Genomic DNA, 57,671 nt, shown 5'->3' with positions numbered 1-57,671 from the left:
TTGGCCCGATCCAGAACCGTCCTTTCCAGGAGATTCCCCCGGAGGTCGAAGACCCCGATCCGGATAGGCGCGTCTTCAGCCACCGCGAGCATCAAAGCTCCCTGGTCCAGCCGCATGTCCGCGGCCGAGGGATTTACCGATCCATCGGCGAACGGGTTTCCGATAGGCCGCACCGCGATGATGCCCGCCCCCAAGGCATAGGCGCCGTCGATTCCGGTGGTATCCTTCAGCTTCGCGTGCGTCAGTTCCACGACCGCGTTCGCGAGCGGCTTACCGGCGGCATCCGTCACCTTGCCATGCACGCTGATGGTCTGGGCATTGGCCGACAATCCGAAGGCGAGCACGATTCCCGCTGCGATGCGAATATCCACGACGCCTCCTCTCCGCTCTGACTACACGTTGGGTCCGGAAAATCGGGGTCCGGAAAATCCCGTTTCCAATCTAAGGCGTGCTCTTTTTTTTCGCGTGCGCTATCCAGGAGTATCCGTTTCCGGGTAAGAACGAAGAGGCAGGACTGCCTTTTTGAATATAGGGATGCGTTGAAGAACGCTGGCCGGATCAAGGAATGCGGGCCATGTAGACCCCGGTAGGCAGGTTGCGGGCGGGCTTCAGGGCCAACACCGAACCGGACAGGTTGACCGAAATCGGAACGCGGCGGCCCGAGAGATCGGTCAATTCCAGGGGAGGCTGCGCCCGATGCGGATCCCAGGCCACGAAGATCGGGCCCTCGCCGCCGGGATGGAAGAGTCGGGCGTGCCCCTTTTCGATTAATTCGATCTTCAAAGGGACGCCCAGGCTTATGGCCGCGGCGGCCACGTCCATTACGCCATAGCCCGTCTGGTTATCGGGATGATCCGCGTGATCGGCCGTGCGCAGGAGGGCTTGGCGTATTTGCTCGGCGGAAGCCTCCGGCCGGGCTTGCCGCAGCAAGGCCGCCGCGGCCGCGGCCACCGGCGTGGCGAAGCTGGTACCGGAATAGGCGACCGCATGGGGCGGGGCCGTATCCGGATAAGCGACCGCCACGGCGCAACCGCCGATGAGGCCCATGGAGACGATCTCCGGCTTGATGCGGCCGTCGGCGGAGGGACCGATGGAGGAATAACCGCAGCGGGCGCGATCCGAGTTCACGATGCCGAGGGAAAGGATGCTGTCGGCGTCGGCGGGCGTCCCCAGATTTGGGCCCTCGGGATGGGATTCCGCTTCGTTGCCCATGGCGACCGACACGACCACGTTGCGGCGGGCCGCCCCCAGGGCCGCCAGGGAGGCGGGCCGGGTCCGCCCGTCCAGTTGGGAGTAAGGGATGTCCGGTTCGCCCAGGTCGAAATCCCAGCGGTAGCCCAGGCTGATGCTGATTACCTGGGCGCCGGAATCGACGGCGCGTTCGATCGCGGCGGCCACGTAATCTTCCTCGGCATAGAGCTCGCTGTCGTTGATCTCCGCACGGTAGAGCATGAACTCGGCCGCTGGCGCGGCCCCGACCAAGGTACCCGGCGCGTTACCCCCGATCAGGGAAAGGCATTCGGCCCCGTGGCTGTCTTCCAGGCTATCGTCCACCGCTTGCGGGCGATGTCCCGCGAAATCCCATTGATCCCGGATGCGGGTCTTGAGATCGGTATAAATGGCGCTGCCCAGATGGAAGTCCGCGTCGATGACGGCCACCCGCATGCCCGCTCCCGGCCGCATTTCATTGGCGTCCATCCAGCGATGGAGGCGCGCGATGCCCAAGGAATCGAACAAGGCGGTCTCGGCCCCGTAATCGATGGCGGCGGCCCGTTTGGCCAAGGGCCAATTGGGCAGGGGCGACGGCGGCGGGACGGCGGCGCGGCGTTTGCGGCGGAGCAGAGGTTCCACCGCGGTGACGAAGGAGAGGGCTCGCAAGGCGGGCAGGCGGGATGCCTCGATTTTCCCAGAGACGCGGTTCTGCCATTTGAGGGCGGCCGCGAGGGCGAAACCGGAGCGTGCCAGGGAATCCAGATAGGGCGCGTATACGGGCCGGTTTTCGTAAGCGCGCCGGGATGCCGCCGAGGCCGCGGCAGCGGGCGCGCGGAAGTCCGGGCCCTTGTCGGCGAGGTTTACCCATACCTTGACCGACGCCGGCTGGGCGGAAAGCGTACTAGCCAATACCAGAAGCGATAGCGCGCTGCGCAGCATGGGCGGCATGGCGGACAAGATAGGCTCCCCTCAATAACCCGTTACTATATTAGCAACATAAACCCATTGGAGGCCGCGTTTTAGCGCGGCATCGGCATGAAGTCATTGGAAGAAATCAGGCCCCTCGCCGCCCAGGGAAACGTCATCCCGCTGCATAAGGAATTCCTGCCGGATCTGGAGACGCCCATTACCGCTTTGCTTAAGCTCAAGCGTCCGGGCCACCGGGTGTTCCTGTTGGAAAGCGTGGAAGTGGGCGAAAAGCTGGCGCGCTTCTCCTTCCTGGGGCGCGATCCCCTCTACACCTTTTCCTCCAAGGGCCGGCATATCCAGATCCGCGGGAAAGAACGCCGCGATCTGGAAGGCGACCCGTTGGCGGAGCTGCAAGCCTTCATGGCCCGCTTCCGCGGGGTAGGCGCGCCCGATTTGCCTCCCTTCTCCGGCGGGGCCGTCGGCTTCGTCTGCTACGATGCCATCCGCCTGGTGGAGGACATCCCCGCCACGGGCCGGGACGATTTCCATTTGCCGGATCTCCACTTCGGCATCTACGAATCCTTCCTGGTTTTCGATCATATCAAGCACAAGCTCAGCATCGTTTCCAACGTGCTGACCGGCGAGTTCCCGACCTTGGAAGAGGCCTATGCCTCGGCCGTGGCGAAGATCGCCCAGCTCGAAACCGAACTCGCCAGGCCCGTACCGCCCCAGCCCAAATCCGAAAGCGGCGAAGCGCAGTGGGAATCCAATTTCACCCCCGAGGGCTTCAAGGCCGGGGTGGAAAAGTGCAAGGAATACATCCGCGCCGGGGACGCCTTCCAGATCGTCCTCTCGCAGCGCTTCACCACCAAGCCGACGGCCTCGTCGCTTTCCATCTACCGGGCGCTGCGATCCATCAACCCTTCGCCCTACATGTATTATCTCGACTACGGCGACTTCGAGATCGTGGGCGCTTCGCCGGAGACCCTGGTCAAGGTGCAGAACGGACTCTGCGAGACCAAGCCCGTGGCCGGCACGCGACCGCGCGGCAAGGACGATGCCGAGGATAGGGCGTTGGAAAAGGATCTGATGGCCGATCCCAAGGAACGCGCCGAGCACCTGATGCTGGTGGACCTGGGACGCAACGATATCGGCCGCGTGTCCGAGTTCGGCAGCGTGAAGGTGACCCAATTCATGCAGGTGGAACGCTTCAGCAACGTCATGCACATCGTGTCGGTGGTGCAAGGGAAGCTGAAGCGGGAATACCATCCCTTAAGGGCGCTGATGTCTTGCTTGCCCGCGGGCACCCTTTCGGGGGCCCCCAAGATCCGCGCCATGGAAATCATCGATTCGCTGGAGCCCAACCGGCGCGGCCTGTACGGCGGCGCCATCTGCTATATGGACTTCCGCGGGAACCTGGATTCCTGCATCGCCATCCGCACCATGCTGGTGAAGGACGGCGTGGCCTACGTGCAGGCCGGCGGCGGCATCGTGGCCGATTCCGATCCGCAGATGGAGTACGAGGAGACGCGGCATAAGGCCCGGGCCCTGATGCGCGCGGTCGATGCGGCGGCGGGGATTTGAGCCATGATCCTCATCATCGACAATTACGATTCCTTCACTTTCAACCTGATGCAATACATCGGGGAACTCAATCCCGATCTGAAGGTGATCCGCAACGATGAGATGACGGTCGAGCAAGCGCTCGCCCTGAAGCCCACCCATATCGTGGTCTCCCCCGGCCCCTGCACCCCGGCCGAAGCCGGCATCTCCGTCGAACTGATCAAACGGGTTCCCGCTTCCATCCCGCTGTTGGGAGTCTGCCTGGGGCATCAGTCCATGGGCGAGGCCTTCGGCGGCAAGGTGGTGCGCGCCCCGGCGCCCATGCACGGGAAGCTTTCCACCATCGAATGCGACGGCAAGGACATCTTCGCGGGCATGCCCAAGTCCTTCCAGGCCACCCGCTACCATTCCCTGATCGTCTCGCGCCAGGGTTTCCCTTCGGCCGAACTCGAGGTCACCGCCACCTGCATCGACCCCGCCTCCGAGGCCGCGGGCCAAGGACCATTAATAATGGCCATGCGGCATAAGGCCCGGCCCCTCTTCGGCGTGCAGTTCCATCCCGAATCCATCCTCACCGAGCATGGCAAGGACATGATCCGGAATTTCCTGTCCATGAAGGGGAATCCATGATCGCGCCGCTTTTGGGCAAGCTCATCAAGGGCGAGAACCTCGCCTTCGCGGAAATGCAGGGCGCCATGGGCGGCATCCTGGAAGGCCAATGGACCCCGGCCCAGATCGCCGGCTTCCTGGTGGCCTTGCGCATCAAGGGCGAAACCCCCGGCGAAATCGCCGCCGCGGTCACCGTACTGCGCGAGAAGGCGACCCTGGTACCGACTTCGGCGCAGCCCTTGGTGGATACCTGCGGCACGGGCGGCGATCATAGCGGCACCTTCAACATCTCCACGGCGGCGGCCCTGGTGGCGGCCGGCGGCGGCGCGGCGGTGGCCAAGCACGGCAATCGCGCCGTCAGCAGCGCTTGCGGCAGCGCCAACGTGCTGGAAGAGCTGGGCGTGAAGCTCGATCTGGCCCCCGAGCAGGTGGGCGCCTGCATCGACGAGTGCCGCATCGGATTCCTGTTCGCGCCCAAGCTGCATGGGTCCTTCAAGCACGTGGCCCCCGTACGCGCCGAACTGGGCCAGCGCACCCTGTTCAACCTGCTCGGGCCCATGCTCAATCCCGCGCGCGCCAAGCGCCAGCTCATCGGCGTCTACGACATGAACCTGACCCGCACCTTGGCGGAGGTATTACGCGAGTTACGTTCCGACCACGTGATGATCGTAGCGGGCACCGACGGCTTGGACGAGATCAGCCTCACCGCCCCCACCAAGGTGGCCGAGCTGAAGGGCGGCGAGGTAACGGAGTACATCCTCAATCCCGAGGACCTGGGATTTTCCCTTTCTTCCAAGGCCGATCTGATGGGCGGGGACGCCGTCCGCAATGCGGGAATCATCCGGGGAATACTGGATGGGAAGCGGGGCGCGCCTCTCGACATCGTGCTCTTGAACGCCGGGGCGGCGCTCTACGTGGCGGGCCTGGCCCCGAATCTCAAGGGCGGCGTAGCCTTGGCCCGCAAGTCGATCGAATCGGGCGCGGCCAAACGCGTCCTGGAAAGCTGGGTCTCCCGCTCGCGGTCTTTCCCTTCCGCATGATATAATCGGCGCACGCATCCTTATGGCCAATACCATTCTCGATAAGATCCTGCAGGCCAAGGCGGTGCGACTGGCCGAGATCAAACTGCAGGTTTCGACGGCGGACATGGAAGCCAAGGCCCGTTCCCTGCCGCCGCCCGCTCGCAATTTCCTGGAAGCCCTAAAGGCCCCGATCCAAAGCGCCTCCGGCGGCCCGGGCGTCCACGTCATCGCCGAGGTCAAGAAGGCCTCGCCTTCGCGCGGCGTCATCCGCCAGGATTTCAAGCCCTTGGAAATAGCCCAGGCTTACCAGGCCGGCGGCGCGTCCGCCTTGTCGGTATTGACCGAAGAGGATTTCTTCCAGGGGCACGATCGCTACCTGCGCGACATCTCCCGCAACGTGGAACTCCCCACCTTGCGCAAGGACTTCATCACCGACGCCTACCAGGTGTTCGAAGCCAAGGTGCTGGGGGCCAGCGCTTACCTGCTCATCGTGGCTTGCCTCACTCCAAAGCAGTTGAAGGACCTGATCGAGCTGGGCGCCGGCTTAGGCCTTACGCCCCTGGTGGAAGCCCATACCGAGGAAGAGGTGAAGGCCGCCGTGGACGCGGGCGCCCCCCTGATCGGCATCAACAACCGCGATCTCAAGACTTTCCATACCGATCTCCAGGTCACCTTCAAGTTACGTCCTCTGGTACCCGATTCCGTGCCCGTCATCTCGGAGTCGGGTATCTTCAAGCCCGCCGATCTCAAATCCCTGGCGGACGCGAAGGTCCAGGCCGCCCTGGTGGGCGAAAGCCTGATGAAGCAAAAGGACGTGGCCCGGGCCCTCGCGGATCTGCTCGCCTTCTGATCGCATGGCCGGTCCCGATCCCATGCCCAAGAAGGTCCTCTTCGTTTGCCTCGGCAACATCTGCCGTTCCCCCTTGGCCGAGGGCATCTTCGCCCATTTGGTGCGGGAGCGGGGTTTGGCGGAACGCTACCTTATCGATTCGGCGGGCACCGGCGATTGGCACGTAGGCCAGCCTCCCGATCGCCGCGCCATCTCGGCGGCGAAGCAGCGCGGGGTGGCCCTGCCCAGCCAGGGCCGCCAGGTGCGGCGTAGCGATTTCGGGGAATTCGATCTCATCGTCGCCATGGACCGCAACAACCGCAGCGACCTGGAAGCGTTGGCCCCCGCCGGCCAAGGCGGCAAGATCAGGCTGATGCGCGATTTCGGGTCCGCCGAAGAGAAGGGCGCGGACGTTCCCGATCCCTATTACGGCGGCCCCTACGAGTTCGATGCCGTTTACGAAATGCTCCGGCGTTGCTGCGAAAGATTGTTGGACCAACTCGAAAGCGCGCCCCGGCCCTAGCCATCCGTTGTGGCTTGATAATCCTAAACCTACATTAGGGGGCTATGCGAAAACCCCTTGCCATCCTCGCGCCCCTGCTCATCGCCCTCGCCTTGGCCGCTCCCGCCCGGGCCGAAAAGATTACCACCATGGAATCGCCGCATTACCGCGTGGCCTACGAGAAGAAATACCAACAGCTCGCGGGCGAAGTGCTGGGCGTGGCCGAATCGGTTTGGCCCACCTTGGCCAAGGCTTACGAGAGTTACGATCGCTACGAGAAGATCACCATCCGCATCGTGGACGAAGGCGACGAAGCCAACGGGTTCGCCATCTACAACTTTTCCAGCATCGAGATCTTCCCTTCGCATATGGACTGGGTGATGCGCAACCGCCAATTGTGGATCCAGAACGTGGTGACCCACGAGCTGGCCCACGTTTTCTCGCTCCGCCGCGCGGCCTGGCTGTCCCCGGTGGACGCGGTGGATTTGTACGGAAGCACCTACAATTACAACGCCAACGTGAATTACTCGTTCCATTATCCCTGGGTGCCCTTGATCGCGCCCACCTGGTACGTGGAAGGCATCGCCCAATTCGAAGCCTACATGAACGGCAACGATAGCTGGGATTCGCAACGCGACATGGTATTGCGCGACGCCTATCTCACTGGCACCCTCCCCTCCTTGGACTTCATCGAAACCTTCGACGATGACGAGGATTGGACCCAGGCCGAGCGCACCTATAACACGGGCTACGGCTTCCTCATCTACCTGAAGGATCGCTTCGGCGCGGACAAGGTGCGGAAGCTGGCCTTCGCCAAGCCGCTTTTCAATTTCTCCTGGTCGGTGGAGAAGGCTTTCGGGAAGGGCCTGCCCGATCTGTTCGAGGATTTCAAGCGTTCCCTCTCCGATCGCTATGCCGACTTCAAGGATATCCCCCGCGACAGCGTGGCCGACCCGGATATGCGGGGCGGCTACCAGCAGAACCTCGCCTTCTCCCCGGACGGCAAGTACATGGCCTGGCTCGGCAACGACGAGGAACGGCGCGCTCCCCTCAATTGGATCTACTGGAAGCCCGTGGGCGGAAAGACCACGAAATCGGGTAAGCCCTCGGCCGGGTCCTCCGGCGCCCCCGCCTCTTCCGGCCCGTCGCCCGCGCCCGATCCCGTTCCCGCCCCTTCGCCGGCTCCCGCCCGCGACGGCTTCCTTCCGGGGGAAGGCCCCGTGGCCGGCCCTGCCGGGGTGATGCCGCCCATGCGCGCGCCCAATCCGGCCATGGCCCTGATGAAACGCGCCACCGCGGGTTCGGGCGGATTGCGCTCCCTGCGCGGGACCGCGCCGCGCGCGCTGCCGGCGGCGCGCGTGCATGCGTTCTCCGATGGGCCCCAGCGTAGCGAGGAATACGGTTCCGCGGGGCTGGAGTTCAACCGGGAAGGGACCCGCCTCCTGACCGCGCGCCAGGACCGCCACGCGGAACACACCGACCTTTGGGAATACGAATTCCGCTCCGACAAGAGCGAAAGCGAGAAATGGCATCGCCTCACCTGGGAGGAACGCGCCGCTTACCCGAGCTACCATCCCTCCAAGGGGCTCATCGTGTATTCGCGTAAGGACAACGGCTCCAGCAATCTGGCCATCCTCGATTCTTCCGGCCGCACCCACCAGTTGACCAACTTCTCCAACGGCGAGCAAGTCTATAATCCGCGCTTCACCCCCAAAGGCGACTCCATCTACTTCACCTTGGGGCTGGAGAACAAGGAGGCCATCGTCGCCATCAACGCGGACGCCCCGGCCTTCAATCCCTTCCTGGCCCTCAAGGATTCATCCCTTTTCCCTGATTCCCTCCCCGTAGCCCGGGGCCAGAAGCTGGCTTTCGTGGTGGACTGGCGCAAAGGCGCGCTTCGCAATCTGCGCTTTTCCGGCGATACGCTTTTCTTCTCCTCCAACGCCGAGGACAGCGTGTACAGCGTCTACGATGTATACGCGCGCTTGCCCGGCGACTCCACACTCTATAGGGCGACCCACGTGGCCAGCCAGGCGCTGGAGCCCCTGCCGCATGACGGGACCTTGTACTACCAAGGCTTCCAGCAGCAGCAGTTCCGCATCTTCCGCGAACCCCTGAACCTGGTCCGCACCGCCCGGAACATGGGTCCGGCGCGGGACACCCTTCCGGCGGTGAAACCGAATAAGCTCCAATACGATTCTATTTTCGAGACGGGGGACTATCACGGCACCAAGGTAGCGGCCGACATCACCCCTTTCGTGGCGCTCTCGCCGGTCTTCCTCTCCGGCAATACCTCTTATACCGACGTCGTGGCGGGCCTGAACCTGGCTTTCGGGGAAGCCTATGGCGGCCTTTACCAATCGCTTTCGGGAGCCTTCACCAAGCGGACCCGGCTGGACGCGCCGCTCGACTACCTGTTCACCTACGACGGCATGATCGCGGGCACCACCATCCGCCATACGCGTTTCGAATGGACCCCGGCGCTCTATTATTCCGTTTACCACGACATCATCGGCAATAACGACGTGGCGAACGACGTCCTACGCGGTAACATCGGCGCCGATGAGGCGGAACAGATCACGCAAACGAATTTTTCGACGGAATGGTCGCGCTGGGCGGTGTCCGCCGTCGCCCCCTTGCCGTACGACTTCACCTTAGGCGGAAGTTATTGGCAGCAATTCATCACCCAGGATTTCACCCAGCAATCGACCATCCGGCTGCTGAAGAACGATTCCATCGTGAACGCCGCCACCCAGCCCCGCACGGACTTCCTGCGCGACGCTTCCGAGCATAAGCATTACGAAGCCAACATGGGATGGAGCTGGTCGAAATCCATGCTGGCGACCTTCCTCCCCACGGGGGGCGGCCTCTACGGCCTCGTCCACAAGTATTGGGCCACCTACCAGACCAACGTCCTTTCCGTGGATACGGCCAGCCTCATCCGCATTTCCGGCTCCAACGCGGCGGCCCCCCTCGTCGTCCCCGTGCAGTCGGAATACGATCCTTGGTCGGTGGAAGGCGGCGTGGGAGGGATGTATTCCTTCGGCCGGCGCTTGTCATTGTTCGCCAATGCCGAAGCCGGGGAATTCCTGAATACCTTCCCAACGGTTTCCGCGCCGGGCCATGTCAGCGGCAACGATACCGTCTTCGTGCGGCAGCCGCAGCCCTACCTATGGCCCATCACCTATCGCCTGGGCTATTACCGCATGTCGGGCTACCCGTACAACTTCTATTACCGCGGCCGGGATATCATGGAAGGCACCTTCTACGCTTTCGGGCAGGCCGGGGCCTCCATCCCCCTCAAGGCCGGCGCCTTCATCCCCGATCTGCCGACCACTTCGCTGAAGCAATTCATGCTGACCGGCCTATGCGAATGGGGCACCACCCTGCTCAGCACCCCGGACGCCGTGGGGGATTCCCTTTGGATCCATCAATACCATCTGCTGCTGGACGTAGGCGTGCGTTTGTCGGCGAATTTCCGGCTTTACCACCAATACCCCTTCACCGCCTACGTGCAGGTTTTCCAGCCCATCAATAACCTCAAGGCCGACAACCTGTACGGGAGCGATTACGGCAACGATCCCAAAGGCATGGTCGACGCGAACGGCAATCTCGTGGCGGCCCGGGACGCGCAGGCGCGCAGGGATTACATTAACGTGGTAAAGAAACCCCGCTTCTACGTGGGATTCAATCTGGGGCTATTTTGAAGACAAAAGGATTCACTACCAGCATCCTGCACTCGGATCGGCTCGGCAAGCCTGAGCATGGTTCCTTGCATAAACCCATCCACACGTCCATCGCCTTCGGCTACGAGAAGGCCGAGGATCTGGCCGCCGTCTTCCAGGGGACGGCCAAGGGCTACGCCTACGCGCGCCAGGCCAATCCCACCGTTTCGGCGGTGGAAGCCAAGGTCACGATGATGGAACAAGGCGTGGGGACGGTGGCCTTCTCCACGGGCATGGCGGCCTTGGCGGCGGTGTTGACCACCTTGCTGCGCAAGGGCGATCACGTCGTTTCCAGTTCCTTCCTGTTCGGCAATACCAACAGCCTTTTGAATACCTTGGCCGGCATCGGCATCGAGGTCTCCTTCGTGGATGCAACCGACGTACGCAACGTCGAGGAGGCGCTGAAGCCGTCCACGCGCATGGTGCTGGTCGAGACCATCGCCAACCCGGCCACGCAAGTGGCCGATCTCGCCCGCATCGGCACGCTGTGCGAGGCGAAGAAGATCATCTACGCGGTGGACAACACCCTCACCTCGCCTTACCTGTTCCTCCCCAAGATGGTGAAGGCCACCTTCTCCATCAACAGCCTGTCGAAATACTTCGGCGGCCACGGAAACGCCTTGGGCGGGGCCGTCACCGATCTGGGCCTCTTCGCCTGGCCCGCCTATCCGAATCTCCTCGACATCTACAAGACCGGGGATGAGAAGCTATGGGCCCTTCTGCAAATACGCAAGAAGGGCCTGCGCGATTTCGGCGGCACCCTCGCGCCGGAAGCCGCCCATGTCCTTTCGGTGGGCTCGGAAACCCTGGCCCTGCGCATGGATCGCTCTTGCGGCAATGCCGGCCGCTTGGCGATGTACCTCGCGGGCCATCCCAAGGTGAAGGCCGTCTTTTATCCCGGCCTGCCCGGCCATCCCCAGCACGCCCTGTCCAAGGAACTTTTTAAGCGGCCCGGAGCGCTCCTGAGCTTCGTCCTCGCCGACGGCGTCGAGCCCTTCGCCTTCCTCAACCGCCTGAAGATCGCCATCTGTTCCAGCAACCTGGGCGACAACCGCACCCTCATCATCCCGGTGGCACACACCATTTATTTCGAGATGGGCCCGGCGCGGCGCGCCAGCATGGGCATCGAGGACGGCATGATCCGGCTATCGGTGGGCATCGAGGATCCGGAAGACCTGGTAGAGGATTTCGGGCAGGCCTTGGGATAATCGCGGCGGCGGGATCCCGCTTCCGCGGCAGGATTCGACCAACACGATCGGGCCGGAGGAGATAGACTTCCGGGTAAGCCGTCGCCAGCCGGCGCCTTGCCTTAGGAGTCGTCATGAACCGCTTTGGATCGGGGCCCGCGGCCAGCATCGCGTTAATCGTTTCCCTCGCATCCGCCGCGGGGAAATGGACCCCGTTGAAAACCGCTCCGCCCTATCCCGCCTACGGCGCCCAGATCCTGTTGTCCGACGGATCCGTCTTCTTCAAGACCAACCATGGCCCCGATCAATACGGCAACCAATGGATCCGGCTCATCCCCGACGACAAGGGGCATTACGTCAATGGAACCTGGGATAAGACGCCGGCGCCCATGGCCAGCACGCGCATCGATTTCAGCTCCCAGCTACTGAGGGACGGCCGGGTCTACGTGGCCGGCGGGGAATACGGCACGGGAGGCTCGAAGGTGGAGGTCTATGATCCCCTCGCCAACGCGTGGACCTCGATCCCGTGGAGCAACGGCTCCATCAGCGACGCCAATCTCGAGATCATGGACGACGGGCGCGTGATGCAAAGCGCGGTGGGCAGCGGAACCGCCATGTGGCTCTTCGATCCCGCCGCCAATACCTTCACCAAGGGGTCCGGCCTGGTGAACGGGCGGTACAGCGAAGCCACCTGGGTCAAGCTGCGGGACAACAGCGTCCTTACGGTCAACACGGGGTCGACCACCTCGGAGCGCTATATCCCGTCCCTGGGCAAGTGGGTGGCCGACGCCAAGGTTCCGGTTTCCCTCTTCGACCCTTACGGAACCGAGACCGGCCCCGGCTTCCTGCTTCCCAACGGGAAGGCGATCTACTTCGGTTCGAGCGGGGTCACCGCCCTGTATACGCCTTCGGGGAGCGAGGCCCCCGGGACCTGGACGGCCGGGACGCCCGTCCCCAACGGCTATGGGCAGCCCGACGCCATCGGGTTCATGCTGGTCAACGGGAAAATCCTGCTGGCCGTGACCCCGCCGCCCACCTCCGACGAGCATTTCCCCAGCCCCATGTACTATTACGAGTACGACTACCGGACCGGCGGCTACGAGCAAGTGAACGCGCCCGGGGGCGGCACGTCCACGCGCAGCCCCGCCTACGTGACCCAAGGCGTGGACCTGCCCGACGGGACCATCCTCTACACCCAGCAGAATTCCTCGCAGGTCTTCGTCTATACCCCCGACGGCGCGCAGCTGGATTCGGGCAAGGCGGTGATCGGGAAGGCCGCCGCGAAGGTCGCCTGCAAGGAGTACACGCTCACCGGCACCCTCTTCAACGGCATCTCCGAGGGCGCCGTCTACGGCGACGACGTGCAGATGAACACCAATTACCCCATCGCGCGCCTCACCGCGGCGGACGGAACCGTCCGCTACGGCCGCACCCATGATTGGAACAGCACCGGGGTGCAGCGCTACGGGAAGCAGGATACGGTTTCGCTCACCCTGCCCGCGGGCCTGCCCGAAGCCGTTTACGATCTGGCCATCAGCGCCAACGGCATCGTGTCCGATCCCATCAAGCTGAACACGTCCTGCGCGGTGGGCTTGGCCGATGCGACCGTTCCGTCTCCGGCGGGGCTGGGCGCCTTGCGCATGGCGTCGGTAGCGGGCGGCATTCAGCTATCCTTCCATTGGGACGCGGGGCCGAAGGCCGCTTCTGTCCGCGTACGCGCGATGCGAGCCAATGGCGCCGTGGTCCTCGATACCCGCGTGCCCGCCGGGGACGCCGAGGTGCGCGTGCCTCTCGCGGCCGGCCGCCGCGACCTCCTGCTGGTGCAGTGGACGGATGGCCTCCGCACGCAGACGCGAAAGCTAGCGGCGCCGTGATGCCTCTTCGCCTTTTCGCCGCCGGCCCGGGCCGTACGGCATGGCCGTCCGCCGCAGGGCGGGCGGTGGCCTGCATCGCCCTCGTAGGACTCATCGCCTGCGACAACGCCTCCGGCCCCGGCGCCGATCCTCCCGAACCGTCCGCCGTCCTGAAAAGCATCGCCGCCGACGTGATCTACCCGACTTATGTCGATCTGGCGGAACGGGCCGACTCCTTGGCGGCCGCCGCGGATCGATTGGCCGCGGCCCCCGACTCCGGGCGTTTGGAAGCGGCCCGTCAGGCTTGGCGCGCCGCGCGCTCGCCCTGGGAAAAAGGGGAAGGCTTCCTCTTCGGGCCCGTCGTGACCTTGCCCATCGACGCGCCCATCGACAGTTGGCCGGTCAACCAGATCGATCTGCAAGCCGTGTTGTCGGGGAACGCGGCGCTGACCAAGGCCTACCTCGATAGCTTGGACGTGAACCTGAAAGGCTTCCACACCCTGGAATACCTGCTCTTCGGGGACAGCGCGACCCCTCGGACTCCCGAAAGCCTGGACCTGCGGGCGAGGCAATACCTGCAGGCCGCCGCCGCCAGCCTGGCAGGCGAGGTCCATCGGCTCAAGGACGCCTGGGATCCGGGCAAAGGGGATTACCTGGACGCTCTGGCCGATGCCGGCCACGGCAGCGCCGTGTACGAGAGCGAAACGCAGGGACTACGGGAGATCCTCTTCGCGATGGCTTCCATCTGCCAGGAGGTGGCGAACGAGAAAATCTATAATGTGATCAGGGTAACGCCTCCTGATCTCATCCAGGAGGAATCGCGCTTCAGCGGCAATTCCACCGCCGATTTCGCGGACAATCTGCGCAGCGCCCGGGACGTCTACCGGGGGAGCTACCTCGGCGAAAGCGGGCAGGGCATCGGCGCCTTGCTCCGGGCCAAGGATCCCGCCCTGGACCGGCGCATCTCAGGCATGCTCGATTCCTCCATCGCCAAGATCGAGGCGATGGGGGTCTTCGGCGAAGCGGCGACCGCGCATCGCGATCGCGTCGATAGCGCTTCGAGCGCCATCCGCGCCTTGCGGGCGGCCCTCATCCTGGAGGCGGCCCCCGCCTTGGGCGTGGAATTCTGATCCATGCATCCGACCGCGGCCGTGTTGCGCGCCGGCTTCTTGGCCTTCGCGCTGGCGGGTTGTACGGCCATTGCGTTGGCGGGCTGCATGGCCGGGAACGGGGACGGGGATGGGCCCGCGCCCGAGCCGCCCCGCGCCGGCGGAGCCCTGACCGCCTTCGATGCGACCGGGAGCGCCTTCTCGAATCCGGCCCCCGGCCTCTCGGAGCTTGAACTCAGGCGCCACGAGGACGGCGATGCGCTTTTTTCCGCGACCTTCGTGACTTCCCCGTCGCCCGTGCAACCGGGCCTGGGGCCCCTGTACAACGACGTTTCCTGCGTCGCTTGCCATTTGCGGGACGGCCGCGGCCGGCCGCCGGAAGGAGGCGAGCCCATGCTGGGCATGTTGTTCCGAGTCAGCGTCCCCGGAAGCGACGCCCATGGCGGTCCCGCGCCCGTCGCCGGGTTCGGCATCCAAATCCAGACCCGGGCCGTTGCCGGCCAAGCCGCGGAGGCGACGCTCGATATCGCCTATCGGGATTCGTCCGTCGCCCTCGGTGGCGGCGGCAGCGCGACCTTGCGCATCCCCGCCTATGCCCTTAGCGATCCCTGGACGCCCCTTCCGGCCGCGGCGATGCTATCGCCGCGCCTGGCCCCTCCCCTCCTCGGCATGGGACTACTGCAAGCCCTGGATGAAGACTCGCTGCTGGCCCGGGCCGATCCCGAGGACCGCGACGGGGACGGCATCTCCGGCCGCCCTAACCGGGTCTATGATCCCGCGCGTGGCGCCATGGCGCTGGGCCGCTTCGGATGGAAGGCCAATAGCGCGGGCCTCCAACAGCAAATCGCGGCGGCGTTCAACCAAGACATGGGAGTCACCACGCCCGTGTTTCCGGAGGAGAATTGCGCCGGCGACCGCCCCGACTGCGCGGGCCAAGGTCCCGATCTCGACAGCGCCGGCCTGGCAAAGGTGGCTTATTACCTCGAGACCTTGGCGGTGCCGGCCCGCCGGGATTGGGACCAATCCCAGGTGGCGCGGGGCGAGCGACTCTTCGCCTCCGCCGGCTGCGCGGCCTGCCATATCCCCGCCCAAACCACGGGAACCGTTCCCGGCCGGCCCGAGTTGTCCGGGCAGATCATCCACGCGTATACGGATTTGCTTCTGCACGATCTAGGCCCGGGGCTCGCCGACGGCCGTCCCGATTTCGATGCCGACGGACGGGAATGGCGGACCGCGCCTTTGTGGGGCCTGGGCCTTACGCGTCTCGTCAACGGCCACTCCTACCTGCTCCACGACGGGCGGGCGCGCGATCCCTTGGAAGCGGTCCTCTGGCACGGAGGCGAGGCGGAACGGGCGCGTGAGACCGTGCGCGCCATGGCCCCCGCGGATCGCGAGTCCCTGCTCGCGTTCTTATCGTCCTTATAGGATCCCATAGCATCCCCGGTCTTTTTATCGGGAGACCCGGCCCGTTCCCCATCCGAACGGTGGTATCTTTGGGCCTCGGTCCTACCTCCAGCCCGGAAAGCGCATGAAGATCCCCTCCCGCCTCATCCCCCTCGTCGAAGACGGCATCATCGACGACGTACTGGGCCAGGTGAAGAGCGGCAAGGAAGCGGATGTTTTCATCGTGCAGGTCGGCGATGAGGTCCGCTGCGCCAAGGTCTATAAGGAAGCCAACCAGCGCAGCTTCCGCCAGGCCGCCGTCTACCAGGAGGGCCGCAAGGTGCAGAACAGCCGCAGCGCGCGCGCCATCGCCAAGAGCACCCGCTTCGGTAAGAAGGAAGCCGAGAACTCGTGGATCAGCGCCGAGGTCGCCGCCCTCAACACCCTGAGCGCCGCGGGCATCCGCGTGCCCACGCCCTACGGCTTCTTCGACGGCGTCCTCATCATGGAATTGATCCTGGGGGAGGACGGCCTGCCCGCCCCGCGCCTGAACGATCTGACGCTCTCGGCCGAGACCGCGCTCCTCTACCATGAGGAGTTGATCTCCCAGATCGTGCGCATGCTCTGCGCCGGCATCATCCACGGCGACCTCTCGGAATTCAACGTCCTCGTCGATACGGAAGGGCCCGTCATCATCGATCTGCCCCAGGCCGTCAACGCGGCCGGCAACAATAGCGCCGCCATGCTCTTCGCCCGCGACGTCGACAACATGGCCCGCTGGTTCGGCCGCTTCGAGCCCGGCATCCTGGGGCTCAAGTACGCGAAGGAAATCTGGGCCCTCTACGAAAAGCGCAAGCTCACCCCGGAAACCGAATTGACCGGTCGCTTCACGGAACCGACCCGCGCGGCGGACGTGGGCGGGGTACTGGATGCGATCGGGGATGCGCGCAAGGAGCATGAAGATAAGCTCCTGAGGAAGGCGGGCGAGCGGGTGCCGAGGGCCTGGGATCGGGAGGCGGGGAAACCGCAAGACCGAAACCCGGGTTTCGGGAATCCGGGGCCCGGGTCCGAACGGGGAAAGCCGCAAGGCAATCGGCCTCCGCGAACCAATCGGCAAGATCCGCAGCGCGGCCGTCCCCATGGGCAATCGCAACGGCCGCAAGCGAATCCGCCGCCGCCATCTTCGCGGCCGCCCTCGCGGCCGTCCTCGCAGCCACCTCCGCCGCAATCGCCACGACCCCCGGTTCCGCCGCCTGCCAAACCGCCGCGGGAGTGGGGCCGACGCTAACGTCGGAAAACGGCGGCGGGGCGGATCCTGGCGCCCTAAGCGTGGTAGACTCTGCCCACGGGATCTTTTCCTTTTTTTTCCGCGTTTCGATCTTACCTTATCGTCATTCCCCCGAGGAGCAGACATGCCGAAACAATCCCCTCTCTGGGCCTCCGCCTATCTCTCCCTCTCGCTCTCCCTCCTCCTGACCGGCTGCATTAAGCCCGGCCAGGATACGACCGGCGTTCGCCAGGAGCCTTCAACGATCCTGGACGCCGATCACGGCGGCGTCCGCATCGCGCTGCCGCAAATCGACCCGGCCTCCCTTAACAAGGTGGGGAAGGATACCGCGGTTTCCGATACCGCCGCGCAAGCGTGGTTCCAGCTCGACATCACCGGCGATAACATGAAGCAGTTGATCTATCGCTTTCCCATCCCGAATCAAAGCGCCTCACCCATTGAGATCACGGGCATTCCCGCGGGGAAAAAGCGCAGCTTCCATGGCATCCTGTTGAACGGGAGCGGCGTCATGACGCATGAAGGCACCACCTTGGCCGACATCCAAGGCGGCGTCCTCACGGATGTCCGGTTGTACCTGGCCAAAGCCGGCGGATCGGCCGGGATTTGCGTCCTGATCGAGGGCCAAAAGCTTCCCGCTTGCGCGGTGGATTCGGGCAAGGTGCCGGTCGATACCACACCCAAACCGGGGCCCGAGATGGGCGGTTCGATTCCCATGCCCGGCTCCGGCGCCAAGGGGGCCACGCTCTGCTTCGAAATGCGTTTCGACTACGCAGACAGCGCTTGCGAAACCCAGGGATTCGCCAAGATGGATTTCCTGGACGGGAAAATCCTGTTCGGGAACATGATGGTGGCGGACAATCCGTTCATCGGGTATTCGGACGTACATGGAAGCTATGATCCGGCTTCCATCTCGTTCTACGGCATCAACGAGAACGGACTGACGCTATTGGGCGATACCCTGTCCCTGCAAGGCTATATGGGCGTCGGCGGCACCATGGCTAAAGGCACCTACCAAAGGTTCCCTTCCGGAAAGAAAGGGATCTGGACCATGAGCAGCGTGGTATGCGGCTCCTGGATCCCGAAATATCCGGACGCCTCCTGCTCCGCCGCCGCTAAATAGCCGGACCTGACAGGGAGCGCCTTCGGGGCCTGCCGGGCCTTCATGGCCCTAGACCTTTCCCCCGAAATATTCCAAATTTCAAGGCCCCGCGCCGGGCTCCCCGGGCGCGGACCTGCCGGCTATTCCCGGCCCCGGAGGATGGATGCATTTCCAACAATTGATCCTGACGCTCAACAATTATTGGAACAAGCGCGGCTGTTTGTTGACGCAGGCCTATGACATGGAAAAGGGCGCGGCCACCTTCAATCCCTCCACCTTCCTCCGCTCCTTGGGCCCGGAACCTTTCGACGCCGCTTGGGCCGAGCCCTGCCGCCGCCCCAAGGACGGCCGCTACGGCGAAAACCCCAATCGCATGCAGCACTATTACCAATACCAGGTGGTGCTGAAACCCAGCCCTCTCGACATCCTCGATCTCTATATCGGCTCCTTGATCGAAATCGGGATCAAGCCCGAAGAGCATGACATCCGCTTCGTCCACGACGATTGGGAATCTCCCACCTTGGGGGCCTGGGGCCTGGGCTGGGAAGTGTGGCTGGACGGGATGGAAATCACCCAGTTCACTTACTTCCAACAGGTGGGCGGCTTCGATCTTTCCCCCATCATGGGCGAGATCACCTACGGCTTAGAGCGCATCTGCATGTATCTCCAGAACGTGGACAACGTCTTCGACCTGAAGTACAACGATCGTTTCACCTACGGGGATATCTTCAAGCAGAACGAGATCCAATACTCCAAGCACAACTTCGAGCTGGCCGACGTGAGCATGCACCTGAAGCTGTTCGAAAGCTACGCGGCCGAATGCAAACGCCTCTGCGAGGCGGGCGTGCCCGCGCCGGCCCTGGACTATTGCCTCAAGGCCAGCCACGCCTTCAACCTGCTGGACGCCCGCGGCGCCATTTCCGTGAACGAGCGCCAGGGTTATATCCTGAAGGTGCGCACCTTGGCCAAGATGGTGGCCGAAGCATGGGTGAAGAACCGCGAGGAACTCGGCTACCCGCTGTTGGCCCGCGCCAAGCCCGGTTCCGGGGTCGCCGTACCGATCGCCACCGAGGCCGCCAAAGGCGCCGCCGCCGATCCCGCCTTCGACACCGCCGGTATGCCCGAACGGGCCCCGTTCCTCATCGAACTCGGCGTGGAGGAAATGCCCGCCCGCGTATTCGGCCCGCTGCTCCGGGAGCTGCCGGCCCTCCTGGAAAAGCATCTGGCCCCGGCCCAATTGCAGCCGCAGGACGTGAAAATCTTCGTCACCCCGCGGCGCATCGCCATTTCCATCGGTTCCATCCTCACCCGCCAACCCGATCTGAAGCTCGAGCTCAAGGGGCCGCCCGCCCATCTCGCCAAGGACAACCAGGGAAACTGGTCCAAGGCGGCGCTCGCCTTCGCCCAGAAAGCGGGACTGAACCCGGACCAATTGCAGCTCCGCGAAATCGGCGGCAGCCAATACCTTTTCGCCCAGGCCGAAAAGAAGGGCCAAGGCGCCCTGGCCATCCTATCCGAAATCGTCCCCAAGGTCCTTTCCGAGATCCATTGGTATAAGACCATGCGTTGGGGAGACGGCAACGTAACGCCCTTCGTCCGCCCGGTGATCTGGCTGGTGGCCCTGCTCGGCGAGCGCGTCATCCCCATGGCCTTCGCCGGGGTGCGCGCCGGCAACGAAACCCGCGGCCACCGGTTCCTGCACAACCGTACCCTGGCGGTCAAGGCCGGCCGCGAGGATTACCTTTCGGCCCTGCGCGCCGCCAAGGTCTTCGCCGATCAGGTCGAGCGCAAGGCGATCATCCGCAAGCAGACCGAAGCCGCGGCCGCGCAGGCAGGCCTCAAGTGGCGAAAGGACGAGGAGCTGCTGGATACGGTGACCTTCCTGGTGGAATACGCCGAGCCGGTGGTGGGCGGTTTCGCCGAGCAATTGTTGCAAGTGCCCGAAGAGGTCCTCGTATCGGAGATGCGCGAGCACCAGAAATACTTCGCCCTGGAGAAGCCGGACGGGCGCCTGGCCAACCGCTTCATCACCATCTCCAACATGCATTGCGGGGATTTCGCCCTGGTACGGAAGGGAAACGAGAAGGTGCTGCGCGCGCGCTTCGCGGACGCCGAGTTCTTCCTCAAGGAGGATCGCCAGCGGACCCTGGAATCGCGCTTCGCGGACCTGGAAAAGGTCACCTTCTCCGCGGACCTGGGCCCGGAAGGTTCCATCGCGAAGAAGGCGGAGCGCGCCGGAAGGCTGGCCGCGCATCTGGCCGGCCTCTTGAAGGACGCGCAGGGTAAGCCCGCGTTCGATGCGGGCCGCCTGGAGAAGTTGCGCCGGATCTTGCGCCTGGCCAAATGCGATCTCACCAGCAATATGGTGGGGGAATTCCCCGAATTGCAGGGCATCATGGGCCGCTATTATGCCTTGGGCGAAGGCGCCGATCCGGTGGTGGCCGACGGCATCCGCGACCAATACCGCCCCCGTAACGCCGAAGATACCTTCCCCGGGAACGACGAGGCCGCCCTGGCCGGCATAGCCGATCGCTTGGATACCTTGATCACGCTTTTCGCCAAGGGCAAGGCGCCCACCGGCTCCTCCGATCCATACGCCTTGCGGCGGGCCTGCTGGTCCACGGTGGCGCTCATCGTGAACCGCGGCTTCCGCCTGGATCTGCGCGCGGCCTTGCGCTGGGCCCTCGAGGAGGTGTACAAGCCGATCCTGAAGCCCGCGGAGACGGAAGGTTTGCTCGAGAAGCTCCTGGAATTCTTCCTCAACCGGGCCAAGAACCTGTTCCAGGAAGAAGCCCGCCCCGGCCTGCCGGGCGGGTTCGCCAAGGACACGCTGGACGCGGCCGCGCAGGCCAAGGCCGGCTGGCACGATTTCACCGACTACGTGGCGCGGCTCCATGCCTTGCAGGATTTCCGCACCCGGCCCACCTTCGCCCAGGCCGCGGAAACCTTCAAGCGCGTGTCCAACATCCTGGACGCGAACGTGCAGGGCGATCTCGATCCGGCCTCTCTCAAGGTGCCCGCCGAAGGGCAATTGCTCAAAGGCGTCATCCGCGCCGAAGGCGAGGTGCGCAGGCACTTGGAAGCGCAGCGCTATGGCGACGTGCTGGACGCGGTAGGCGCGTTGCGGGGCGACGTGGCGGCGCTGTTCGACGCCACCATGGTGAACGATCCCGATCCGCTTTTGCGGCGGCAGCGGCATCTATTGCTCCGCAAAGTGCGCGATCTGGTGGGCGAGATCGCCGACTTTTCGGCCATCCAGGGCTGAATCAGGGCTGGAGCGTGCCCCCGGGCAGGGGCCGAAGCGCGGCCTCGGTCAGGGTCGCAGCCCGGCCGCCGCCTTCGCCGTCTGCTATCTTTTTAGGGGCTCGGGCCTCGGCCCAAAGGAGAGTCGGTATGCTTTGGGAGTTCCTATACCACCCGCAGAATCAGTATCTCGAAGCCAAGGTGTCCGGGGAGCTCACCGATGAAGGGCTTACCAAGATGGCCTCCGAGAGATGGGCGCTCCTGCAAAAGCTCGGATGGCGGAAGATCCTCTTCAACTTCATCGATGCGGTCAATTCCCTGCGCATCTTCGAGATATACGGCCGCCCGGCAAAGACGGCTGGGATTGGTATCCCGCGCGTGAACCACACGGCGGCTTGGGTACCCGCGGGGGAATGGGACAAATACGCGTTCATGGAAACCGTGTACCGCAACCGCGGCTATGACTTGAGGATCTTCGCCTCGCGGGAAGAGGCCATCCGTTACTTGACCTCCGAGTAACCGGTAATGACACCGGCGCGGACATTTTCAACAGCCTGCTAAAGGCGGACCTGGCTACTTCGCAGGCCCGCTATCGTTGGCGACTTCCGGATAAGGAGGCGCATCGGGCCCGCGTCCACCGCTCGCCGCAGGCGCGTTTTTCACCGCGTCCTCGCGGATGGCCCAGGTCCCGCCGCGCAGGGCGTAGGTACGCGGCCGCCGATGGCCTTCGCCATCTTCGAGATCGGCCACGAAGGTGGAGTCATCGGTCCAGGCCCCGGAGTACGGCCCCCAGCCGTCCAACTTGTCCTCCAGCTTCACCTGCGGGAGGCCCGCTTCCAACGACACGATCTGCACCCCGTTGGCCATGAATCCGGCCTCCAGATCCTCGTTGACCGACGCGAAGCGCGTGCGGGCGGGATTGATGACGGGCCGTCCGTAGAGCATCAGCTCAGCGCAATTGCGCTTGGAGACGTACACCCAGTCGCCGCCTTCGTAGAAAGTCCTCTCCACGAAATAACCGGAATCGGAAAAGACGCTATCCGCGCGCCGGTTCCGGACGTAATTGGCGTCGTCCCCGGCCGTATCGTCATAGAAGGCTACGGAACTGTCCTTGCCGCAGAGGAGCTTGACGGCCAAGGTGCCCGCCGGGACGGAATCCGATGAAGGCCTTTCCGCGGCCGTGGCGTCGGCCTTGGGGACGGGATTGGGAGCGGGTTCTTTGCGGCAACCGGCCAGGAGGATGCCTAAGACCAGCAGGAACCGGCGCATGCGCCTATTCCTTTTGGATCTCTTGGGCGCGTTGGGCTTCGTTGGTCCCGGCGCATTCGGCGATTAGCTTGCCCCACTCCTCGTCGCGTTTCGCCTTCTCCTTCTTATCGTTGTAGATAAGGCCGATCTTGAAATGGGCCGAGCAGGCCTTGGTCCCGCGGGGGAACTCGCGGACCACGCGCGCGTAGGCCTCCAAGGCCTTATCGGCTTTGTCCTGCTTCAGCAAGGTTTCCCCCAGCCAGAACATGGCCAGTTCGCGCCAGGTGCCCCCGGCATCCTTCTCGTACACGGTCTTGAATCCGGACAGGGCCAAATCGTACTTGCCCCGGATATAATCGTCCCGGGCCTGGTTGAAGAGGGCCTCCAGGTCCAGGCCTTCCACCACGCGCACCGCTTCGCCGTTGCCCGGCGCGGTCGCCCCGGGCGTGCCTACGGGCGATCCGGGCGCGGCCATAGCCGATCCGGAAGGGGCCGCGGACGCGCCGCCGCCCACCACGATCTTCTTCTGATCGAGCTTCTCGATCTTGGCGCTCAACTGGGTGAGCCGGTATTGGGTCTCATCGATTTCCGCATGCAGGCGAGTGATCTGGCCTTCGAGCTGGGTCAGCATCATGGTCAGATCGGCTTTCATCTTGCTCGTCGAACCGCCTTGGGCCAGGTTCAGCTCATCGACCGACTTCTGCACCGCTTCCACCTGCTTGGACAGGGCCTTGACGTCCGACTGGGTCTTCTCGTTCTGCGTACGCAGAACCTCGAAGGCTCCGCATCCGCTTAAGGCTTGGCCGGAGATGACAGCCAAGGCCGTGAGGACGCAGAGACGCAGGACGCGCCGATGGAACGAACGGAAACCCGCGGCCCGCCCCCCGGAGGGGAGCGGGCTCAGGCCTGAAGTTTGGACCGGAAAGCCGAACACGGGGCTTTAGAAGGTGGTCGTGAACTCGACGCGGCGGTTCTTCGCCCAGGACGATTCGTCATGGCCTTCCATCGCCGGCTTCTCTTCGCCATAGCTGATGGTCGACAAACGGGAAGCCTGGATGCCGTAGCTGGCCAGGTAATCGTTTACCGACTTCGCGCGGCGCTCGCCCAGGGCCATGTTGTAATCGTTGCTGCCGCGCTCATCCGAATGTCCTTCGACGCGGGCGGTGATCTCCGGCACTTCCTTCATCAGCTTGCCGATCTCCTGCAGGGTCGATTGGCCCTCGGCGGAGATGGTGCTCTGATCATAGGCGAAGTAGACGGGCTTGAACACTTCGGCGATGCGCGCCTGGATGCGCTGGCGGCGCAGGGCTTCCTCGTCGACCTTGGGCGCTTCCACCTTAGGCGGAGGGGGCGCCTCCTCCATCTTGGGAGGCGGGGGCGCCTCCTTGGGGGCGGGGGGCGGGGGCTTGGTGCAATTGCTCATGGCGAAGGCACCCAGGCCAAGCAGGCCCGCGAGGGTCAAGCGCTTCAGGTTCATATCCATCTCCTTTTTCCGAAAATTAGCATACGGTGCGGCAAAATCTAAGATTTCCGAACCGAATTTCCGATCCCCCGCCGGAAAAAAGACCCGGCAACTTGGCGCGGGGGACGACGCGCGTCAGTAATCCGACCACTTCGGCATGCTGTTGGCGCCGGAGAAACTGATCCGCTTGGGGTTGCTCCCGTCGGCGTTCATCATGAAAATCTCCGGGCTTCCCGTCCGGGTGGACATAAAGACAAGGTGCCGGCCGTCCGGGCTCCAACTGGGATTCTCATTGCTCCCCGCCCCGGTGGTCAATTTGGCCTGATCCTTCCCATCCGGCGTGATGGTCATGATATTCATGTTGTTGCCTTCGTCCATGGCGGTAAAGGCGATGCGGTCCCCTTTGGGCGACCAGGCGGGCGATCCGTAATAATCGCCTTCGTGGGTCAGGGCGCGCAGGTTCGACCCGTCCCGGTCCATCACGTAGATCATCGGTTTGCCCCCCCGGTCGGAGACGAAGGCGATTTCGTAGCCGTTGGGGGACCAGCTGGGGGAAGTCTCGATGGAACCGAAGAAGGTGAGCCGCTGGGGCTTTCCGTCCGGAAAGGCGCGCCGGTAGATTTCGGCGTTGCCGTCGATGGTCGAGGCGTAGGCGATTTCCTTATCCATCTTGTTCCAGGAAGCCGAGGTATTCATGCCTTTGGAGGCGAAGAGCAGCCCGTTCTTGCCGGACTCGAAATCCTTCTGGTAGAACTGGGGCTGGCCTCCCGCGTAGCTCGTATAGATGATTTTCGCTTTGCCTTCCACCCAACAGGGCTGGAGGTTGATGGACTTGTTACGGGTGACCTCGATGACGTTGGCGCCATCGTAATCCATCACCGCGATTTCCTTGTTGCCCGAATGCTTGGTCACGTAGGCGATGCGCGATTGGGCGATGCCTTTGTCCCCGAACAGCTGGTAGACAAGCTCGTCGGAGAACTTGTGGGCAGCCTGGCGCAGTTCCGCCTTCTTGCCGGAATACTTCTTCGCGATGATTTTTTCCTGGGAATCGATGTCGATGAGTTCGCATTGCAGGCTGAATTCATCGCCGGACAAGGCGTACTCGCCGCGCACGTAGGCCAAGGCCCCCGAGGTCTTGAAATCCAACTTAGAGGCGCTGTCGAACTGGGTCGCCGTCTTGACCTTGAAGCGGCCGCTGAAATCCAGGTCCCAGGCGATCACGCCATGGGGAGTGAAGGCGACGGAGTTGGGATCGCCCTTGGTGCACTTGAAATCGATGAAACCCAGGGCGATGGTCTCGGCGCCCTTCTGCTCCGAGGTGATGACCACGTCGGCGGCGCGGCCGGGAAGGACGGCTACGATCAATACGAGGATGGCCAGGAGGCGGGCGGCGAGGGTAACACGCATGTTACTGCTGCCCGCTGTAGACGAACTCATAGCTGACCTGGATCTGATCGTCGGGAAAATTCTCGGGAATAGGGGGAGTATGATCCATGCGCTGAATGGTCTGCTGCGCCAGTTGATCCAAATCGGCGTTACCGCTGGATGAAGTCACTTGCACGTCCTGGATTGTTCCTTCGCGGGTAACCTTGAAGCTGACCACGGTTTTGACCGTCCCCAAGATATCAATTCCCGCGGGCGGTTTCCATAAACCTTCCGCCCTCTTCTTTACGCGGCTGGCCCAGCCGGCAAGACGCGGATCCTCCGGCACGTGAGAGACGATCTGGGGCGTCAGCACCTGTTGTTCCGGCACCACCTCCTTGGGCGGGGTCTTGTCTTCCGGTTCGCGCGGCTTGGTCACCTTGGGTTCGGGCTTCTTGACGGCCACGGCCTTGGTGGGCTTGGGGGTCAGCTTGGGCGCTTCGGGCGGGGGGGGCGGCGGTTCGGGCTCGGGTTTCGGGGGCTCCGGCGGAGGCTGCACCTTGGGGGCCAGGGGCCGCAGCTTGGGCGGCTCCAGGCTGACCAGTTCGAAGATGGGCACCGCGGACTGCCGATGGGGCGCGAGCAAGGCCGAAAGGCCGAGCATCAGCATGGCGAACCCGTGCACGAGCACGGAGATGAGCATGGCGATGTTCCGGGTGACGGGTTCGTTGCCCTTGGCATGGTCCTTGGGATCGATGGGCGTACCATCGTCGCGGGGGATGGGCGAGGGAACGATGTCCTTGGAGATTGCCGACATGGGCCGCCTAGCGGTGCTTATTCCTCGGAGGAGGCGCGCCCGGATCCGTGAGGAAGCCCAGACGCTTCCCGCCCTGCCGCTGGATGGCCGCCACCAGTTCCATCACGTAGCCGTAAGGGACGCTCTGATCGCTGTTGATGACGATGGCGGTCTCGTCGTCACCGGTCCAGACTTGCCGGAAATCCTTCTCGAAGCTGGACTGATCGGAGGGCGTCTCGTTGATGAGGATCTCCCGCTCCTTGGTCACCGTCACTTGGATGGCCTTCTTCTCGTCCAGGCTGGCGGCCTGGGCCTTGGGCAACTCGACCTTGACGCCCTGGGACATGAGCGGCGCGGTGATCATGAAGACGATGAGGATGGCGAACAGAACGTCGATGAGGTTGACGAGGTTCAGTTCGGGATTGGGCCGCAGCGAATCGCGCTTACGCATCGCGGCTTAAGGCTTCTTGCTGGTGGAGCGTTCCAAGGCCGAAAGATCCCCGCGCTTGAACAAGCTGACCAATTCCGATCCGAAATTGAGCATGATGGCCTCGGCTTTGCGGTTGAATCCCGTGAAGGCGTTGTATCCCACCGACGAGGGGATGGCGACAAGTAAGCCCGCCATGGTGGCGAGCAGGGCCTCCGCGATGCCGGGAGCCACCACGGTGATGTTGCCCGAACCCTGCTTGCCGATTTGGTAGAACGAGTCCATGATGCCCCACACCGTGCCCAACAGGCCGATGAGCGGGCCCGTCGCCGAGCAGAAAGCCAGATAGACGAGGCCGCGCTCGTTCTTATCCTTTTCCGTGTCGATGGATCGCTCCACCGATTCGCGCACCAGTTCGCCGCGATGCTCCAGGGAATCGTAGCTGACATAGGCGGACAGGCCTTCCATCTCGGCCAGGGCCGACCGTGCGATGGCCCCCATGGGGGTGTTGGGCATGCTTTTGGAAACCTTGAGCAGATCCTGGAAGCTGGGACGCTCTCCCATCATTTGCCGCCACTTCCCGAAAGAGCGTTTGCGCCCGCCGTTGGCCAGCCATTTCTGGATCAGCACCGCCCATACGCCGATGGACAAGAGGAACATGACCGCCACGATGGCATAGGTGGAACCGGTGGCGCCTTTGAGGATTTCCAGGGTGACCGAATGCATGCAACTGCCCGGTTAATGGTGAAAGATCGCGGAGGGGACCGCGGAGAAACCGTGGAGAAATTAGAAATTTGGGCGGGAGTAGGGAACCGAAGGAGAGGGTTTAGGGTAAAGGGTTAAGGGTTAAGGGTGAAGATCTGAGCCGTCTTTGGCTTTCCTATACCCTTTACCCTGTACCCTTTACCCTTCTCAATTCTTATAACGGGAAAAGACCGCGCCCGGTCTTAACCGAGCGACTCCAGCATGCGGTCCACTTGCCGCTTCACCTGCGCGTCCTTCTCCATGCATTGCTCCACCTTCTTGATGGAATGGATGACGGTGGAATAGTCCCGGCCGAAAGCCAGGCCGATGGTATGCAGGGAGTTGTCGGTCAACTGGCGGGCCAGGTACATGGCGATCTGCCGGGGCTCGGCCACGTTCTTCTTGCGGGTCTGGGAAGTGAGGAGGGAAACCGTGGTCCCGTACTCCAGGGCCACCTGGTCCAGCACACGTTTGATGGTCACCGGCTGGTTCACGTTGCGGAGGGTATCGCCCAGGATCTGTTTGGCGATCTCCACCGTGATGGGGATATGGGTGAAGCTGGCGTAGGCGGACAGCTTGATCAGGGTGCCTTCCAGCTCGCGGATGTTGGAGGTCACCTGGTTGGCGACATAGGTGAGCACGTCCCCGGTGATGGGGCTATCGCTTCCGTCTTCGCTCTTCTTCTGGAGGATGGCCAGGCGGGTTTCCAGGTTGGGCGGCTGCAAGTCGGCCAAGAGGCCGGTGTCGAAGCGGGAGAGGAGGCGCGTGTGCAGGCCCTTGATTTCCGCCGGCGGCCGATCCGAGGTGATGACGATTTGCTTGTTCAGCGATTGCAGGATGCTGAAGATGTTGAAGAACTCGTCCTGCGTCGACTGCTTGCCGGCCAGGAATTGGATATCGTCGATGAGCAGGATATCCGCGTCCTTATAGACCTGGTAGAAGGTGCGGGAGTCCTTGTTCTTCTGCACGTACTCGATGTACTCGCGGGTGAACTCTTCCGAGGTGCGGTACACCACCTTGCGCACGGTCTCGTTCTCGATGCAGAAGTGGGCGATGGCCTGCACCAGATGGGTCTTGCCCATGCCCGTGCCGCCGTACAGAACCAGCGGATTGAAGTTGTTATGGCTGGGGGCCTCGGCCACGGCTTTGCAGGCCGCATGGGCCAATTGGTTGCAGTCCCCGATCACGAACTCATCGAAGGTGTAGCGGGGATTCAAGGGGACGGTGACTTCGATGCGCACCGGGCCGCGGGTCTTGATCCATAGGGACTCGGAGTCGCTTTGCCCCAGGCCGGTCGCGGCGGGCGAGGACGGGAAACCCTCGGCCCGGGCGGATTCGGCTCCGAAGACTTCCAGGTGCGGCGAGCGCTGCGGCACGGTGAAGGAGACATGCACGATATGGCCGAGGATATCCTCCAGCGCCTTCTCGATGACGGTCCGGTAATGATGGGAGACGTATTCGAGCACGAAACCGTTGGGGACCGTGATGAGCATGTCCGGACCCGCGGACTCCTGGATCTCCAGGGCGGAGAACCAGGTGTTCAAGGCGGACTCCGAAATCTGGGTGCGCAGGGCGGTGAGGCAGCGGGCCCACAGGGAACTTTCTTCGGCTTCGATCAAGGTCTGCTTTCCCATCATGCCTTGCACTACGCCTCCCGCCTTGTCCGTCCGCTTCGACCGCCCTAGACCCTTCCGAGTCGCCCTCGAGAGAGCTGGCGGTAAATACAGGCGAGTTAATTTAAGAATATTTGGTTTTCCCAGGGCGAGGCGATACGGATATTTTCCGACCTCGCTTTCCGGAAGTTTTCGGCCTTTCCATCCTTGTCCACTCGCTGTCAACAGCCTATGCACAAAAAAAATTCCGTTATGGTTGATCCTCCGCCCGAAATCATCCTAGAATTTCCGGCCTATTTTCCGACTCCATAGACTAGCCGGAACGGCGCCCGGGAAACCCGATGGCGCTTGACCCCGCGGCCTTCGACCCTCCCACCCCATCCCTCAAAGCCTCTAAGAGCCCAAGCCGGCGCCGATCGCGCGCCCAAGCCGCAGGAGGTTAGAGCCAAAGTTAAAGTAGGACGGCAACTTTTCCGATGAAGTAAGGCGTGGTAAGGGGACCCGGCCTATTTGGGTTCTTATGGTTGGTCCGCGCGGGGAGAGCACATGATCGGCGCGACGACGGCAGCGGTTACGGATGCGGTGATCCCGAAGAAGATCGAACCCAATCCCGCCAACAACGGAAGCCTGGCAGGGAGCGGCGATGGCGCCACCTTCACTGCGGCATACGAATCCATCGAGACCGAATCGTTGCATGTGAAGATCTCGAGCAAAGACGGCGACGTGGTGGAGCTGGATTGGGAACATCGCGAAGAGACTTTCGCGGGCGTGACCTTCAGTGGCGGGCCCGCGCGGCCCGGCCAGAAGGCTTCGGCGGGGGACGCGGCTAAATTGGCTGGGGCCAACTCGGAAGCGGCCCAGCCCTCCGCGACCGGCGCCGATGCGACGAGCCCCGATGCGCGCTTGCAGCAGTTGTCCCGCCTGCGCGATTGGGCCGCCCAGGTGGCGGAGGAAGTGCGCAAGCAGCAGAAGCGGATCCTCGAGGAAACCTTAAAGCAATCCGGCAAGTTCATGCCGGGTTCCGATGGCCGTTTCATCGTGATCTACGGCGCTCCCGACGCGGCCGGCAATGCCAATGGGGCTTCCGCAGACGCGGAGAAGGGCATCCCGGAATATTGGAACGCGGAGAATACCTCGGATCGTATCGTGAAATTTGCCACGCAAATGGCTGAAATCGCGGGCAAGGACTCCGATTTCGCGAAAACAATCATCAAGGCCGTCGCCGACGGTTTCGATCAGGCCAACGCCATGACCGGCCCGATGCCGGGCGCCGCCGGCGAACTCAACAAGAAGACGCGCGAACTCACGTTCGCCAAGCTTTCCAAATGGCTTGATGATCGCAAATCCATGGGATACAATCAGGTGGCCCGAACCGAAGAAATCCCGAACCCGGATACCACGCATGGAAGTGAGAATCACGAGCAATGAATCGATCGCCCTCTTCATCGTGAAGGGGAAGATCGGCTGGGACAACTCCCGCATCCTCGACGCCCAGATCCACAAGATGGTGGAGAAAGGGTGCTCGCACATCATCTTCAACCTGGACGAAGTCACCTTCCTGTGCAGCGGCGGCATCGGCGCGCTGATGTACAACATGAAGAAGGTCCAAGGAGGCGGAGGCGACATCTACATCGTCTCCAGCTCCGACTACATCCAATTCCTCTTCGCCACCATCGGCTTCAACCTGATCTTCAGCGGACGCATCTTCAACTCCTTCGAAGAGTTCGACGATCGCGTCCTCCAGCCGAAGGGCCTGACCCTCAACCTGGAAAACTCCGAGTCCTCCGTGATCAACACGGGCGAGCATCGTTTCCAGGACGGCGCCGCGAAGTCGGCCGCCTAAGACCGAGCCGGCTCCGGCCTAGGCCCAAGCCGGCCGCCTGAAGATCGATCGCGGGGCCCGCCTCCCCGAAAAAGCTATTCTTAAGGCATGGTCCAGCCCGCCGTCGTACGCGAACCCCTCAAGTTCCGGCCCATCCTCCAGTCCAAGCTCTGGGGCGGCGATGGATTGTACCGGGTGCTGGGCAAAGGCTCGGCCGAAGTCGCCGACGTGGGCGAATCCTGGGAGCTTTCCGATCGCGACGACAATGCCAGCGTGATCGCCGCGGGGACCTTCGCGGGCGCCAACTTGCGCGAGATTTTTTCCGTACACGCGCGGGATATCCTGGGAAGCCAGTACTCCCCTTCCCTGTCCCGCTTCCCGCTGCTTTACAAATTCATTTACGCCCGGGAAAACCTCTCCGTGCAAGTCCACCCCGGGAAGGGTTCGCCCTTGGGCGACGCCAAGACGGAAACCTGGTACATCCTGGAGGCGCCCGCGGGCGCCGAGCTGATTCTGGGCATCGCCGGCGACGGCGATCGCAGCCGCACCTTGGCGGCCCTGCGCAGCAGCACCTGCCGTGAAGTGCTGAACCGGGTGCCGGTCCATGCTGGCGATCTGTTCTTCATCCCCGCCGGCACCGTGCATGCCATCACCGCGGGGCTCCTGCTCTACGAGGTGCAGCAGAATTCGGACACCACCTTCCGCCTTTACGATTGGGATCGCGTAGACGCCGCGGGCAAGCCGCGCGCCTTGCATATCGCCGAAGCCGAGCAGGTGATCGATCTGCGCCGCCACTCCAAGCATCGCATCCCTCCCCTGCGCGTCAAGCGCGCGACCCATGAAGAGGAATACCGCGTGGCATGCGAATACTTCGCGATGGCCCGCTGGTCCCGTTTGCAGGGCGCGGCCGCGCTGGAGAACCGGGGCCGCTTCCGGGTGCTGACCTGCGTGGCGGGAGCCTTCGAGCTGGGCTGGGACGGCGGCGCCTTGGCCATCGGCAAAGGCGATACGGTGCTGGTTCCCGCGGCTTGCGAACGTCCGCGTTTGCGGGAAACGCAAAGCGGCGCCGAAATGCTGGTGAGCTGGCTGCCGATTGTCGGCGAAGAGATCTACGCGCCGCTGCGGGCGGCGGGATACTCCGATCAGGAGATCCGCGATCTCGGAGGCCTGGAAGGGCTGGCCTAGCCCCGTCGCTCCGATTCCCTAAAAAAGCAGAAGCCGCCCGCTCGCGCGGACGGCCTCCTCTTCCCCATCGCGCCGTACCCTTTCGTCAAGGGCAGGCGGGAACGCGAATCAGAACAGGATCTTGAAGTTGAGGCCATCCACGATGCTGATGGCATTCCCTCCGGTCCGGATGATGAAGTTAGGAATGAACGGGATTTCGAAGCCGAACCGGGTGGAGACGACGATGTGGTCCAGCAGGGTCACTTCGGGCTGGAAGCCCACCACGCCGCTGAAGCCCAGATTGTCCGTCGCGGCCGCGGTTTTCTGGAAACGCGCGCCGGCGGCGAAATAGGTGTCCACCGGGCCCCAATCGTGCAGATGGCCGAGGAACAGGCCCGAAGCCGACATCGTGAAGCGGGCGTCGTGGTTGTCGTTGCCCGGATCCAAGGCCATTCCCGCGCCCACGTCGATGAAATTGCGGCCTAGCCCCAAGCGGGCCTGGATTTCCTGCCAATTGTTATCCCAACCGAGGCCGGCCAATTGGGCCTTGGCGCCCAAGGCCAATCCGGCCACCACAATCAGGGCCTTTGCGAACTTGTTCATCATTACGATTTCCTCCTTGCAGGGTTGGTCAGTCGATCCGAAACAGGGTTGGATGGCGCCCCGAGGGAGCCGAGTCGATTGTCAATTCCCGACAAAAGAATAATCAGAATGGCCCCGATGCCAAGGAATATTTCACTCTCATTCAGGAACCCGATCCGGCCTTGATACCTTGTTGACCGGATGCCGGCCGGATCCCGCGCCCCGAGGATGGGGATTCCGGGCCATCCGTTCCGAACTCGCAAGGTTACCATCCGCATACCTGGAAACCGGAACGCAGCCAACTAGATTTGGGATTAATGAATCCGCGACTTCCCCACCTCGGCTTCGGCCTCGGCCTGCGCATCCCCCATTACGCCGCCATCTTCGCCGAACGCCCGCCCGTGGATTTCTTCGAGATCATCTCGGAGAACTTCATGATCGCCGGCGGCGTCCCCAGCTACAATCTCGACCGCATCCTGGAAACCTATCCCGTGGTGCTGCACGGAGTATGCATGTCCCTGGGTTCGCCGGGCCCTCTCGATTTCGATTATCTGAAGAAGCTGAAGGCCTTGGCCCAGCGGACGCGCACGCCCTGGTTCAGCGATCATCTTTGCTGGACGCGGACCGGCGCGCATCATTTCCACGATCTCCTGCCCCTGCCTTACACGGATGAGGCGCTCAACCACGTGGCCGAAAAGGCGCGCATCGCCCAGGACTACCTGGAGATCCCGTTCGGCATCGAGAATCTATCCGCCGTGGCCGAATGGTCCGCGGGAACCATGCCCGAATGGGAGTTCTACCGCGCCGTGGTCGAGAAGGCCGATTGCAAGATGATGCTGGACGCGAATAACATCTACGTCTCTTCGCGCAACCATCATTTCGATCCCATGGAATACGTGCGGGGCCTGGACCTGTCCCGCGTCTGCCAGATCCATATCGCCGGGCATAACGACAAGGGTTCGTACGTGCTGGATACCCACGATCATCCCGTGCGGGAAGAGGTGTGGGACATTTATCGGGCCGTGTACCAAGGCTGCGGAGGCGCATCCACCCTGTTGGAGTGGGACGACAACTTCCTCCCTTTCGCAGAAACCCATGCCGAGGCGCTAAAAGCGAAGAGGTTGGTGAGTGATATGCGCCTCTTTCCCTCGGGGGGCGGGGTCAACGTGTCGGCGCGAACCGGTAGTGCACCTGCTTAGAGTTCCTAGCGCCTCTCCGTCTCGCGTGTGCGGTCGCACGGCTCCGCTCGGTCGGCGCTGCGCGCCTCTCCCTCTCGCGGGGCTCGGTAGACCGGGCCCTACAGCCGCGCTCGAGGGGTTCAGGGTGGGGCCCTTCTTTGGAAAAGACCCTATGGTCGCCTTGAAGTCGAAGGTGGTTGCTTATTACGGAAGTGGGGTCTTTACTTCGTGGAAATAATCGGTCCGGTGAAAAAATTGGCCCCGAAAAAAAAGGACCCGCCCCTTTGCGGAGGCGGGTCCCTTAGGCCCTGATCCCGGCGTGAACCGGGAGGGAAGTTATGCGTGAGTCAGGTGGCGGGGCGCTTGCGCGCCCGGGGAGCTTATGCTCCTTTGCAGCCGCCCAGGCCCTTGCATTCGTTCTTGCCTTTGCAGTCGTGGGCCTTGCCCATTTTGGCGGCGTCCATGCCCATCTTCTTGGCGGCGCCATCGAGATCGGCTTGGGACATCTTGCATCCACCCTTGCCCTTGCAGGAGTTCATGCCCTTACAGCCATGCTTGTCGGTAGCCATGGCGGTATGGTGCGAAGAATCCATCGCGGGGGTGGCGGCGGTCGTGGGCACCTGGACCGGAGCGGTCGCCTTCGGCTGGGCCGCGGCGGGAGCGCCGGCAGGAGCCGCGGGAGCGGCAGCCGCTGCGGAGGCGGTCGAGTCCTTGGCGGCCATCTTCTTATGATGATGCTTGGCGGCATGCTTGGAGGTATCCTGCGCCGTGGGAGCAGGAGCACCGCCCGCAGCGGGAGCCGATGCATCGGCGGCGGAAGCCGTCGAGATCATGCCCGCGGCGATGCCGGCCAAGGCCAGGGTGGACAAGTAGCTGGATTTGCTCACTTGGCGGCTCCTTCGGCGGCGGGAGCGGCCGGGGCGGCGGTGGCCGAAGAATCGGCGGCGGCCTTCTTCGCCTTGTGGTGGCCCTTCTTCTTGGCGGGCTTGACGGCGGCGGTCGCGGGGGCGGCCGGGGCCGAAGCATCGGCGGCGGGAGCGGCGGCGGCGGCCGGGGCGGCCTCAGCGGCGGCGGGCTTGGCGGCCGGAGCGGCGGCAGCGGCGTCCGCAGCGTGAACCTGGGCGAGACCAATCATACCAACGACGGCGAGAGCAAGGGTCTTCTTAAACATGATCATTTTCCTTCCTGAAATCTCCGGAATAGGCACGCTATCCTGGATGGGGCGCAAAAGACCCCTGGTTGTGGTGTCCGAAAGACGGGTGAAATGTACTAATACAATCCGAAAATTCGGCAAGCTTCCCATTAATGGGAGCGCGAATGGGAGCATGAACGGGAAAAAAGTTTCCGATTTTGCCGGTGAGCCTCAGGAAGGTTCGTAGTCCAGATTGGGCGCGAGCCAGCGTTCCATGGTGGCCAGATCCATGCCTTTGCGGGCGGCGTAATCGATCACTTGGTCCTTGCCGATCTTGCCTACTCCGAAGTAACGCGATTGCGGATGCCCGAAATACCAGCCGCTCACCGCCGCCGCCGGCATCATGGCGAAACTCTCCGTCAGCCGGATCTCCGTCTTTTTTTCCGTTCCCAAAAGTTCGAAAAGCGCCGCCTTTTCGGTATGATCCGGACAGGCCGGATAGCCCGGGGCCGGCCGGATTCCCTGATATTTCTCGCGGATCAGATCTTCCTTACTGAGGTTCTCCACCTTGGAATAACCCCAGAACTCCCGGCGCACGCGCTGATGCAGCTGCTCGGCGAAAGCCTCCGCCAGGCGGTCGGCCAGGGACTTGGCCATAATGGAATTGTAATCGTCGGAATCCTTCTCGTAGCGCGCCACCAGGGCGTCGAGGCCCACGCCGCCGGTCACCGCGAAGGCGCCGAACCAATCGGCCACGCCGCTCTCCTTGGGCGCGATGAAATCGGACAAGGCCATATCGGGCTCGCCGCCGGGCTTGTCGGTTTGCTGGCGCAGGGAATGCACGGTGGCGATCACGCGGCTGCGCGTCTCGTCGGCGTAGAGCTCGATGTCGTCGCCCACGCTGTTGGCGGGAAAGAGCCCGAACACGCCTTGGGCCGTAAGGCTCTTATCGGCCACGATTTTCTTGAGCAGAGCCTGGGCATCGTTGAATAGCTTGGTGGCCTCGGCCCCCACCACGCTGTCCTTCAGGATCTTCGGGTACTGGCCCACCAATTCCCAGGTCTGGAAAAAAGGCGTCCAATCGATGTAGGGAACCAGATCCTCTAATGGATACGACTCGAAAACGCGGATGCCGACGAACTTAGGGCTGACGATATCGCCCTTGGCATGCGCCCCGGCCCAATCGATTTTGGGACGGCGCCGGCGGGCCTCGGCGATGGGAAGCGATTTGCGATCGGAAATCTTCTTGCGATGATCTTCGCGCACCCCGTCGTAGCGGGCGGTGATCTTCTTCATGAATTCCGGACGCTGCTCGGGGCTGAGCAGGCTGCCTGCGGTGGGAACGCTGCGCGACGCGTCCAGCACGTGCACGACGGGATGCGAGTAGGCGGGAGCGATCTTGACCGCGGTATGCGCCACGCTGGTCGTAGCGCCGCCGATGAGGAGCGGAATGGTGAATCCCAGGCGCTCCATTTCCTTGGCCACATGCACCATTTCGTCCAGCGACGGGGTGATGAGCCCCGATAGGCCGATGGCGTCCACGTTTTCCGCCTTGGCCGTCTCCAGGATCTTGTTGGCCGGCACCATCACGCCCAGATCGATGATCTTGTAGTTGTTGCAGGCCAGTACCACGCCCACGATGTTCTTGCCGATATCGTGCACGTCCCCCTTCACGGTGGCCATCAGGATCTTGCCCGCCTCCCGCGCGGTCGCCGGGTTCTTCAGCTTCTCGGCTTCGATATAAGGCAAGAGGATCGCCACTGCCTTCTTCATCACGCGGGCGCTCTTCACCACCTGGGGCAGGAACATCTGGCCCGATCCGAACAGATCGCCCACCACGCTCATGCCCGACATCAGGGGTCCTTCGATGACTTCGAGGGGCGTGGCGTATTTGAGGCGGGCCTCTTCCACGTCCTTGTCGACGAATTCGACGATGCCTTTGACCAAGGCGTGCGACAGGCGTTCTTCGACGGGGGCCTTGCGCCAGGCTTCGTCTTCAACCAATTTGGCCGCGCCCTTGGGTCCGGCCTTGATCTCATCGGCCTTGGTCACCAACCGCTCGGTGGCATCGGGGCGGCGGTTCAAAAGCACGTCTTCCACGAGTTCGAGCAGGTCCTTGGGGATCTCCTCGTACACTTGGAGCATGCCGGCGTTGACGATGCCCATGTCGAGGCCGGCCTTGATGGCATGGTACAAGAAGGCCGAATGCATGGCCTCGCGCACGGGATTGTTGCCTCGGAAGGAGAAGGAGATGTTCGAAACGCCGCCGCTCACGTGGCAGCCGGGCAGGTTCTGCTTGATCCAACGGCAGGCGTTGATGAAATCGACGGCGTAATTATTGTGCTCTTCCAGGCCGGTGGCGACGGTGAGGATGTTGGGATCGAAGATGATGTCCTGGGGCGGGAAACCCACTTCCTTCGTCAGGATATCGTAGCTGCGCTTGCAGATCTCGGTGCGGCGCTGGAAATTGTCGGCCTGGCCCTGCTCATCGAAGGCCATCACCACGGCGGCCGCGCCATAACGGCGGATCAGCTTGGCCCTTTCCTTGAACGCGGCCTCGCCCTCCTTAAGGCTGATGGAATTGACGATGCCCTTGCCCTGCCAGCATTGCAGGCCCTTTTCGATCACGCTCCATTTGGAAGAATCGACCATCACCGGCTTGGCGGCGATGTCGGGCTCGACCGCCACCAGGTTCAGGAAGCGGAACATGGCGGCTTCGGAATCGAGCATACCTTCGTCCATGTTCACGTCGAAGATCTGGGCCCCGCCGTCGATCTGCTGCTTGGCGATGGCGACGCCTTCTTCGTAGTTCCCGCCCAGGATGGCTTTGCTGAACTTCGGAGAACCAGTGATATTGGTCCGCTCGCCCACGTTGACGAAGTTGGACTCGGGGCGGATGACCAGGGGCTCCAGGCCGGACAGGCGCGTGTAGGGTTCGATCTCGGGCACCGGGCGCGGCGGGTATTTGGCCACGATGGCGGCGATGGCCCGGATATGGTCGGGCGTGGTGCCGCAGCAGCCGCCCACGATGTTGAGGAAGCCGCTCTTGGCGAAGTCCTCGATGAGGGGCGCCATCTGATCCGCGGTCTGATCGTACTTGCCGAAGGCGTTGGGGAGGCCGGCATTGGGATGGCAGCTCACCAGGCAATCGGAGATGCGCGACAACTCTTCGATATACGGGCGCATGTCCTCGGCGCCGAGGGAGCAATTGATGCCGACGGAAAACACCGGCACGTGGCTGACGGAATACCAGAAGGCTTCCACGGTCTGGCCCGACAAGGTGCGGCCGCTCTTATCCACGATGGTCATGGAGATCATCACCGGCAAGCGCGTTCCCGTCTTCTCGAAATAGGCTTCCAGGGCGAAGAGGGCGGCTTTGCAATTCAAGGTATCGGTGATGGTCTCGATGAGGATCAGATCGGACCCGCCGTCCACCAGGCCGCGGATCTGCTCGGTATAGGCGTCGACCAACGGTCCCCATTGGATGGAGCGGAAACCGGGATCGTTCACGTCCGGGGACATCGAGAGCGTGCGGGTGGTGGGGCCCATGGAGCCGGCCACGAAGCGAGGCCGGTCCGGGGTCTTCTTCGTCATGGCTTCGCATTCGCGTTTGGCCAGCGACGCCGCGGCCTTGTTGATCTCGTAGACCAGGTTCTCCATCTTGTAATCGGCCATGGAGATGGCGTTGGTGTTGAAGGTATTGGTCTCCAGGATGTCGGCGCCCGCCTCCAGGTAGGCCCGATGGATGCCGGCGATGACCTCGGGCTGGGTGAGCACGAGCAAATCGTTATTGCCCTTGAGGTCGCAAGCATGATCGTGGAACTGGTGGCCGCGGAAATCCTCTTCGCTCAAGGAGTGCGTCTGGATCATGGAACCCATGGCGCCGTCCAGGATGAGGATGCGCTCCTGCACGGCCTTCACGACGGGCAGATGGGCGATGGCGGGATGGGGCTTAAAGGGCATCTCGGATCCTTTGCGGAGGTCGGTTTGAAATTCGCTTATTTCTTGGTGGCCTGCACCATCAGGCCTTCGATCTCAGGGTAATCCTTCCCCGGTCCGGTGATTTCGGAATGCAGCCCGGTGAAACCGCTTTCCTTGAGCCAGCCTTCCAGGTCGGCCTGGGAGAAGCCCAACCAGAAATCCCCGAACTTGGTGCGCATCCATTCTTCCCCGTGCGCCAGGAGATCGAGGATTAGGATACGGCCATCGGAGGCCAGCAGCCGCCGCGATTCGGCGAGGGCTTCCTTGGGCTTGGCCGCATGATGGAGGGACTGCGATAGGATGACGGAATCGAAGCCCGCGTCCGGCAGGCCGGTGGCTTCCATGGGCGCGTGGCGAAATTCCAGGGATCCTCCCGGAGCGAGGCTGGCCGAAGCCCAGTTGGCGCGCGCCAGCCGGATTTGCTCTTCGCTGCTATCGATACCGATGACGGAATTGCCGGATTGCGCAAGCAGGATGGCCAAGCGCCCGTTGCCGCAGCCCAGGTCCAGGATGCGCTGCCCGCGGATGAGGCGGATGAGGCCATGGCATAAGGCGCTCCAGGTCTGCCCCGGCGAGGGCATGTTCTGCACGGCCTGGCTGTTGAAGAATTCCCGCGAGCGCTCGCTGCGCTCCTCGAGCGCCTTCTTGAGGGCGCGGATGTCGCGGGCATACCACTTCGCCGCCGGCGCGCTTTGCAGCGCGTTCTCCACGATGCCGAGCTTGGCGTCCACATGGCCGTTGCGGGGGATGCGGTACAGGACCTTCTGCCCCTCTTTGCGGCTGGCCACCAGATCCTGTTCTTTTAACAGTCCTAATTGGGTGCTCAAGGTGCTTTGGCCTAACCCGAGGATTTTTTGCAGTTCCCCCACGGCCAGTTCGGCTTCGCGTAGTGCGGAAAGGATGCGTAGCCGCGTCTCGTCACTGAGCAGACGGAAAACTTCCGTCAATTCCTCGATATGCAGGATGTCCCCCATGACCGTATATCAATATATCATGAAATGAAGATATATCCTACCCCTAGCCTGGAAAAAGGGGTTGAATTGGGGTTTTAGCGGGGCCTGGAGAGCGGCGATGCGGAGAGAAGGTAATCGGCGATGGACGCGGCGGCAAAGTCCGAACCGGCATCGTTGAAATGGGATCCGTCATAGAACCAGCGGGGGTCCCCGGACATGCGGGCGGCCAAATCGAAGCATTCCAGGGAGTCGGAGGCGCAGACTTGGAGTAAGGAAGCGTTATAAGCATCGCGTAAGCGTCTTTCCGTAGCGCAGGAAAAATGCCGTTCGCGTCCGAAAAGCCGTACCACGCGCGCTTCGCGTCCGGCCCAAGCGGAATCGGTTCCGAAGCCGATGGGCTGGGTCAGGAAAACCGCGCGTAGCCCAATGCCCTTGGCCAGCGCCCCCATGCGATGGAGATGGGCCCGATACGCGGGCAGGGACGGCAACAGCGAATCGAAGGACGGCAAGGGTCCTTCGGGCACGCTTAGCGGCGAAGGGACGCAAGGCTTATGCCCCGAGCTGTCCGGGACGAAGCGCGGATCGCCAGGGTCGAAGAGGCGCCCAAGCCCGAAGCGCCGGCGCCAGGGCGGACGATCCGATAAATGCCCCAACCTCCGGAAGAAAGCGTCGTCGTAAGGATTGCCGCGCCGGCCCGCATCGGAAAGCTCGCCCGCCATCTCCGGCCCGCCAGGCAAGATCAGGACGCCATGGGGCTGCGCTTCCCGGACAATTCGATCGAGCATGGCTTCCAGGGAAATGGCCGTGACACCGTCGATGCCGGCATTCCCGATCCAAGTACGCGGCCGTTTGCTGCGCAGCCTCGCTTGCAGCCGGGAGGGCCAAGCGCGGGCATCGTCTTGATAAGGGCAGAGCGTGGTGCTGCTACCGACCGCGATCCACGTGTCCCACGCTTCCCAATCCGCTGGCGGATCATCGCCGCGCATGCCCCAGCGATTGGTGGTGACGCGCGCTTGCCCGCTGTCGCCCGTGGGCGGGTTCACCACCAGGATGCGGCGGTATGGGCCACGCTCGAATGCGACGGCGAGGCGGGAATGACTCGTGCGGTGCCGGGCCCAGGCTTCCGCCGCGGCCACGGCGGCCAGGGCGCAAACGGCCAAGAGAGCGAAGCGCCCAACCGGAAAGCGGAGAATGGAAGCGGTCATGCCCTTCCATTATGGAATGGGGGTTCCAATCGCCGCAAGCAGGACGCCGCAAGCAGGAGCGGTTACGCGCAAGGGGCTGCGGCTGTGGCGTGCCGGGGCCGGGCGCGCCAATGGAGCGCCAACGGGAGCGCCATTGGCGCGCCAAGAAACCACCCCTAGCAAGCCCTTCTCAGCACAATGCAAGTTCCAGGGGAGCGACATTGGAGCGCCAAAAGTCGCGCCATTGGCGCGCCAAAGCTCCAGCAGCATACTTCCCCTGGTGGAACGCCACGCTCAGGCCGCTTTACGCATGCTGGGCTTCACCTTGAGATGCAACTTTTCGGTAAAGCCCCGGATCACCGCAAGGGAGGTTTCCACCCCGATGCATTCCTCGGTGAGCAGGCGATGCAAATCGTCCAGGCCCCGCACCGGCTCGCCCCCGATGGCCACGATCACGTCGCCATCCTTAAGGCCCGCCCGTTGGGCTGGGCTATCCGCCTCCACGCCGATCACCAGGATGCCTTCCTCCCGCTCCAGTCCGTGGAAGCGCACCACCCGGCGCGGCAGCGGAATATCCTGTCCTCCCAGCCCGAGGAAACCCCGGACTATATGGCCCTTCTGCATCAACTGCGCGGCCACCCGCTTGGCGGTATTCACGGCGATGGCGAAGCAGATGCCCTGCGCCGGCCGGATGATGGCGGTGTTCACGCCTACCACGCGCCCGCGCGCGTCCACTAGCGGCCCGCCCGAATTGCCGGGATTCAGCGAGGCATCCGTCTGGATGACGTTCTCGATCAGGCGCCCCGTGGTGGAACGCATGGAACGGCCCAAGGCGCTGGCGACGCCGGCGGTCACCGTGGCCTGGAACCCGAAGGGATTCCCGATAGCGATCAGCAATTGGCCAACGCGCACGTCCTGCGAATCCCCCAGCTCGACGGCCTTCAAGGTCGGGGCCGTGATGCGGATGACGGCGAGATCGGTATCCGGATCGTCCCCGATAAGGCTGGCTTCATGGCGCATCCCGTCTGGCAGGCCCACTTCCAGGCGCGCCGCTCCATGGACCACGTGGCTATTGGTCAGGATGAAACCGTCGGGCGTGAAGACGAATCCGGAACCGCTGCCGGCATGTTCGGGGTCCGGCGCTTCTTCCGCATCGGCGCGGGGCGCGGGCAGGGAGCGGCCGGGATCGCTAGGCGCGGAGCGTCCGGGAGCGCCTCCGGGACTTTGGCCCTGTTCGGACTCGGGACCCCCACCCCGCTTCGATTCCGGGCCGGCGGGGCGGGCCGGCTTCTTATGGAAGGCCGAAATGGAAACCACCGAGGGGCCGGCCTTTTCGACTGCGCCTATCACGGCGCGCGAATAAGCGTCGAACAGCTCGAGATCGGGGACCGGGGCCAAGGTGGCGGCATTGTCAAGCATGGGTTTTCCTTCCGTGGATCCGGGATAAACCGCAACACTTATGCCATCCCGCGAAAGCGCGCGGAAACGGCTGAACGCGCGGAACTGGGGGTTACCTGGCGGTTACGTGCGTGCCGGATTGGAACGCCGGCGAGGCGGATCCCGGGTCCCCGGAGCAGGCGCTTAGGGGCAACCAAGGTTCAGGTGAAGGTGCGGACGACGAAGCAGAGGACGAAGAAAAAGACGAAGCCGACGAAATAACAGCCGTTCGCGAGGATGGCCAGGGAAGGCGCGACCTTGTTGGGTAGCAGGAAAACCTGGCGCACCGCGAGCATCAGGGCGGGAATGCTGATCAGCGAAAGCGCGAACAGGAACAAGATGCATAAGGCCGCTTTCCCGTGGGTATCCGCCATGGATTGCGGCAATCCCACCCGGAACAAGAGCAGCAGATCCAGGAACTGGATTATCAGCAAGACGGGGGGCACCGCCAAGGATGCGAAAGGGTTGCCGTCCAGCCACCGCAACGCGGTCAGGGTATGCGGTATCAAGGGAATGCCCGGCCGTGCTCCCAAGGCGCGTCGATCAGCATCTCCCGGCCCATGCGATCCTCGTAGAACTGCCCCTCGCGGAAAACCACGTGGCCGTTCACGATGGTGATGACGGGCCATCCCTTCACCTTCCAGCCATCGTACGGGCTCCAGTTGACCTTGGTCTGGAGCTTGCCGTTCTCGATCATCTTCTCGCGCGCCATATCGATCAGCACCAGATCGGCATCGTAGCCGGCCTCGATGCGGCCCTTGCCCTTGAGGCCGTAGAGCCGCGCGGGATTCGCGCACATCCAGGCCACGACCTCGGTCAAGGTGCACAAACCTTGGTTCACCCGGTTCAGCATCAGCGGCAGCGAAGTCTCCACGCCGGGCATGCCCGAAGGCGCGTGGGGGAAGCCCTTATCCTTCTCTTCGCGGGTATGCGGGGCGTGATCGGTCGCGATGCAATCGATGACGCCGGTTTTGAGGGCGTGCCACAGGGCTTCGCCATGACGCCGTTCGCGCAAGGGGGGATTCATCTGCGCGTAGGTGCCCAGGGTCCGGTAGCAATCGGGCGCGGGCAGCAGGAAATGCTGCGGGCAGACCTCCGACGAAAGCGGCAGGCCCGCCTTCTCCTTCGCCAGGAACTCCGCCTCCTCCTGCGTGGTCAGATGCAGGATATGCAGGCGGCGGTTGTATTTACGGCAAAGCCCCACTGCATTCTGCGTGGCCCGCAGCGCCACCTCCGGGCTACGGATGAGGCCATGATCCTCGGGCTTGGTCGCGGCTCCGTAGCGGGCCTTGTTCTCGCGGATGAGCGCTTCGTCCTCGGCATGTACGGCGATGAGCCGGCGCCCGCGCGCGAAGATGCGATCCAAATCCTCCATCTTATCGACCAGAAGCGTTCCCGTGGAGGCGCCCATGAAGATCTTGATCCCGCACACGTTGGGGGTGGTGTCGAGATCGGGAAGGGCTGCGGGCGTGGCCCCGATGAAGAAGTTGTAATTGACCAGGCTCTTGCGGGCCGCGATCTCCTTTTTCGCCGCCATGAGGGCGGTGGTGGTCGTGGGCGGCTGGGTATTCGGCATCTCCAGGAAACCGGTGACCCCGCCCGCGGCGGCGGCGCGGGAACCGGAGGCCAGATCTTCCTTCCACTCCATTCCCGGATCGCGGAAATGCACCTGGGGGTCGATGGCCCCCGGAATGAGGGTCAACCCCGTCGCATCGATCACTTCGGCGCCCGGCGCGGAAAGCGATGCCCCCACTTGTTTGATAACGCCATTCACGACAAGCACATCGGCCGGCGCCATTCCGCCCGGCAGCACGGCGAGGGCGTTCTTGATCAGCAGGGGAGCGTCCATCGGACAACGGTAGCAATTGCTCGCCGCGAAGCAAATGCGAGGGAATCCTTTATCCTCGGGTCGGATCGAAGTTATTATTTCAAGGTGCGCAAACGACGCCAACGGAGGGACGGTCCCTCATCGGATCCCCGGGGCGGCGATAGCAGCGGCCGGGAGGGCCGCTCCCAGGGCCGGGACGACCGTCCCCAAAGCCAAGACGGGCGCTCGCATAGCCAAGAACCGCGCGCGCAAGGCCGGGACGGAAAGCCCGATAGGGGCCGCGGGCGTTGGCGCGATCTGGGCCGCGGCCGTCAGGGCGGGGATCGGCATCGCGGTCCACGCGACGGCAACCGATCGGACCGGGGCCCGCGCGAGAACGGCCGGCGCGATCGAGATCAGGCACCGCGCCCCCTGGACGATTTCTGGAGCCGGCTGATCCGCGACGAAGGCAGCCACGAATTCCTGGAAAAGACCCCTTGCCCCGCTTGCGGCAACCTGCCGGCCCGCATTCATGGCCGGCTCGGCCCTACCCTCTTGCGCCAGTGCAAGCATTGCGGCTTGCGCTACGTCTCGCCCCGCCTGGCCACCTCGCTCCGCGAAGAGATCATGCGGCGCGAACCCACTCCCATCTCCTCGGAACGCAATCTGCAATTGCGCCACCGGGCCGCCGAGCGCATGGAACGCATGCACCGGGAGATGCCCCCCTTGCGCGGCATGGGCCAACGCTCGGCCTCGCTGCTGGAGATCGGTTGCCGCTGGGGGCACTTCCTGCAACTCTGCCGCCCGCACTACGCCGCGGTGGAAGGGCTGGAGTGGTCCAAGGAACGGGCCGCCTTCGCCCGCGAACGCTTCGACCTGCAAGTCTCGGCCACCGATATCTTCCGCGATCCCTGGGAGGGCCGCTACGATATCGCCTGCGCCTGGGACGTGATCCAACGCGAACCCCACCCCCTCGAGTTCCTGCGCTGGGTCCATGCCCACCTGAATCCCGGCGGCCTGGTGGCCCTCTCCACCGCCAACTACGACAGCCTGGTGCGTCGCATCGCCCGCAAGCGTTGGTACGGCTTCGAACCGGCGCGCCAACTCTGCTACTTCACCCCTCCCCAGCTCAAGGCCTTATTGGAAAAGGCCGGCTTTACCGAAGTGAAAATCCGCACTTCGGGATTGGCCCCTCTGCGCGATTGGTTCCTGCCCCGCAACCGGGTGGACCGCGGCCAGGACGCCCGCTCCCAATGGCTGGAAAGCTTGCGCGAGCGGGAAGCCAGGGCCAAGTCGCGCAAGGAGAAACTGATCGGCGTCTCCCGCGAGTCGAAGTGGTCGAAGTTCAAGACCAAGGTGGCGGAGACGATTTCGGGCATCCTGACCGCGCCGGGATGGGGCGATCAGATGCGGGTTTACGCGCGCAAGCCGTAGCTAAAATTCCCGCGACAAGCCAAGCTGGAGAATGGTTTTTCCTGAGAGGGGTGGAGGGCCCTCAGCGAAGGAGAGCGCCATGAATCGGATAAACAGGGAAAATGCGGAAATCGATTACAGGGTGGCGGGCGAAGGGGATCCGACCTTGCTTTTCGTCCATGGATCCTACATCGATCAGGATTATTGGAAGCAGCAGGTGGACTATCATCCTGATCGGGCATTCGCTGGGCGCCCATATCAATCTCATCGCCGCCACCCTGCATCCGGAATCCGTGATCGGATTCATAGGCATCGACATATTCAAAAACGCCGGGAACCCTTTACCGGAACAATACCGGGAGCAGGTCCGAACCATCCTGGAAAATCTCAAAACCGATTTCGCCGGGACCAACGAAGGGTACGCGCGCATGGCCCTGCTGACTCCGCGAACGCCGCCGGAATTGGCCGCGCGCGTGGTCGAGGATTATCGGAACGCCTATAGGCCCATGGGCATGGCGATCATGCCCGAAGTTTTCGAGATGGATCGCCTTGAGCGGGAACTGCTGCCCCGCCTGGGACCCATGTTGCATCTCATCAACGTGGAATACCTGCCTACCAACGAGGAGGCGCTTGCCCGGCAAGCGCGCAACGGCTACGAACTCACCCGCATCCCGGGGACGTCCCACTTTCCGATGATCGAGAATCCCTTGGCCTTGAACGATGCCATCGACCAAATCATCCGCAAAATCCCCAAGCCGGATGCCACGACAGCAAATTCCTCCGCGGGGTTTATCTTTTGCAGGCTCGTATACCGCCGACTACCGTGACATCCGAAGGGAACCTGCCTGTGAAAATCCTCGTAGCCATGATGATCGCCGTTTTGTTTTCCGGTTGCGCGACGGCTCCCCGCCTGAAGGGCCCGACCGAACCCGTTACGCAAATGAAGAACTTCGACTACGGTTTGGCGCTCACGCCTTTCAACGGGAATACCAAACGGCTCGCGGATTTCCGCGGCAAGAACATCTCCATCTACTACCTGTCTTCCGTATGCCCCCACTGCCACGCCGCCATGCCGAAGATCGAAAAGGCCAGGAAAATCCTGGATTCCCTCGGCTACGAGCGCATAAACATCTGCATCAAATTCAATACGGATGACCAGTTCACCAGTTTCATCCGGGAGGAGAAGCTGACCGGCGCCTGCTTCAAGGATGCGGATCGGAATTTCGCCTTGAAGTACGGCACCGGATCCGTCCCGGTGTTTTTCGTGATCAACGATAGCGGCGACGTCGCCCGCTATAATTCGGTCGGCGATACCTTGGCCGAACAGGTGAAGGAAGGATTGAAGCCTTGCTGCAAGGACTGACAAGAAGCGCCCGGTTTCTCGCCGCAACGATCCTCCTCGCCGGATGCGCGGTGGGCCCTAGGACCGTTCCCTTGCTTATCAACGGAAAGAGGATGGCGACATTCGAAAGCAAGGGCGATCATTTAGCCGTCACGGCGTTCGACCTCGCGGGCCGGCAGATTTATTCTTCCGATTTCAGGGGCGGTTGCAAAGGCATTCCGGAGGCCGGATACGAATTGATCGGCACGAAATTCAAATACGATTCGCTCGGGAATTTCGCTTCGAAGTGGGAAATCGCGCCGGACACTTCCCGATCCGTGTTCACGGAATTCCATGGGCACGGCAAAGGGACGCGCTCGACCCGGTACATCTACAAGTACGCGAACCTGGACAGCATCGTTTTCCTGGATTCCCTGGATCGGGTCTTCCATGTGGACGATTTCGGGGGCCAAGTCTGCATCAACTTCTCGGAAACCTATATCGGTACCCTGAACGGATTTTACATGATCTATAGCCAGGGCAAGCCCTACTTATACGATACCGCCGTCCGCGACGACTACTCCCACGAGACCGGGAAATTACTTCTCCGCCACGTCGAGAAGGCCGACTCCATCATCCAGCTGAGCTATTACAAGAACGGCAATCTCAAAAGCCGTACCGAATGCAAGACCGAACTCGGGGCGGGTTGCAAAACATCGCTGATGAATGAATGGTTCGAGTCCGGGAAGGTTTCCGTCGAACAGAAGCCGGTGGGAAGCAGGGTGGTCCATCGGCATTTTTTCGAGAACGGGAAAACCATGACTGAGAGCTTTTATGCGGGTACCAAGCTGGACAGCACCTATCGAAGCTGGTTCGAGGACGGGAAGCTGAACCAGAAGATCGAATATCGCCTAGGCGAGGAACTCAAAAACGAAGAGTGGGATAAGGACGGGAAGAAAATCCGGTGAAGCGTCTATAGTAACGGGTCGATGCGCGGTTGCGGGGCGCTTAACGCTTCGCTTGTTGTTCTTCCTTTTTCTTCTCGTCATCGTCCGGGGAAATCTCCCGCAGGGTCACTTTCAATTCGAACTCTTCCCGGTCGACGTTTTGCATGAAGAAAGGATCGCGCGAGAAATCGCGCGTGAGGATGGAGCCCTTCAGATCTTCGGAACCGTCCGAGCCGGGCGCGAAGATGTAGATGGCCGGCAGATCGGACTTCCCGAAGATGTCGATGTTCTCCATCAAGTGCGCTTTGAGTTTGGCGTCCTTCACCTTGTCGGCGGCGGCGCGCACGTCGTTCTCATCCGCCCGGGCGGCGACGGCCAGGGCCAAAGCGGCGGCGACGGTAAACAACTTCAGGGCTGACATAGGGCCTCCGGGCGGGTGGGCGATACAGATACTATAGGTTGGAGGGGGCTCATTGTCAATCGCCCAAGAGCCATCAGGCCCAAGTCAGGGAAGGGTTTACGGCCGTTTCGGTCACCTGGATCCCATGGTTGGCGCGCCATTGCGCGATGGCGGCAATCATGGCGCCGTTGTCCCCGCAGAGCCAGGGAGAAGGGAAAACGACGCGGAATCCGCGTTTGCGGCCCGCTTCCGCCATGCGTTCGCGCAAATGGGCATTGGCGGAAACGCCGCCCACCACGGCCAGGGAATCGCACCCTGCCCAGTCCAGCGCCTGCCCCGCTTTCTTCACCAGCACCTCGACGATGGCCGATTCCAGGGAGGCGCAAATATGGGGCAATTGGTTTCGGATGGCGTCCGGATCGGCGGATTGGACGTACCGGAGGACGGCGGTCTTGAGGCCGCTGAAGGAGAACTCGAAGTTGTCCTGCCGATCCAGGGCGCGCGGTAGGGCCAGGAAGTCGCGACGGCCGCCGGCGGCCAGCTTGGCGACCAGCGGGCCGGCGGGATAGCCCAGCCCCAGGATTTTGCCGCACTTGTCGAAGGCCTCGCCGGCGGCATCGTCGCGGGTTTTGCCGAGGACGGTGTAGCGGAGCCCGGCATCCACCTTGATGAATTCGGTATGGCCGCCGGAGACGACCAGGCAGAGCAGGGGCGGCGCGAGATCAGGCGCCTCCAGGAAGGCGGAGGCGAGATGGCCTTCGAGATGATTGACGCCGGCGACGGGCTTGCCCAGGGAACGCGCGAGGGCGCGGGCGAAAGAGGCGCCGACCAGGAGCGGTCCCAGCAAGCCGGGACCGCGGGTGAAGGCGATTTGATCGACTTGGGAAAGATCGAGGGACGCGGCCTCCAGGGCGGCGCGGACGATGGGGTCGATCTTTTCAAGATGGGCGCGGGCGGCGATTTCGGGAACCACGCCCCCGTATACCGCGTGCAGATCGATCTGGCTGTGGATGGCGTTGGCCAATACGCGCATGCCGTCGTCGACGATGCCGCAGGCGGTTTCGTCGCAAGAGGTTTCGATTCCGAGGGTTACCACGGCTCCCAAGATAGCCAAATCGCCTGATCGCAGCCTACCCCTACCCAAAACGCGCGGATGGCGGGAGAATGGTATACCCATGCACTCATCCTTATTCAGCAAACCCGATCTGCTCAAGACCTTCGTTCCCCTTTCCGAAGGAGGCAAGGCGTACCTGGAAATCCTGCTCGTCAACGCGAAGGCCAACAAGATCGAGGGCCGCGGCTTCTTCAATGATCCCGACTTTCTCTTGGAAGCCTGTCGCGGGTTAGTGGGACGGTGCAATTTCTGCTTGAGCAATTTCGCGTACAACCAAGCGCAGATCCCGACGCGCGCGGCCTATAACCAGTTCGACCGGAGCCTGGCGGAATTCTCCGGGCAGGATCAAGCGCGGGCGCATTCCTTGAGTTTCTGCCTATTGTTCAAACCCGAACTAATCCAGGAGATGACGGCGCCCGGCACGCATCCCTCCGAGGCGGTCAACTTCGTGCATGAGATCGAATCGATCCTAGGGCGCATCGGCGCGAAACGGTATAGCCTGGATTATTTCCTGACGGGGGTGGCGGTGCGCTTGTGGGCGCCGGCGGCATTGCACCGGAGGCCGTTGTCGAAACCGGGCTTGGCATTAGCCACCAAGAAGCTCTTGGAAGCCTTGGAAAAGAAGATGACGACGCAGGATCATAAGCGATTCGCCCTGACCTCGTCGGTGACGGGGAAGATTTTCGATCCAGTGCCGGGCCTGCCGGGCATTTTCGTGCCGGACGCGCCTGACAGCATGGTGGTGACGTCTTCGGGCGAGTTGGAACCGGGCGAGGAGGCGACCATCGGGGCCTTATTCGAAGAGGTCTTCGAAGCCAAGCGCCCCAAGGAGAGGCCGCTCGGCGAAAATTACGCGCCGCCCTCCAACATCCAGGGCCTATCGCAGAGCTGGAGCGAGACGGGCGAACCGCAATACGAGAGCGCGGCGAGCGCGGTGATGGAACGGGAAACCGCGCAAGCGGAGGACAACCAGGAACACTCCGGGCATGCTCCGCGCGAGGATTTGCGCGCCTTGGAAAACTGGTTCCAGGATTACCTGCGGGGCAAATGGCGCTGGCCTTTGTATTCCTCCACCTTCAACAAGATCCATCAGGGCGCGGGATGCGGGGAGTTGCTGATGCTGCGTTGCGATCCCTTCGCGGGCGAGCCGGCTTTCCAATTCCTGCTGCAAAGCGCGGAAGGTTTCGTAAAGGAAGGCACCGGCCAGGTTCTGGTATTCTCCAAGCGGCGGTCGCTGGGGGAACTGGCCCTGGCTTCCTTGTCGCGCCATTACCGCGGCAACCCGCTGGCGGGTAAACCATCGGGCGGCGTGCCGGCGGCGGGATCGCTGGCCAAAGCCTATGACGCCTTGTTCCCGAACCCCCCGCAATTGATCCCCTGTAACCGGGACGACGGCCTGGACCAATTGCTCAAGTATATCGAGCATGATTTCCTGCCCAAGCAACGTAAACGCGGCACCGCGCAAGCCCCGCTGGTGATCCTGATCGACAACCTGGACGAGTTCACGGGAACGGATAAGGGAGGCGTTTTCCGCGGGCTGGCCCTGATGAAGACGCGCCTGCGGGACTTCAACGCTTCCCTCTGGACGGTACGCCTGGCGGGTAGCGCCGAGGCGGCGGATGATCCCTGCCTCGGTTTGGCGGATTACCGATTGGAATTCGATCACGACGGCTCGCGGGAATCGGGCGGCCGTCCCGCGAATCCGGCGGAATGGGAGGCCGCTTTCCGGTTGGATCTCCCGGCCGTGAAAATCCTGCAAGAGGTTTCCCTAGCGAAGATCCGCTTCCAGGCCCACGGATCGCATCGGGATTTCCCGGGCTATTACGTGTACCACCGCCCGAGCTTCTTGTTCCGCGAGATCAACCCGCAGGCCCAGCCGAGCGCTTCCGTCGCGCCGGCGCAGACGCAGGCGGGATAGGCCGGCTGGCTTCCTGCCCCTGTTCCGCGGGGCGGGTCCGGGGCGCGGTTCCGCCGCGGGCAAGGCTTCACGAAGAGATAGGTCGCCGTACGATTCGGGAAGGAGGACGCCCGCGTATCTCCCTTCGCGATCGATGTTTCGCGCACGCGGGCTTTCTGAGCGCTGCGGTCCGCTCTCCTTCCCGAATCTACCTCCGCCTTGATGCGGCGGAACCGCGCCCCGGACCCGCACCGCCTACCGCGGCCGGGGAGGCCCACCGCCTATGCGATTTGCGGTGGAAGGGGGCCGCGGCGGAGGCAAGGTGTGTATGCGATGGGTTTTTGCGGGGGCGAGGGGCCGTCGTAGCGTTCGGTCTTGCGGGGGCGGAGGTAAAGCGGTTCGGGAGCGGGGTCCGTAGAATTGCGCGCGCACGGACAGGCCCGATCGGAACCCCGACAGCGTCCCAGCGACCGCAGGGTCTTCGACGAAGAAACGACCTCCCCGAACCCTCCGAGCGCGGCTATTGAGGACCCCGTCCAAAGGAGCCCCGCGAGCAAGAGCGGCATACAAGCGACACAGCCATAAGACCAGCATAGCCCGCCAAAACCGGAAGGCCGCCAAGCGCGGGACGAAGGGGGCGGCCCGCGGGCGGGGGCGGGGCTTCGGTCCGGTGAGTTGCGAGCTTCAAGGCGCGGGAAGGGATTCGATGCCGCGTCCGGAAAGCCCGCATACACGTAGCAACGATCCCAGGGGCGATTTGCGGGCGCGACCCTTCCCGCGCCGTGTAAAGACCCATCGCGCCGAAAGCGAGCATCCGAACCGGACCGAAGACCCGCCCCCGCGCGCATAGACCGCCCCCAATCTTCCCACAATCGCTTTGCTACCTTACGGATAGCCACATGAAGAACCAGATCGGCTACCTGCTCCTAGAAGCCTTCCGCGGGTTCCGCTCCGACAAGTTCCTCTCCATCACCTCCGTCATAACCATCGGCATTTGCACTTCGGTATTCGCCGGGCTCCTGCTCGCCTTCGCCATGGTCTGGTCCCTGGGGCGCGGGGGGGCCAAGGACAGCGTGGTGCGCGTCTTCCCCGGGGCCAAATACGAGGACCAAGCCTCCCTCGATCGGCTGGAGTCCAAGCTGCGGCGGCTGCAAGGCCTGGATTCGGTGGTCTTCGTGAGCAAGGACGACGCCCTGGCCGAGTTCAAACGTGATTTCGGTGACGAGATGATCCGATCCCTGGATTGGAATCCCCTCCCCCATTCCTTCCTGCTTTATCCTTCCGAAGGCTTCCGGTCGTCGGCGCAGAACCATCTGCTTCTCGACCGCGCGCGGCAGTTCGAGGAGGTGGAAGAAGCCGAAGCCAACTCCCTCTACCTGGCGTGGCTGGACAAATGGCGGGCCCCGGTGGAATGGGGCGCGAGCCTCTTGATGCTGCTGGTGGCGGGCGCGCTCTCCCTCATCATCCACAATTCCATAAAGCTCAACCTCTACTCCCGCCGCATCCTGGTGGAAAACATGAAATATTGCGGCGCGGGCCAATTCTTCATACTCGCCCCTTTCTTGCTCGAAGGCGTTCTGCTCGGGCTGCTCGGCAGCCTTATCGGCGTCGCCGCCTTGGCCTTCCTGACGGGTCTCGCGCGCATCGTTTCCGAGGGCCTGGCCGCGCGGGTTCCCTTCGCGGCCTGCTCGCTGGCACTGATGGCCGCCACCGCCGCCATCGCCGCCGTCGCGAGCGCGCGCACCGTACGGGATTTCCTGCGCGGGCACGCGGCCTGAGGTTAAATGGCCAGGCGTACGATGCGGATGGAACCAGCAGTCGTTAAGTCCGATACGCCGGCGGCGCAGCCCTCGCGACGCGCAAGCTTTACGCTTCGGCCGGCGATCGGGCTCGCGCTGCTGGCGCTCTGCCTGCGGCCGGCCGCCGGCCTGGAGAAGCGCGACTACGATCGCGAAATCGCGCGGCAAAAGCAAGAGCTCGACGATTTACGCGACCGCTTGAAGAGCGAACAGCGGGAGTTGGCCGATTTGCGCGAGCGAAAGGTCTCCACTCTGGGTACCCTGGAAAAGCTGGAAGGAAACATCCGCCACACCGAGGAATACCTACTGCGGCTCGATTCCACGGAAGGGACCCTGGGCAAGTCGCTGTCGGCCGTGCGGGAGGATTTGGCGGGGATAGAAGCCCGCATCCGCGAGCGGAACCAGGTCATGGCCAAACGCGTCCGGGCGCTTTACATGGAAGGCGGGCCGGATCGGTTCGTCATGCGGGGATGGGAGACCGGAAGCGGCGATTTCATGCGTAAGGTCTTCTTCATGAAGCGCGTGCTCCGCTACGACCGGGAACTGGTGGAAGCCTCCCGCGAGGACGCGGAGCTCAAACGCCGCGCCGCCGGCAAGTTGGATGCCCGCATGGCCGAGCTATCGCGCTTCCGTTCGCGCAAGGCGGAGGAAAGGGAAACCTTCTCCCGCGCCCGGCGCGAACAGGAGAAGCGCCTGGTCGCCCTGCAATCGGACGAGAAGTCCAAGCAACAGGCCCTGGCCGAGATGGAAGAGAACGCGCGCCTCATCAACGAGATCATCGTCACCCTGGAGAAGCGCCGCAAGGAAGAACAGGCCCGCGGCAAAAAGGCCGTGACGACGTTGGAGACGGGGACCAAGTACTGCCTGCCCGTGCAAGGCGAGGTCGTCTCGAAATACGGCCTGCAATACCACGCCACCCTCAAGACCACCACCAAGAATCTGGGTATCGAAATCAAGGGCGCCCCCGGCGCCAGCGTACACGCGGCCGTAAGCGGCGAGGTCGCCCTCATCAGCCGCATCCCCGGCTACGGGATGGGAGTGATCCTCGATAACGGCTCGGACGTCTACACCATCTACGCCAATCTCGCGGGCATCCGCGTGCGGCAGGGCGACAAGATCAAGACCTGCCAGGAACTGGGCGCGGTCAGCACCGAAGCCGGCCGGGTCTACTTCGAGGTGCGCAAAGGCACCAAGACCCTTGATCCGGCCGAATGGCTGCGATCGGGAGGCAAGTAGTGCCTGATCCGCGTGAAAGCCGGTGACGGGAATCCCTACGGTTTCGGGACCACGAGCACGGGGACGGGACGGCCGGGCCCGGACCGTTTGCTATTTTGACTTTTCCCCATGGAGATCGCCTTTAGCCGCACCTTAGGACTCGATGATGCCCGGGCTTTCCTGTCCCGGGCCTTGTCCTCGGGCAAATTCCCCCACGGCCTGCTTATCCATGGGCCCCAAGGGGCGGGCCAGAACGCCTTGGCCCTCGACATCGCCGATCTGCTGGTCTGCGAAGACGCGGCCCGGCGGCCCTGCGGGGCTTGTCCCGGCTGCCTGGGACGCCGCCGCGGCAACCTGGACAACCTGCACTTCGTCCTCCCTCTGGTGGAGAAATCGGACGCCGGCGATTCGCGTTCCCTGACCCAGTCCCAGGTGGACGAATTGACGGAAGGGATCGCCTCCTTGTCCGCGGACCCGTACGGATTCGCCCCGGCGGAGAAGGCCATCATCCGCATCGCCCAGATCGGCGACCTGCAGGGCAAAATCTCCTACTCCTTGACGGGCGGCAGATCAAAGGTGGCCATCATGATCAAGGCCGAAAGCATGGAGGCCCCGGTCGCCAACGCCCTGCTTAAGACCCTGGAAGAGCCCCCGTCGGACACCTATTTCCTGATCGCCTGCGAAGACCGCGGCGCGCTCCTCCCTACCATCGTTTCGCGCTGCACCCAGCTTCCGCTCTTCCCCATGGGCCCGGCCGCCTTGCGCGCCGCCGCGGCCGACCGCGCCACGGCTTGGGACATGCCCACCGTGCCCGAGCGCTTGCTTCCCTTCGCCGAAGGCTCGCCGGGGACCTTGCTGGCCCTCCATCGCAACGGCGGCGAAGACCTGATCGCCGAAGCCGCCCGCTTCTTCGCGGTCGCCCTCGATCCCTCTACCGCCTCCGGGAACGGCCTGGCCTTCGCCGATTATCTGGAAGCCTCCCCCGCCTTCGAAGATCTGGCCTCCGCCGCGCGGCAGCTGGCCTTTCTCCTTCGCGTCATCCGCCTCGCCTTGCGCTTGCGCATCGCCGGTTCCCCGCCCGATGGTCCCGGGGCCGCCGCTCCGGGCGCTTGGACCCGCGCCGCGCTTTCCGCCCAAGGGTTCGACGCTTCCCTGGCCGAAGTCCTCCTTCCGCTGGAAGCGGCCGCCGATCTCCGGCCCCTCGCGGCCTGGCTGGAAGAGTTGCTGGCGGCCGTCCGAGATTACGCCAAACCCAAGAACGCCGCTTTCGGGCTGTACTTGGAGTACCTGCAAAAGCTGGCCCCCGTATGCTGAAGAAGCCCGTCGTTCCCGCCGTCATCCTGAAACCCGAGACGGCCGTCCATCCGTTGCGCGAAAGGCTATCCCGGGAAATCAACGGCCCCGCCTTCGTCGCCGATCTGCTCTTGCAACGCGGCATCGAAGAGAAGGAACAAGCGCGCGAATTCTTCCTGGCCGCCCTGGGAGCGCAGACCCTGGCCGAGGACCCTTGCATGCTGGGCCTCCCGCGCGCGGTGGAACTCTTGCGCGCGGCCCATGCCGCCGGCGAATTGGTTTGCGTCCACGGCGATTACGACGTGGACGGGGTAACCGCCACGGCCCTGCTCTACCAGGGCCTCAAATGGCTGGGCTTCAACGCGGACTGGTTCCTGCCCAACCGTTTCCAAGAGGGCTACGGCATCTCCTTCGCCAGCGTGGAAAAGCTGCGCGCCCGCGGCGCCCGCTGGATCATTTCCGTGGACACCGGCATATCCGCCAACGCCGAGGTCGCGAAAGCCAAGGAACTGGGGATCGGCGTCATCCTCACCGATCACCACCAGGCCTCGGGGGAATTGCCCCCGGCCGACGCCATCCTCAATCCCAACCAACCCGGATGCCCGTTCCCCAACAAAGGCCTCTCCGGAGTCGGGGTAGCCTACAAGTTACTGAACGCCCTGGCCAATTCCCTCAAGGGCGAGACCGCCGAGCGCTTCCTGGACCTGTTGGCCCTGGGCAGCCTGGCCGACAACGTCCCCCTGACCGGCGAGAACCGCCGCCTGGTGAAGACGGGCCTACGCCGCCTGGCCGCCACCGAAAACCCAGGCCTGCGCGGCCTCATGGACCGGGCCGGCCTGGAGCCCGGCCGCATCTCCTCCGGCGAGATCCTCTTCAAGGTCACGCCCATGCTCAACGCCATGGGCCGCATGGGCAGCCCCGAAATCAGCGCGCGCCTCCTGCTCTCCGCTTCCCCCGCTGAGGCCGAAGGCTATCTGGACCTGATGGTGGCCGAGAACCAGAAGCGCCGCAAACTCGATCAGCTGATCACCGAACAGGCCGTGCGCATGATCGACGGCGACCCTGCCTTCCTCGAGGCCGGCTGCCTGGTCGTCGCGTCCCCGGAATGGCACGAAGGCGTGATCGGCATCGTCGCCGCGCGCCTGGTGGAGCGCTATCGCCGGCCCTGCTTCGTGCTCGCCATCGACGTGGGCAAAGGGACCGCCAAAGGCAGCGGCCGCACCCTCACCGGATTCAACCTGCACAAGGCCTTGGCGGGCGCGGCCCATCTGCTCGAGAAATGGGGCGGCCACTACCACGCCTGCGGCCTCACCATCCCGGAGGGTAACATCGAAGGCTTCCGCGCGCTCATGAACGCCGCCGCCGCCGAGCACCTGGCCGGCAACGACTTCGTGCCGCGCATCCAACCCGCAGTGGAGATAGCCCTGGACGTGCTCAACGAAGAGAACATGCTGTGGATCCAGCGCTTCGAACCCTTCGGCCCCTTGAACGAGAGCCCCATGTTCTACGCCGAAGACGTGGAGCTACGCTCCGCGCCCAAGGTGGTGGGCGATAAGCACCTCAAGTTCACGGTGGGATCGGGCGGCGCCTTCTTCGACGCCATCGCGTTCAACCTGGGGTACCTCCGGGAATACGTGATGGAAAAACCGCGACTCGCGAAGATTGCTTTCTATCCGGAGTGGAATACTTTCCGTGGTCAGCGGCGGATCCAGTTGCGGGTGATAGCGCTGGAATAATCTCTCGTAATTCCTCACCAGTATACTTTGTGTAAGTGAGTGTGACGTCCGGTACACTTGCGCACATGTGATTCATCACACCTTACTCAATTCAAGTGTGATCCAATCACA

General features: G+C 63.3%; 48 protein-coding genes (1 of these 48 running past the window's edge). 27 read left to right on the top strand and 21 right to left on the bottom strand.

Annotated elements, in window-relative coordinates; all coding sequences use genetic code 11:
* Both JF616_11975 and JF616_11970 read right to left on the bottom strand, forming a co-directional pair.
* A protein-coding gene (locus JF616_11975) for a hypothetical protein (GenBank protein ID MBW8888465.1) crosses the window boundary here: on the bottom strand, window positions 1–371 show its 5' end (the start). 1,549 nt of this gene lie to the left of the window's left edge; only the first 371 of its 1,920 coding nucleotides appear in the window; the start codon lies at window positions 369–371; its stop codon lies off the left edge, out of view.
* Between the two features lie 187 nt (window positions 372–558).
* Window positions 559–2,169 carry a S8 family serine peptidase gene (locus JF616_11970; protein ID MBW8888464.1) on the bottom strand — a complete coding sequence of 537 codons (1,611 nt, stop codon included), beginning with the start codon at window positions 2,167–2,169 and terminating at the stop codon, window positions 559–561.
* A gap of 72 nt (window positions 2,170–2,241) precedes the next feature.
* On the opposite strand from JF616_11970, the gene trpE reads away from it, so the two are divergent.
* From trpE to JF616_11900, 14 genes are all read left to right on the top strand, one after another.
* Entirely contained in the window at window positions 2,242–3,705 is a 1,464-nt protein-coding gene (gene trpE / locus JF616_11965) for an anthranilate synthase component I (GenBank protein MBW8888463.1), read from the top strand.
* A 3-nt stretch (window positions 3,706–3,708) separates the two neighbouring features.
* Entirely contained in the window at window positions 3,709–4,314 is a 606-nt protein-coding gene (locus JF616_11960; protein ID MBW8888462.1) for an aminodeoxychorismate/anthranilate synthase component II, read from the top strand.
* Window positions 4,311–5,333, top strand: coding sequence for an anthranilate phosphoribosyltransferase (trpD, locus tag JF616_11955; GenBank protein MBW8888461.1), 1,023 nt, complete (start codon window positions 4,311–4,313; stop codon window positions 5,331–5,333). Before JF616_11960 ends, trpD begins: the two co-directional genes overlap by 4 nt.
* A 22-nt stretch (window positions 5,334–5,355) precedes the next feature.
* The gene (trpC, locus tag JF616_11950; GenBank protein MBW8888460.1) at window positions 5,356–6,165 is read left to right on the top strand and encodes an indole-3-glycerol phosphate synthase TrpC; all 810 of its coding nucleotides are present in this window, start codon (window positions 5,356–5,358) and stop codon (window positions 6,163–6,165) included.
* Between the two features lie 22 nt (window positions 6,166–6,187).
* Complete coding sequence (locus tag JF616_11945; GenBank protein MBW8888459.1) at window positions 6,188–6,667, top strand: low molecular weight phosphotyrosine protein phosphatase; 480 nt, start codon at window positions 6,188–6,190, stop codon at window positions 6,665–6,667.
* Window positions 6,668–6,711: 44 nt separating this feature from the next.
* A complete protein-coding gene (locus JF616_11940; protein MBW8888458.1) occupies window positions 6,712–10,353 on the top strand; it encodes a hypothetical protein in 3,642 nt (1,213 codons plus the stop codon).
* Entirely contained in the window at window positions 10,347–11,579 is a 1,233-nt protein-coding gene (locus JF616_11935; protein MBW8888457.1) for a cystathionine gamma-synthase family protein, read from the top strand. The genes JF616_11940 and JF616_11935 overlap by 7 nt, the downstream gene beginning before the upstream one ends.
* A gap of 113 nt (window positions 11,580–11,692) precedes the next feature.
* Window positions 11,693–13,432 carry a hypothetical protein gene (locus JF616_11930; protein ID MBW8888456.1) on the top strand — a complete coding sequence of 580 codons (1,740 nt, stop codon included), beginning with the start codon at window positions 11,693–11,695 and terminating at the stop codon, window positions 13,430–13,432.
* Entirely contained in the window at window positions 13,432–14,541 is a 1,110-nt protein-coding gene (locus JF616_11925) for a hypothetical protein (GenBank protein ID MBW8888455.1), read from the top strand. Before JF616_11930 ends, JF616_11925 begins: the two co-directional genes overlap by 1 nt.
* A gap of 3 nt (window positions 14,542–14,544) precedes the next feature.
* A complete protein-coding gene (locus JF616_11920) occupies window positions 14,545–15,945 on the top strand; it encodes a thiol oxidoreductase (protein MBW8888454.1) in 1,401 nt (466 codons plus the stop codon).
* A gap of 103 nt (window positions 15,946–16,048) precedes the next feature.
* A complete protein-coding gene (locus tag JF616_11915) occupies window positions 16,049–17,191 on the top strand; it encodes a serine protein kinase RIO (protein MBW8888453.1) in 1,143 nt (380 codons plus the stop codon).
* A 124-nt stretch (window positions 17,192–17,315) separates the two neighbouring features.
* Window positions 17,316–18,311 (top strand): hypothetical protein, encoded by a 996-nt coding sequence (locus JF616_11910; GenBank protein MBW8888452.1) that lies wholly within the window; start codon window positions 17,316–17,318, stop codon window positions 18,309–18,311.
* Between the two features lie 142 nt (window positions 18,312–18,453).
* A complete protein-coding gene (locus tag JF616_11905; GenBank protein MBW8888451.1) occupies window positions 18,454–21,555 on the top strand; it encodes a glycine--tRNA ligase subunit beta in 3,102 nt (1,033 codons plus the stop codon).
* A 128-nt stretch (window positions 21,556–21,683) separates the two neighbouring features.
* Complete coding sequence (locus JF616_11900; GenBank protein MBW8888450.1) at window positions 21,684–22,052, top strand: hypothetical protein; 369 nt, start codon at window positions 21,684–21,686, stop codon at window positions 22,050–22,052.
* 54 nt (window positions 22,053–22,106) lie between these two features.
* Here the strand turns inward: JF616_11900 and JF616_11895 are convergent, their stop codons facing one another.
* The 8 genes from JF616_11895 to dnaA all read right to left on the bottom strand — a co-directional run bounded on the left by JF616_11895 (window position 22,107) and on the right by dnaA (window position 29,218).
* Window positions 22,107–22,802, bottom strand: a complete 696-nt coding sequence (locus JF616_11895) for a hypothetical protein (protein MBW8888449.1) — start codon at window positions 22,800–22,802, stop codon at window positions 22,107–22,109.
* A gap of 4 nt (window positions 22,803–22,806) precedes the next feature.
* Complete coding sequence (locus tag JF616_11890) at window positions 22,807–23,715, bottom strand: tetratricopeptide repeat protein (GenBank protein MBW8888448.1); 909 nt, start codon at window positions 23,713–23,715, stop codon at window positions 22,807–22,809.
* Window positions 23,716–23,721: 6 nt separating this feature from the next.
* A complete protein-coding gene (pal, locus tag JF616_11885; protein MBW8888447.1) occupies window positions 23,722–24,264 on the bottom strand; it encodes a peptidoglycan-associated lipoprotein Pal in 543 nt (180 codons plus the stop codon).
* 114 nt (window positions 24,265–24,378) lie between these two features.
* Window positions 24,379–25,680 carry a PD40 domain-containing protein gene (locus JF616_11880; protein ID MBW8888446.1) on the bottom strand — a complete coding sequence of 434 codons (1,302 nt, stop codon included), beginning with the start codon at window positions 25,678–25,680 and terminating at the stop codon, window positions 24,379–24,381.
* Complete coding sequence (locus tag JF616_11875; GenBank protein MBW8888445.1) at window positions 25,652–26,422, bottom strand: TonB family protein; 771 nt, start codon at window positions 26,420–26,422, stop codon at window positions 25,652–25,654. Before JF616_11875 ends, JF616_11880 begins: the two co-directional genes overlap by 29 nt.
* A 7-nt stretch (window positions 26,423–26,429) precedes the next feature.
* A complete protein-coding gene (locus JF616_11870) occupies window positions 26,430–26,852 on the bottom strand; it encodes a biopolymer transporter ExbD (protein ID MBW8888444.1) in 423 nt (140 codons plus the stop codon).
* A 6-nt stretch (window positions 26,853–26,858) separates the two neighbouring features.
* The gene (locus JF616_11865) at window positions 26,859–27,554 is read right to left on the bottom strand and encodes a MotA/TolQ/ExbB proton channel family protein (protein ID MBW8888443.1); all 696 of its coding nucleotides are present in this window, start codon (window positions 27,552–27,554) and stop codon (window positions 26,859–26,861) included.
* A 221-nt stretch (window positions 27,555–27,775) separates the two neighbouring features.
* On the bottom strand, window positions 27,776–29,218 hold the full coding sequence (dnaA, locus tag JF616_11860; GenBank protein ID MBW8888442.1) for a chromosomal replication initiator protein DnaA: 1,443 nt from the start codon (window positions 29,216–29,218) through the stop codon (window positions 27,776–27,778).
* Window positions 29,219–29,731: 513 nt separating this feature from the next.
* Here dnaA and JF616_11855 point away from each other — a divergent pair.
* The 3 genes from JF616_11855 (at window position 29,732) to JF616_11845 (ending at window position 32,192) form a co-directional block, all read left to right on the top strand.
* Window positions 29,732–30,613, top strand: coding sequence for a hypothetical protein (locus JF616_11855; GenBank protein ID MBW8888441.1), 882 nt, complete (start codon window positions 29,732–29,734; stop codon window positions 30,611–30,613).
* The gene (locus JF616_11850; GenBank protein MBW8888440.1) at window positions 30,588–31,028 is read left to right on the top strand and encodes an STAS domain-containing protein; all 441 of its coding nucleotides are present in this window, start codon (window positions 30,588–30,590) and stop codon (window positions 31,026–31,028) included. Before JF616_11855 ends, JF616_11850 begins: the two co-directional genes overlap by 26 nt.
* Before the next feature lie 87 nt (window positions 31,029–31,115).
* Window positions 31,116–32,192 carry a class I mannose-6-phosphate isomerase gene (locus JF616_11845; GenBank protein MBW8888439.1) on the top strand — a complete coding sequence of 359 codons (1,077 nt, stop codon included), beginning with the start codon at window positions 31,116–31,118 and terminating at the stop codon, window positions 32,190–32,192.
* A 108-nt stretch (window positions 32,193–32,300) separates the two neighbouring features.
* On the opposite strand, the gene JF616_11840 is transcribed toward JF616_11845, so the two are convergent.
* Window positions 32,301–32,777: a hypothetical protein gene (locus tag JF616_11840; protein MBW8888438.1), complete on the bottom strand. Its 477-nt coding sequence runs from the start codon at window positions 32,775–32,777 to the stop codon at window positions 32,301–32,303.
* 293 nt (window positions 32,778–33,070) lie between these two features.
* Between JF616_11840 and JF616_11835 the strand changes: the two genes are divergently transcribed.
* Window positions 33,071–33,952, top strand: a complete 882-nt coding sequence (locus tag JF616_11835) for a DUF692 domain-containing protein (GenBank protein ID MBW8888437.1) — start codon at window positions 33,071–33,073, stop codon at window positions 33,950–33,952.
* 359 nt (window positions 33,953–34,311) lie between these two features.
* Here JF616_11835 and JF616_11830 read toward each other — a convergent pair whose 3' ends face one another.
* The 8 genes from JF616_11830 to JF616_11795 form a co-directional block, all read right to left on the bottom strand.
* A complete protein-coding gene (locus JF616_11830; GenBank protein ID MBW8888436.1) occupies window positions 34,312–34,818 on the bottom strand; it encodes a hypothetical protein in 507 nt (168 codons plus the stop codon).
* Window positions 34,815–35,102: a hypothetical protein gene (locus tag JF616_11825; GenBank protein ID MBW8888435.1), complete on the bottom strand. Its 288-nt coding sequence runs from the start codon at window positions 35,100–35,102 to the stop codon at window positions 34,815–34,817. Before JF616_11825 ends, JF616_11830 begins: the two co-directional genes overlap by 4 nt.
* A 192-nt stretch (window positions 35,103–35,294) precedes the next feature.
* The gene (gene metH, locus JF616_11820) at window positions 35,295–38,993 is read right to left on the bottom strand and encodes a methionine synthase (GenBank protein ID MBW8888434.1); all 3,699 of its coding nucleotides are present in this window, start codon (window positions 38,991–38,993) and stop codon (window positions 35,295–35,297) included.
* Window positions 38,994–39,061: 68 nt separating this feature from the next.
* Window positions 39,062–40,018 carry a metalloregulator ArsR/SmtB family transcription factor gene (locus JF616_11815; GenBank protein ID MBW8888433.1) on the bottom strand — a complete coding sequence of 319 codons (957 nt, stop codon included), beginning with the start codon at window positions 40,016–40,018 and terminating at the stop codon, window positions 39,062–39,064.
* A 74-nt stretch (window positions 40,019–40,092) separates the two neighbouring features.
* Window positions 40,093–41,202, bottom strand: coding sequence for a hypothetical protein (locus JF616_11810; GenBank protein ID MBW8888432.1), 1,110 nt, complete (start codon window positions 41,200–41,202; stop codon window positions 40,093–40,095).
* 273 nt (window positions 41,203–41,475) lie between these two features.
* On the bottom strand, window positions 41,476–42,600 hold the full coding sequence (locus tag JF616_11805) for a trypsin-like peptidase domain-containing protein (protein ID MBW8888431.1): 1,125 nt from the start codon (window positions 42,598–42,600) through the stop codon (window positions 41,476–41,478).
* Window positions 42,601–42,779: 179 nt separating this feature from the next.
* Window positions 42,780–43,127, bottom strand: coding sequence for a hypothetical protein (locus JF616_11800; protein MBW8888430.1), 348 nt, complete (start codon window positions 43,125–43,127; stop codon window positions 42,780–42,782).
* The gene (locus JF616_11795) at window positions 43,124–44,467 is read right to left on the bottom strand and encodes a dihydroorotase (protein ID MBW8888429.1); all 1,344 of its coding nucleotides are present in this window, start codon (window positions 44,465–44,467) and stop codon (window positions 43,124–43,126) included. The genes JF616_11800 and JF616_11795 overlap by 4 nt, the downstream gene beginning before the upstream one ends.
* Window positions 44,468–44,551: 84 nt before the next feature.
* On the opposite strand from JF616_11795, the gene JF616_11790 reads away from it, so the two are divergent.
* The 4 genes from JF616_11790 (at window position 44,552) to JF616_11775 (ending at window position 48,127) form a co-directional block, all read left to right on the top strand.
* On the top strand, window positions 44,552–45,859 hold the full coding sequence (locus JF616_11790) for a methyltransferase domain-containing protein (protein ID MBW8888428.1): 1,308 nt from the start codon (window positions 44,552–44,554) through the stop codon (window positions 45,857–45,859).
* 158 nt (window positions 45,860–46,017) lie between these two features.
* Window positions 46,018–46,665, top strand: coding sequence for an alpha/beta hydrolase (locus tag JF616_11785; GenBank protein MBW8888427.1), 648 nt, complete (start codon window positions 46,018–46,020; stop codon window positions 46,663–46,665).
* A gap of 20 nt (window positions 46,666–46,685) precedes the next feature.
* Window positions 46,686–47,201: a TlpA family protein disulfide reductase gene (locus JF616_11780; protein ID MBW8888426.1), complete on the top strand. Its 516-nt coding sequence runs from the start codon at window positions 46,686–46,688 to the stop codon at window positions 47,199–47,201.
* 92 nt (window positions 47,202–47,293) lie between these two features.
* A complete protein-coding gene (locus tag JF616_11775) occupies window positions 47,294–48,127 on the top strand; it encodes a hypothetical protein (GenBank protein MBW8888425.1) in 834 nt (277 codons plus the stop codon).
* Between the two features lie 40 nt (window positions 48,128–48,167).
* On the opposite strand, the gene JF616_11770 is transcribed toward JF616_11775, so the two are convergent.
* Together JF616_11770 and tsaD are read right to left on the bottom strand one after the other, a co-directional pair.
* Window positions 48,168–48,527 carry a hypothetical protein gene (locus JF616_11770; protein ID MBW8888424.1) on the bottom strand — a complete coding sequence of 120 codons (360 nt, stop codon included), beginning with the start codon at window positions 48,525–48,527 and terminating at the stop codon, window positions 48,168–48,170.
* Between the two features lie 73 nt (window positions 48,528–48,600).
* Entirely contained in the window at window positions 48,601–49,602 is a 1,002-nt protein-coding gene (gene tsaD, locus JF616_11765) for a tRNA (adenosine(37)-N6)-threonylcarbamoyltransferase complex transferase subunit TsaD (protein MBW8888423.1), read from the bottom strand.
* Window positions 49,603–49,681: 79 nt separating this feature from the next.
* Between tsaD and JF616_11760 the strand changes: the two genes are divergently transcribed.
* The 5 genes from JF616_11760 (at window position 49,682) to recJ (ending at window position 57,560) form a co-directional block, all read left to right on the top strand.
* Window positions 49,682–51,538, top strand: a complete 1,857-nt coding sequence (locus tag JF616_11760; protein ID MBW8888422.1) for a hypothetical protein — start codon at window positions 49,682–49,684, stop codon at window positions 51,536–51,538.
* An 878-nt stretch (window positions 51,539–52,416) separates the two neighbouring features.
* Window positions 52,417–53,295: a hypothetical protein gene (locus tag JF616_11755; GenBank protein MBW8888421.1), complete on the top strand. Its 879-nt coding sequence runs from the start codon at window positions 52,417–52,419 to the stop codon at window positions 53,293–53,295.
* A 27-nt stretch (window positions 53,296–53,322) separates the two neighbouring features.
* Window positions 53,323–54,552, top strand: a complete 1,230-nt coding sequence (locus tag JF616_11750; GenBank protein ID MBW8888420.1) for a peptidoglycan DD-metalloendopeptidase family protein — start codon at window positions 53,323–53,325, stop codon at window positions 54,550–54,552.
* Between the two features lie 108 nt (window positions 54,553–54,660).
* Entirely contained in the window at window positions 54,661–55,845 is a 1,185-nt protein-coding gene (locus JF616_11745; protein ID MBW8888419.1) for a hypothetical protein, read from the top strand.
* Window positions 55,839–57,560: a single-stranded-DNA-specific exonuclease RecJ gene (recJ, locus tag JF616_11740; protein MBW8888418.1), complete on the top strand. Its 1,722-nt coding sequence runs from the start codon at window positions 55,839–55,841 to the stop codon at window positions 57,558–57,560. The genes JF616_11745 and recJ overlap by 7 nt, the downstream gene beginning before the upstream one ends.
* Window positions 57,561–57,671: the final 111 nt, after the last annotated feature.

This window comes from Fibrobacterota bacterium, assembly GCA_019509785.1.
Classification (GTDB): Bacteria; Fibrobacterota; Fibrobacteria; order UBA11236; family UBA11236; genus Chersky-265.
The sequence above is the reverse complement of the archived record's forward strand: the minus strand, read 5'-3'. Positions and strand labels throughout refer to the sequence as shown.

What these genes read in the sequence shown, in the direction of transcription:
- JF616_11960 (MBW8888462.1), top strand. Translation starts at nt 3,709, where the DNA reads ATGATCCTCATCATCGACAATTACGATTCCTTCACTTTCAACCTGATG.
- trpD (MBW8888461.1), top strand. Translation starts at nt 4,311, where the DNA reads ATGATCGCGCCGCTTTTGGGCAAGCTCATCAAGGGCGAGAACCTCGCC.
- trpC (MBW8888460.1), top strand. Translation starts at nt 5,356, where the DNA reads ATGGCCAATACCATTCTCGATAAGATCCTGCAGGCCAAGGCGGTGCGA.
- JF616_11945 (MBW8888459.1), top strand. Translation starts at nt 6,188, where the DNA reads ATGCCCAAGAAGGTCCTCTTCGTTTGCCTCGGCAACATCTGCCGTTCC.
- JF616_11940 (MBW8888458.1), top strand. Translation starts at nt 6,712, where the DNA reads ATGCGAAAACCCCTTGCCATCCTCGCGCCCCTGCTCATCGCCCTCGCC.
- JF616_11930 (MBW8888456.1), top strand. Translation starts at nt 11,693, where the DNA reads ATGAACCGCTTTGGATCGGGGCCCGCGGCCAGCATCGCGTTAATCGTT.
- JF616_11925 (MBW8888455.1), top strand. Translation starts at nt 13,432, where the DNA reads ATGCCTCTTCGCCTTTTCGCCGCCGGCCCGGGCCGTACGGCATGGCCG.
- JF616_11920 (MBW8888454.1), top strand. Translation starts at nt 14,545, where the DNA reads ATGCATCCGACCGCGGCCGTGTTGCGCGCCGGCTTCTTGGCCTTCGCG.
- JF616_11915 (MBW8888453.1), top strand. Translation starts at nt 16,049, where the DNA reads ATGAAGATCCCCTCCCGCCTCATCCCCCTCGTCGAAGACGGCATCATC.
- JF616_11910 (MBW8888452.1), top strand. Translation starts at nt 17,316, where the DNA reads ATGCCGAAACAATCCCCTCTCTGGGCCTCCGCCTATCTCTCCCTCTCG.
- JF616_11905 (MBW8888451.1), top strand. Translation starts at nt 18,454, where the DNA reads ATGCATTTCCAACAATTGATCCTGACGCTCAACAATTATTGGAACAAG.
- JF616_11900 (MBW8888450.1), top strand. Translation starts at nt 21,684, where the DNA reads ATGCTTTGGGAGTTCCTATACCACCCGCAGAATCAGTATCTCGAAGCC.
- JF616_11895 (MBW8888449.1), bottom strand. Translation starts at nt 22,802, where the DNA reads ATGCGCCGGTTCCTGCTGGTCTTAGGCATCCTCCTGGCCGGTTGCCGC.
- pal (MBW8888447.1), bottom strand. Translation starts at nt 24,264, where the DNA reads ATGGATATGAACCTGAAGCGCTTGACCCTCGCGGGCCTGCTTGGCCTG.
- JF616_11880 (MBW8888446.1), bottom strand. Translation starts at nt 25,680, where the DNA reads ATGAGTTCGTCTACAGCGGGCAGCAGTAACATGCGTGTTACCCTCGCC.
- JF616_11875 (MBW8888445.1), bottom strand. Translation starts at nt 26,422, where the DNA reads ATGTCGGCAATCTCCAAGGACATCGTTCCCTCGCCCATCCCCCGCGAC.
- JF616_11870 (MBW8888444.1), bottom strand. Translation starts at nt 26,852, where the DNA reads ATGCGTAAGCGCGATTCGCTGCGGCCCAATCCCGAACTGAACCTCGTC.
- JF616_11865 (MBW8888443.1), bottom strand. Translation starts at nt 27,554, where the DNA reads ATGCATTCGGTCACCCTGGAAATCCTCAAAGGCGCCACCGGTTCCACC.
- JF616_11855 (MBW8888441.1), top strand. Translation starts at nt 29,732, where the DNA reads ATGATCGGCGCGACGACGGCAGCGGTTACGGATGCGGTGATCCCGAAG.
- JF616_11850 (MBW8888440.1), top strand. Translation starts at nt 30,588, where the DNA reads ATGGAAGTGAGAATCACGAGCAATGAATCGATCGCCCTCTTCATCGTG.
- JF616_11845 (MBW8888439.1), top strand. Translation starts at nt 31,116, where the DNA reads ATGGTCCAGCCCGCCGTCGTACGCGAACCCCTCAAGTTCCGGCCCATC.
- JF616_11840 (MBW8888438.1), bottom strand. Translation starts at nt 32,777, where the DNA reads ATGATGAACAAGTTCGCAAAGGCCCTGATTGTGGTGGCCGGATTGGCC.
- JF616_11835 (MBW8888437.1), top strand. Translation starts at nt 33,071, where the DNA reads ATGAATCCGCGACTTCCCCACCTCGGCTTCGGCCTCGGCCTGCGCATC.
- JF616_11825 (MBW8888435.1), bottom strand. Translation starts at nt 35,102, where the DNA reads ATGTTTAAGAAGACCCTTGCTCTCGCCGTCGTTGGTATGATTGGTCTC.
- JF616_11815 (MBW8888433.1), bottom strand. Translation starts at nt 40,018, where the DNA reads ATGGGGGACATCCTGCATATCGAGGAATTGACGGAAGTTTTCCGTCTG.
- JF616_11810 (MBW8888432.1), bottom strand. Translation starts at nt 41,202, where the DNA reads ATGACCGCTTCCATTCTCCGCTTTCCGGTTGGGCGCTTCGCTCTCTTG.
- JF616_11805 (MBW8888431.1), bottom strand. Translation starts at nt 42,600, where the DNA reads ATGCTTGACAATGCCGCCACCTTGGCCCCGGTCCCCGATCTCGAGCTG.
- JF616_11795 (MBW8888429.1), bottom strand. Translation starts at nt 44,467, where the DNA reads ATGGACGCTCCCCTGCTGATCAAGAACGCCCTCGCCGTGCTGCCGGGC.
- JF616_11785 (MBW8888427.1), top strand. Translation starts at nt 46,018, where the DNA reads ATGGATCCTACATCGATCAGGATTATTGGAAGCAGCAGGTGGACTATC.
- JF616_11775 (MBW8888425.1), top strand. Translation starts at nt 47,294, where the DNA reads ATGGCGACATTCGAAAGCAAGGGCGATCATTTAGCCGTCACGGCGTTC.
- JF616_11770 (MBW8888424.1), bottom strand. Translation starts at nt 48,527, where the DNA reads ATGTCAGCCCTGAAGTTGTTTACCGTCGCCGCCGCTTTGGCCCTGGCC.
- JF616_11760 (MBW8888422.1), top strand. Translation starts at nt 49,682, where the DNA reads ATGCACTCATCCTTATTCAGCAAACCCGATCTGCTCAAGACCTTCGTT.
- JF616_11755 (MBW8888421.1), top strand. Translation starts at nt 52,417, where the DNA reads ATGAAGAACCAGATCGGCTACCTGCTCCTAGAAGCCTTCCGCGGGTTC.
- JF616_11750 (MBW8888420.1), top strand. Translation starts at nt 53,323, where the DNA reads ATGGAACCAGCAGTCGTTAAGTCCGATACGCCGGCGGCGCAGCCCTCG.
- JF616_11745 (MBW8888419.1), top strand. Translation starts at nt 54,661, where the DNA reads ATGGAGATCGCCTTTAGCCGCACCTTAGGACTCGATGATGCCCGGGCT.
- recJ (MBW8888418.1), top strand. Translation starts at nt 55,839, where the DNA reads ATGCTGAAGAAGCCCGTCGTTCCCGCCGTCATCCTGAAACCCGAGACG.